Consider the following 49,199-nt stretch of genomic DNA (forward strand, 5'->3'; position numbering starts at 1 on the left):
CCCCGGAGGGGCACCGCCCCCACCCACCGGGCAGCGGCGCACCCCGCGGGGAACCCGCACAAAAGCCCGTCCGGCGATTGAGGACGGAACCCCGCGCCCGGGGGTCGGGCAACCGCCACCCCCACCTTGACCCCGTTGGGCCACTGCTCTAGCGTGGCGTTCATAAATATGGACGTCAATCAGAAACGTGCACGCCCCAGGGAGCGCCCGTGACCTCAGTCCCCCTTGCCGCCCGACTCACCGCTGTCGCCGGGCCGCTCTTCTTCCCCGTCACCGCCTACGGGCCGGACGGCTCCGTCGACCTCGACACCTTTCGCGCGCACGTGCGCAAGGGCATCGACGCCGGAGCGGCGGCCGTCTTCGCCTGCTGCGGCACGGGCGAGTTCCACGCCCTGACGCCGGAGGAGTTCCGTCTCGTCGTCGCCGCTGCCGTCGAGGAGACCGCCGGCGCGGTGCCCGTCGTGGCGGGCGCCGGATACGGCACCGCCCTGGCGGTCCAGTTCGCGAAGCTCGCCGAGGAGGCGGGCGCGGACGGGCTCCTCGCCATGCCGCCGTACCTGGTCGTCGCCGACCAGGAGGGGCTGCTGGCCCACTACGCGGCGCTGGCCTCGGCCACCGGTCTGGAGACGATCGTCTACCAGCGCGACAACGCCGTCTTCACCCCCGGGACCGTGGTCGCGCTGGCGCGGACGCCCGGCATCATCGGTCTCAAGGACGGCTACGGCGACCTGGATCTGATGCAGCGCATCGTCAGCGCCGTCCGTACCGAACTGCCCGGACAGGACTTCCTGTACTTCAACGGACTGCCCACCGCCGAGCTCACCGGCCTCGCCTACCGCGGCATCGGCGTCACGCTCTACTCGTCCGCCGTGTTCGCCTTCGCGCCCGACATCGCGCTGGCCTTCTACCGCGCGCTGGAAGCGGGCGACGACGCACGCGTCAACGCGCTGCTCGACCACTTCTACCGGCCGCTCGTCGAGCTGCGCGCCAAGGGCCGCGGCTATGCCGTCTCGCTGGTCAAGGCGGCCGTCCGCCTCCAGGGCCTGGACGTCGGCGAGGTGCGCAGCCCGCTCACCGAGCCGCCGGCCGCGCACGTCAAGGAGCTGACGGAGATCATCGCCGCCGGCCGTGCGCTGCTGGAGCGCGGGTGAAGACCTCGGCCTTCCTGTACCCCTGGGACGTCGTCGGGGACCCCGGCGCGGCCGCCCGCGTCGCGGATCTTGGCGTCCGGCAGGTGACGCTCGCCGCCGCCTACCACTCCACCCGGGCGCTGACCCCGCGCCACCCCGATCGCCGCATCGTGACCGCGGAGTACGCCGCGGTGCTCTACCCGCCGGACGCCGACCGGTGGGCGGGGCGGGTGCTGCGGCCGTACACGCAGTCCTGGGTGGACTCGGACGACGCCTACGCCGAGGCCGCGGAGGCCCTGGCCGGCGCCGGGCTGGAGGTGCACAGCTGGGTCGTGCTCGCGCACAGCTCCCGGCTGGGCGCGGAGCATCCGGAGACCTCCGTGGTCAACGCCTACGGGGACCGCTACCCGTGGGCCCCGTGCATCGCGCAGCCCGCGGTCCGCGCGTATCTGGTGGACCTGGCCGCCGAGGCGGCGGTGCGGGACGGGGCGCGTGGCACCGAGCTGGAGTCCTGCGGCTGGTACGGCTTCGCGCACCTGCACGCCCACGACAAGGTCGGGGGCGTCGGTCTCGGCGACGCGGCGCAGTACCTGATGTCGCTGTGCTTCTGCCCGGGCTGCCGGGCCGGATACGGCGACCAGGGGGTGGAGGCCGAGGAGTTGCGCCTCGCCGTACGAGCGGCGCTGGAGCCGGTGTGGGCCGGTGCTGGTACGCCGGAAGCGGGCTGGGGCGGCGTGGAGAAGCTGCTCGGGGCGGATCTCGCGACGGCCACCCTCCGGTGGCGCACCGGGGTGGCCCGCGGGATGCAGGAGTCGGTCGTCGCCGCGGTGCGAGCGGCCGCGGCCCCCGGCTTCCAGGTGCTGCTGCACGCCGACCCGGCGCCGTACCGCTGTGGGGCCAACGTGGGCGTCGACCCGGAGCACATCCTGTCCGTGGCTGACGGTGTGGTGCTGCCGTGCACCGGCCAGGACGCGGCGCGCGAGGCGGTGCTCGGGCCGTTCGCCGGACGCGCGGGCGTCCTCGCGGCGAACCTCACCGTGGTGCGGGGGATGGGGGGCAGTCCCGGCACCCTGGAGCGCGACGCCGCCCACGCGGCCTCGCTCGGCGCGAACCAACTCCGCCTGTATCACGCGGGCCTGGCCTCGGGGCCGGACCTCGAAGCGGTCACCGGGGCGCTCTCACGTCTCGGTCGCTGACACCCGCGGGCCGGCGGGGGCCTTCCCCCGCCGGCCCGTGAGCAGCCATGCGGCCGTCAGCAGGGCGACCGCGCCCACCAGTGGCAGCAGCACCTGTACGTCCACCAGTGCGACCAGCCCCGCGCCCAGCGCCAGCGCCACCGCGTTGGGCGCGAACATCAGCGTGCCCGCGGACGCGGACGTACGGCCCAGCAGGGCGTCCGGCGTCTCCCGCTGCACCGCCGTCATCGCGGCGATCAGCACGCACGGCAGGCCCGCCCCGATCAGCCCGCACGCCAGCAGTGCCATCGCGTCGTACGGCAGCGCCCGCAGGCCCACCGCCACGGCGAACACGGCGATGCCCGCCGCCGTGAAGACCCGCTCCGGCAGCCTTCGCAGCAGTGGTCCGGCCAGCAGCCCGATCGTGAGGGACCCGACGCCCTGCGCCGCCGAGAGCAGTCCGGCGTACGCGGGGGAGCGGTCGAGAACCCCGTCCACGACGGCGTACAGCGTCGCCCCGTTGAGCCCGGCGCACAGCATCGTGAGCGATCCGGCGAGCACCAGCGGCCGCAGCACCGGCGACCCCCACACCTGTCCCATCCCGGAGGAGCGGCCGGGTGCGCGGCCGTTGGCCGGCGCCCGCCCGCGCACTCGCAGCAGCCCGTAGATCCCGGCGGCCAGGGCGAACGAGGCCGCGTCGAGCAGGGCCACCGCGCCGCCGCCGAAGCGTGTGTACAGCGCCGCGCCGGTGAGCGGGGCCAGCAGCTTCATGCCCTCGTTCGCCATCATCCGCAGGCCGTTGAAGTCGCCCAGCAGGCGGGCGTCCACGGCCTGGGCGACCACGGCCGACTCGGCCGCGTCCATCACGACGTAGCCGGTCCCGTAGACCAGGAGCACCGCGAACAGGATCCAGACCCGCCCCGCCGAATCCACCGCGGTCAGCGTGGTCAGCAGCACGGCCATGAGGACGTTCGACCCGACCAGCAGAGGCTTCCTGGGCAGCCGGTCGGCCACCGCCCCGAGGAGCGGCCCGAAGAGCACCGGCAGCCAGACGGTGAAGAGCGCCAGCGCCGCCAGACTGTCCGAACCCGTCAGGGACTTGACCCAGATACCCGACGCCAGCGACATCGCGGAACTGCCGAAACCGGACACCACGACCGCCGCGAGGAACAGCCCGGCCGTCCGGTCCCGCAGTACCCGCCACGTCGCCGCCCCACCCATCAAACCTCCCTGACCTGCACGTCCGTTGAGCGATCAGGCTCTCCGGTAAGGCCGCCCGGGGGCATCGGGAAGATGCCGTAGGCCGTGCGGCGGGGCCGGGCGGGCCCCGGGATCGGTGTAGGGCACACGTCGTAGTCCGATGAAATTCTTCTGCCGGAAGCGTTGACGAAACATTCCTGGCGCCTCTAGCTTCATCGCGTCGTACTTCGTACGTCATATATGAGACGCGATACGCGAGATGCGAGAGCCCTTCACTCATGACCTTTGCGCCCACCCCGATTCCGTCCCGCACCCAGTACGTGCTGGAGGCGATCAAGCACGCGATCCTCACGGCGCAGCTGAGACCAGGGCAGGCGCTCGTCGAGACCGAACTCGCCGCACAGTTCGGGGTGTCCAAGACCCCCGTCCGTGAGGCGCTCAAGACGCTCGCCGGGACCGGCCTGGTCGTCATGAGCCAGTACAAGGGCGCCATCGTGCGGCTGGTCGACGCGACCATGGCCCGGGAGGTGTACGACGTGCGGCTGCTGCTCGAACCGGAGGCGCTGCGCCGCTCCATCACCCGCAGGGCCTCGCTGGACGAAGCCCAGGAGGCCCTGGAGCGCGCCGACTCGGCGGGCGACAAGGCCGACAGGTCGCTCGCCAACCGGGACTTCCACCGGGCGCTCTACCTGCCCTGCGGCAACCCCCTGCTGGCCCGGATGCTCGACGAGGTCCGCGACCAGGCGGCGCTCGTGTCGACGGTCGCGTGGTCGACGATCCCGTCGTGGGAGCGGGAGGCGGCCGAGCACCGGGAGATCCTGCGGCTCGCGCTCGCCGACGACGCGGAAGCGGCGGCCGGGGCTCTGCACGACCACATCGCGTCGTTCGTGCGCCGCGCCTTCCCCGACGACGTGGACGGGGGCGGCGCGGCGTGAACCAGCAGCACACCGACGAAAGGCCTGTCCGCATGGACCTCACACCGCTGAAGGCGGCCCTCGCAGATGTCGTGGCGATCCCGGTGACCCCGTTCGCCGGGGACGGCACCATCGACACGGCGGCGCACCGCGCCCTGCTGCGAAGGATGCTCGACGGCGGCGTGCGCATCCTCACCCCGAACGGCAACACCGGGGAGTTCTACGCGCTCACCCCCGAGGAGCGGCGCACCGTCACCGAGCTGACCATCGAGGAGGCCGGCGGCCGGGCCACGATCCTGGTCGGCGTCGGGCACGACGTGCCGACCGCCGTCGCCGCCGCCGAGCACGCCCGTGACGCCGGCGCCGAGATGGTGATGGTGCACCAGCCCGTCCACCCGTACGTCTCGCAGGACGGCTGGATCGACTACCACCGGGCCATCGCCGAGGCCGTCCCCGGCCTGGGCGTCGTCCCCTACATCCGCAACCCGCACCTCGACGGCGCGTGCCTGGCGGTCCTCGCCGACAGCTGCCCGAACGTCATCGGCGTCAAGTACGCCGTCCCGGACGCGGCGCGCTTCGCCGCCTTCGCCCGGGACGCGGGCCTGGACCGGTTCGTCTGGGTCGCGGGCCTCGCCGAGCTGTACGCCCCGGCCTACTTCTCCGCGGGCGCCACCGGCTTCACCTCCGGCCTCGTCAACATCGCCCCCGGCGTCTCGCTGGCCATGCTGGAGGCGCTGCGGGCCGGTGACCACCCGGCCGCCATGAAGGTCTGGGAGCAGATCCGCCGCTTCGAGGAGCTGCGCGCCGACCGGCAGTCCGCCAACAACGTGACCGTCGTCAAGGAGGCGCTCGCCTCGCTCGGCCTGTGCAGCCGTGACGTGCGCCCGCCCAGCCGGGTGCTGCCCGAGGCCCAGCGCGCCGAGGTCGCCGACCAGATCGCCAGGTGGTCCATATGACCGGCCGCATCACCCCCGAGGAGCTGCGCAGCCACCAGTGGTACGGCACCGACGGGCTGCGCTCCTTCAGCCACCGGGCCCGCACCCGCCAGCTGGGCTACCTCCCCGAGGAGCACCTCGGCAAGCCGGTCATCGCGATCCTGAACACCTGGTCCGACATCAACCCCTGCCACGTCCATCTGCGCGACCGTGCCCAGGCGGTCAAGCGCGGTGTCTGGCAGGCCGGCGGCTTCCCGCTCGAGTTCCCGGTCTCCACCCTCTCGGAGACGTTCCAGAAGCCGACCCCGATGCTCTACCGCAACATGCTGGCGATGGAGACGGAGGAGCTGCTGCGCTCCTACCCCGTCGACGGCGCGGTGCTGATGGGCGGCTGCGACAAGTCGACGCCCGCGCTGCTGATGGGCGCAGCCTCCGTCGACCTGCCGGCCGTCTTCGTGCCGGCCGGGCCGATGCTGCCGGGGCACTGGCGCAACGAGGTCCTCGGCTCCGGCACCGACATGTGGAAGTACTGGGACGACAAGCGGGCCGGACTCATCGGTGACTGCGAGATGGACGAACTGGAGAACGGGCTCGCCCGCTCGCCCGGCCACTGCATGACGATGGGCACCGCCTCCACCCTCACCGCCGCCGCCGAGGCGCTCGGCGTCACCGTCCCCGGCGCCTCCTCCATCCCGGCCGTCGACTCCGGCCACGACCGGATGGCCGCGCAGTCGGGTCTCCGGATCGTCGAACTGGTGTGGCAGCAGCGGAAGCTGTCGTCGATCCTCACCGCGGAGGCGTACGAGGACGCCGTCGCCACCGTCCTCGCGCTCGGCGGCTCCACCAACGCCGTCATCCACCTGATCGCCATGGCGGGCCGCTCCGGCATCAAGCTCACGCTGGACGACTTCGACCGCATCGCCCGCACCGTGCCCGTGCTGGCCAACCTGCGGCCCGGGGGGAAGTACCTCATGGAGGACTTCCACTTCGCCGGCGGACTGCCCGGGTTCCTCGCCCGGCTCACCGACGTACTGCACCTGGACCGGCCCACGGTCGCGCACGACACCCTGCGCGAACAGCTCGACGGCGCCCTCGTGCACAACAGCGACGTCATCCGCGAACGCGACAACCCCCTGGCCGAGGAGGGCGGCGTGGCGGTGCTGCGCGGCAACCTCTGCCCGGACGGGGCGGTCATCAAGCACATCGCCGCCGAGCCGCACCTGCTGCGCCACACCGGTCCCGCGGTCGTCTTCGACGACTACAAGGAGATGCAGCGCACCATCAACGACCCGGCCCTGGCCCTCACCCCGGAGCATGTGCTGGTGCTCCGCAACGCCGGACCCAAGGGCGGTCCCGGGATGCCCGAGTACGGCATGCTGCCGATCCCCGACTACCTGCTGAAGCAGGGCGTACGCGACATGGTGCGGATCTCCGACGCCCGGATGAGCGGCACCAGTTACGGCGCCTGTGTCCTGCACATCGCCCCCGAGTCGTACGTCGGCGGGCCCCTCGCGCTCGTGCGCACCGGCGATCCGATCACGCTGGACGTCGAGGCGCGCCTGCTCCATCTCGACGTCACCGAGGAGGAGTTGGCACGGCGCAGGGCCGAGTGGACGCCGCCGGCCACCCGGTACGAGCGCGGCTACGGGGCGCTGTACCACGACCAGATCACCCAGGCCGACACCGGCTGCGACTTCGCCTTCCTGGCCCGGCCGGGAGAAGTCCCCGACCCCTACGCCGGCTGAACGGCCCAGCGGAATTCGGGCGCACCGTCCCCGTTCGGCATATCGAACGACATGCGGCAAGCGCTTGCGCACTACATGCATCACCGCACCTCCCCGCACCACGGTGCACCCCGCACCCCCGTGCACCCGTACCACCGTGCATCCCGTACCTGAGAGAGAACGGAGACGTGTCATGGCCCAAGCCTCCGCTGTGGCCACACCGCCCAAGGTGCCCAGGCGCCGCTCCGCGAGCCCCCGCCGACTGCCGTATCTGCTGATCGCCCCCGCGGGGCTGCTGATGCTCGGCTTCATCGCCTACCCGGTGATCAGCGTCTTCTACTACAGCCTGCAGAACTACAACGTCACCAAGCCGTGGCGGAACGGCTTCGCGGGCTTCGACAACTTCACCCGGATCTTCACCGACGACGACCAGTTCTGGACGACGCTGGGCTTCAGCGCCCAGTGGGTGGTCGTCCAGGTCGCGCTCCAGCTCACCCTCGGGCTCGCGCTCGCCCTGATCGTCAACCAGAGCTTCATCGGCCGCGGGATCTCCCGCGCCATGGTCTTCTCGCCGTGGGCCGTCTCCGGCGTGCTGACCAGCACCATCTGGATCCTGCTCTACAACTCCTCGACCGGATTCAGCCGCTACCTCGCGGACGCCGGGATCGGCGACTACGGCACCTCGGTGCTCTCCGACACCGGCACCGTCTTCTGGGCCGCGACCGTCGCCGAACTCTGGCGCGGAGTCCCCTTCTTCGCCATCCTCATCCTCGCCGACCTCCAGTCCGTCTCCAAGGAGCTGTACGAGGCGGCGTCCGTGGACGGCGCCGGACGGCTGCGCCAGTTCTTCCACATCACCCTGCCCCACCTGAGGGACGCGATCATCCTGTCCACGCTGCTGCGCGGGGTCTGGGAGTTCAACAACGTCGACCTCCTCTACACCCTCACCGGCGGCGGACCGGCCGGCGAGACCACCACCCTGCCGCTCTACGTCGCCAACACCGGCATCGAGGGCCACGACTTCGGGTACGCCTCCGCGCTCACCACCGTCGCCTTCGTGATCCTCCTCTTCTGCTCGATCGTCTATCTGCGCCTGAGCAAATTCGGAGGCGACCACAAGTGACTGCCGCACTGGCCGAGAAGAACGGCACCGACGCCGCGCGACCGTCCGCTCCGGACAGCGGCCCCCCTTCCGCCCGCCGCCGGGCCAAGCCCGGCCGGGAACGCGCCTTCGACGACGTACCGCGCTGGCAGATCTACGTACCGCTGGGCATCTACCTCGTCTTCACCCTCATCCCGTTCTACTGGATGTTCCTGTTCGCCGTGCGCCCCGCGGGCTCCACCTCGCTGGTGCCCTGGCCGATGACCGGGGAGCACTTCTCCAAGGTCTGGAACGAGCGCAGCTTCGCCGTCTTCTTCCAGAACAGCATGATCGTCGGGGTCTGCACCCTGGTCTGCACGACGCTCGTCGCGCTGGCCGGCGGCTACGCCCTGGCCCGCTTCAACTTCAGGATCAAGAACGGCTTCATGCTGGCGCTGCTCTGCTCGCAGTTCATCCCGGGCGCGCTGATGCTCGTACCGCTCTTCGAGATCTTCAAGAACCTCCAGATGATCAACTCGCTGGGGAGCGTGGTCATCGCCGAGACGGTGTTCCAGCTGCCGCTCTCCATCATCCTGATCAGTGGATTCATCAAGAACGTGCCGGTCTCCCTGGAGGAGGCGGCGTGGGTGGACGGCTGCTCGCGCTTCCGGGCCTTCTGCGCGGTGGTGCTGCCGCTGTTGCGGCCGGGCCTCATCGCGGTCGGCTCCTTCGCCTTCGTGCACAGCTGGAACCACTTCCTGTTCGCCCTGATGTTCCTCAGCGAGCAGGACAAGCAGACGATCCCGGTCGGCCTGAACACCCTCATCGGCGCGGACAGCGTCGACCTGGGCGCGCTCGCCGCCGGCGGAGTGATCGCCGCGGTCCCCGTGGTGATCGTCTTCGCCTTCATCCAGAAGTGGCTCATCACCGGCTTCAGTGCCGGCGCAGTGAAGGGGTGACGGACATGCCGTCGATACCCAGCACACCCGTTCCCCTCGTTCTCGCGGGCGCCCGCGGCCACGGCCGCTGGCACCTCGCCAACATCCGCCGCCTCCAGCACCAGGGCCTCGTCCGGCTCGCCGGAGTCTGTGAACTGAATCCGCTCGACGACGGTGAACTGCGGGCGTTCGCCGGCGAACTCCCCGAGCAGTCGGCCGACTTCGGTGCGCTCCTGGACTCCACCGGGGCCCGCGCCGCCGTCATCTGCACCCCGATCCAGACCCACGCCGAACTGGCACTGACCGCCGCCGGACGAGGCGTCCACCTGCTGCTGGAGAAGCCGCCCGCCGCGACCCGGGCCGACTTCGCACGCATCCTGGCCGGGGTACGGCAGGCCGGTATCGCCTGCCAGGTGGGTTTCCAGTCCTTCGGCTCGCACGCCGTGCCCGCCATCCGCGAGCTCGTGCGCACCGGCGCCATCGGCACCGTCCAGGGCTACGGGGCCGCGGGCGCCTGGGTCCGGGACGAGGCCTACTACCGGCGCGCGCCCTGGGCCGGGCGGCGCCGGATCGGTGACACCGACGTCGTCGACGGGGTCCTGACCAACCCGCTCGCCCACGCCGTCGCCACGGCGCTCGAACTCGCCGACAGCGGAAGGGCGGAGGACATCGCCGCGGTCGAGACCGAGCTCTTCCGCGCCCACGACATCGAGGCCGACGACACCTCCTGCGTACGCATCACCACCACGGCAGGCATGCCGGTCACCGCCGCCGTCACCCTCTGCGCGGAAGAGGCGGGGGAACCCTACGTGATCGTCCACGGCGACCGCGGCCGGATCACCTTCTGGTACAAGCAGGACCGCGTCCTCGTCCAGCGCGCCGGACACGGCCCCGAGGAGGCGGTGCACGGACGGACCGACCTCCTGGAGAACCTCGTCGACCACCTGGTGCGGGACGCCGCCCTGCTCGTACCACCGCACCGCACCGGGGCGTTCATGGAGGTCGTCGAGGCCGTACGGACCGCCGCCGAGCCGCGCGCCCTGCCGGCCGACGCCTGGTACACCGTGCCCGCGACCGCCTCCGCGGCCCCCCGCCGGGTGGTGCGCGGGATCGACCACCTGGTCGCCGCGGGCGCCGACACCCTCACGCTCTTCTCCGAACTCGGCGCCCCCTGGGCGCTCCCCATGGAGGTGCGTTCACCGTGACGACCACCGCGACCCTGAGCTGCGCCGGCCGCCCGGTCGGCCGCTACACCTACCTCCCCGCCCCCGACGGCCGCCCCCACCTCCACCCGGTCACCACCCTCGCCGGCACCCCCGTCACCGAGGAGCGCCCGGCCGACCACATCCACCACCTGGGCACCTCCGTCGCCGTCCCGGACGTCGCCGGGCACAACTTCTGGGGCGGCCGCACCTTCGTACGGGGCCAGGGCCCCACCGTGCTCGACAACCACGGCGTCCAGCGCCACCTCGGCTGGAAGCTCCGCGACCCGGACGGATTCGTCGAGGAGCTCAGCTGGGAGGCCGGCGAGAGGGAGCTGCTGCGGGAGCACCGCACGGTCGCCACCGCCGAACTCTCCGCCACCGCCTGGGCGCTGGACTTCTCCTTCTCGCTCACCAACCGGGGCACCAAGGACCTGTCGATCGGCAGCCCCGCCACCAACGGGCGGCCCGGCGCCGGATACGGCGGCTTCTTCTGGCGGGCCCCCAAGGAGGCCTCGGCGCCCGACGTGTTCACCGGGTCCGCCGAGGGCGAGGAGGCGGTGCACGGGAAGGCCGCCGACTGGGTGGCCATGAGCGGCGACGGCTGGACCCTGGTCTTCGCCGGGGCGACCGAGGAGACCCGCCGGGATCCGTGGTTCGTGCGGACCACCGAGTACCCGGGCGTCGGCTCCTCCCTCGCCGCCGACCACCGGCTCCCCGTCCCCGCGGGCGCGACGATCGTGCGCCGGGTCGTCACCGTCATCGCGGACGGCCGGCTCGACCGGGACGCGGCCGCCGCCCACGTCCGCCGGGCGGTGACCGCGTGAGCGCCCCCGCGGAGCGCCCCTGGACCGCCGACCTCGGTGACGGCACCTACCGCAACCCGGTGCTGAACGCCGACTGGTCCGACCCCGACGTGGTGCGGGTCGGCGAGGACTTCTACCTCACGGCGTCCAGCTTCGGCCGGGTCCCCGGACTGCCGCTGCTGCACTCGCGCGACCTCGTCAACTGGACCCTCATCGGTCACGCCCTGGACCGGCTGGAGCCGGCCGCGGACTTCGCCGTGCCCCGCCACGACTGCGGGGTGTGGGCGCCGTCGCTGCGGCACCACGCCGGACGGTTCTGGATCTTCTGGGGCGACCCCGACCACGGCGTCCAGCAGATCAACGCCGAGGACATCCGCGGTCCGTGGAGCGCGCCCCACCTGGTCAAGGCGGGCAAGGGACTGATCGACGCCTGCCCGCTCTGGGACGAGGAGACCGGTGAGGCCTACCTCGTGCACGCCTGGGCGAAGTCGCGCTCCGGCATCAAGAACCGGCTCACCGGCCACCGGATGAGCCCCGACGGACGGGAGCTGCTCGACGAGGGCAAGACCCTGATCGACGCCGACACGATCCCCGGCTGGTTCACCCTGGAGGGCCCCAAGCTCTACCGGCGGGACGGCGAGTTCTGGATCCTCGCCCCGGCCGGCGGGGTGAGTACCGGCTGGCAGGGCGCCTTCCGCTCCCGGGACTTCTTCGGGCCCTACGAGGAACGCGTCGTCCTCTCCCAGGGCCGTACCGAGGTCAACGGCCCGCACCAGGGCGGCTGGGTCACGACCCCGGCCGGCGAGGACTGGTTCCTGCACTTCCAGGAACGCGGGGCGTACGGGCGGGTGGTCCACCTCCAGCCGATGCGCTGGGACGAGGCGGACGGCGGCTGGCCGGTCATCGGCGACGGGGGCGAGCCCGTCCGCGTACACGCCAAACCGGTCGCGCCCGAGCAGTCCGCGGCGGCGCCGGCCAGCGGCGACAGCTTCCCGGGCGGCCGCTACGGCAGACAGTGGCAGTGGACCGCCAACCCCCGCCCCGGCTGGACCGTCGAGCACGGCGGGGACGGGCTGCGGCTCAGCTGCGTACGGACCGCGTACGCGCACGATCTGCGGGCGCTGCCCAACGTGCTGGTCCAGCGGCTGCCCGCCGAGACGTTCACCGTCGAGGCGGAAATCGCCCTCGGCAGCGAGGTGGCGGGGGCCAAGGCCGGTCTCGCGGTGCTCGGGGACGCGTTCAGCTGGATCGGTCTGGAGCGGCCGGCGGACGGGACGGACGGGATACGGCTCGTGCACCGGTACGCCGAGACGGTCGCCGAGCACGAACGCGACGCCGAACGCGGCAGGGCGGCCCCCGGCGGCACGGCCCGGCTGCGGATCGAGGTCACCCCCGGCGCCCGCTGCCGCTTCTTCGCCGACACCGGGGACGGGGCCGGGTTCCGGCCCTCGGGCCAGGTCTTCGCCGCCACCCCGTGGCGCTGGGTCGGCGCCCTGCTCGGCCTGTTCGCCACCGCACCGCCCGGAACGGGGCCGGCCGGGACGGCTTGCTTCACCGGATTCCGCACCACCCCCTGACCCGTACCGGACGGGCCGTCGCCAGGACGACGGCCGGCCGGCACCGGACCACCGAACCCCCCACTCATGCGCACGGACCGAGAGAACCGAGAGAGAAGAGCCGATCATGAACATCTCGAAGACGCAGCGGGGGCGTGCCACGGCCGCTGTCTCCCTTGTCGCGGTGCTCGCGCTGGCCGCGACCGCCTGCGGTGACGACGGCAGCGGCAGCGGCACCGAAGGCAGCGGCAAGGGCGAGATCACCTTCTGGGACAACAACGGTGGTCCACGCACCGCCATCTGGACCGAGATCATCAAGGACTTCGAGAAGAAGTACCCGGACATCAAGGTCAAGTACGTCCCGATCCCGATCGCCGACGTGCAGTCCAAGTACGACACGGCCATCGCGGGCGGCGGACTGCCGGACGTCGGCGGCGTCGGCACCGCCTACCTCGCCAACATGGTCTCGCAGGAGGCCCTCGACCCGCTGAACGACCGGATCAAGGAATCCTCCCTGAACGGCAAGCTCGTCGAGAGCATGGTCGCCGGAGTCAAGACCGCGGGCGGCCGGGGCGACGACATGTACTCCGTACCGACCTCCGCCAACAACGGCGCTCTCTGGTACCGCACCGACCTGTTCAAGTCCGCGAACCTCGAAGCGCCCACCACCTGGGCCAACTTCTACAAGGCGGCCGAGAAGCTCACCGACTCCAAGGACAACAAGTTCGGATACACCATCCGCGGCGGCGCCGGCTCCATCGCCCAGGCGATCGACGCCGCGTACGGCCAGTCCGGCATCACCGAGTTCTGGAGCGGCGACAAGACGACGCTCAACGACCCGAAGAACGTCGCCGCGGTGGAGAAGTACGTGGCGCTGTACAAGAAGGCCACGCCCGCCGCCGACGTCAACAACGACTTCACCAAGATGGTCGCCCAGTTCGACACCGGCACCATCGGCATGCTGAGCCACAACCTCGGCTCCTACCAGGACCACCTGAAGGCCCTGGGCGAGGAGAAGTTCGCCGGCATACCGAACCCGATCGGTGACGGCGGCACCCGGGTCCAGGTCTCCAACCCGGTCGACGGGCTCGGCCTGTTCCGGTCGAGCAAGAACAAGACGGCGGCCTGGAAGTTCATCGAGTTCGCCGCCTCGCACGAGTCGAACAGCAAGTGGAACGAGTCCGCGGGCGCCATCCCGGCCAACACCGAGGCCGCCAAGGACCCGTGGATCAGCGCCACCGAGTCGACCGAGCTCGCCGCGAAGGCCCTCACCGACGGCTCCACGAAGATCGTGCAGCTGCCGTACTACCTGCCGGACTGGAACAACATCAGCAAGGCGGACAACGAGCCGGAGTTCCAGAAGCTCCTGCTCGGCAAGGTCACGGCCAAGGGCTTCCTGGACAAGATGGCGGACGAGCTGAACAAGGCGCAGAAGGAGTGGAAGGAGATCGGCAACGGCTGATCCTGCCCGATCCACACGAAGGCTCCCCAGGCCGACACCCCGGTGACCGGGGACCGGCGGCGGCTCGGGTCGCGTCCCGCCGCCGGTCCCCTCCGCCCCTGCACTTCTCCTCCTGTACTCCGTACCGCCGTACGTCCCCCGTACGCACCGCTACGCATCCATGAGAGAGGCAGATCCACCGTGTCACTCACCCGCAGGCAGACCGCGGCCGCCCTCGCCGCGCTGCCCCTGGCGCTCGCCACCGGCACCGCCGCGGCGGCGCACGACCGCCCGCGCCCCCGCACCCTGCACATCGCCGGGGACTCGACGGCGGCGCAGAAGTACGCCGACGCGGCACCCGAGACCGGCTGGGGCATGGCCCTGCCCTTCTTCCTCGGCCGCACCCTGAGGGTCGCCAACCACGCCATGAACGGCCGCAGTTCGAAGAGCTTCATCGACGAGGGCCGGCTCGCCGCCCTGCTGGAGGAGGTCCGCGGGGGCGACCTCGTGCTGATCCAGTTCGGGCACAACGACGAGAAGACCGACGACCCGGCCCGCGGCACCGACCCGTACACCACCTACCAGGACTGCCTGCGCCAGTACGTGCACGGGGCACGGTCCCGCCGGGCGCGGCCGGTCCTGCTCACGCCGGTGGAGCGCCGCCGCTTCGCCGCCGACGGCACGGCGAAACCCACGCACGGCGACTACCCCGCCGCGATGCGCGCGCTGGCGGCCGAGGAGCGCGTACCCCTTCTCGACCTCCAGGCGCTCACGCTCGCGCGCTGGCAGGAACTCGGCCCCGACGGCACGCTCGGGTACTTCAACTGGCTGGAGCCGGGCGAGTCGCCCAACTACCCCGACGGGCGGGCGGACAACACGCACTTCCAGCCCCGCGGCGCCGTCGAGGTCGCGCGGCTCGTCGCCCGGGCCCTCGTGGCCGGGCGGGTGCTCGCCCCGCGCGACGTAAGGCGCACCGATTCCGCGATCCCGCTCGAATGGATCACCTGGCCGCAGGCCTGACCCCCGGCCGCCCCACCCGTTCCTCCTCTTCTCACCTCACCTCACCACCGAAGGATCCGCCATGCCCGCACGCATCTGTCATGCCCGCGCCATTGCCTTGGTGATGGGCTGCGCCTCACTGGCGCTCGCCGTGTCCGTCCCCGCCCAGGCGACCGGGCACCCGGGCGGAGCCGGCCACCACCAGGGCATCGACCGCGCCGTCCTCGCCAAGGGCGACGGCTGGGCCGCCGCCGAGGGCTCCACCACCGGCGGCGCCGCCGCCACCCCCGACCACATCTACACCGTGAGCAACCGGGCCGAACTCATCGCCGCCTTCGAGGACGCGGGCGACGCGCCGAAGATCATCAAGATCGACGGCACGGTCCACGGGAACTCCGACGTCGCGGGCACCCCGATCGACTGCGAGGCGTACCAGACCGACGGCTACACGCTGGACAAGTACCTCGCCGCCTACGACCCGGCCACCTGGGGCCGTACCGAGGTCCCGTCCGGCCCGCTGGAGGACGCCCGGCTCGCCTCGGCCAAGCTGCAGAAGGCCGCGGTGAACGTCTACGTCCCGTCCAACACCACGCTGGTGGGCGTCGGCAAGGACGCGACGGTCATCGGGGCCAGTCTCCAGATCCAGAACGTCTCCAACGTCATCGTCCGCAACATCTCGTTCGAGGACACCTACGACTGCTTCCCCCAGTGGGACCCGACGGACGGCGACACCGGCCACTGGAACTCCGAGTACGACAACCTCGTCGTCTACGGCTCCGACCACGTCTGGGTCGACCACAACACGTTCAGCGACGGGGACCGCCCCGACGCCGGCCAGCCGCGTTACTTCGACGAGCTGTACCAGCAGCACGACGGGCTGTTCGACATCGTCAAGGGCGCCGACCTCGTCACCGTCTCGTACAACGTCCTCAAGGACCACGACAAGACGATGCTCATCGGCAACAGCGACGGGGCCGGCGCGACCGACGCCGGCAAGCTCCGCGTCACCCTGCACCACAATCTCTTCAAGGACGTGAACGAGCGCGCACCCCGCGTCCGCTTCGGACAGGTCGACTCGTACAACAACCACTTCGTCGCCACCAGGGGCAGCGTCTACGGCTACACGTACGGCATCGGCGCGAAGTCCCAGCTCGTCGCCGAGCACAACGCGTTCAGCCTCGGCGCCGGGTTCGACCAGGCGAAGATCCTCAAGAAGTGGTCCGAGTCCTCGCTCACCGCCGCGGACAACTACGTCAACGGCCGCCGGACCGACCTCATCGCCGTCCACAACGCGGGCGTCCCCGCGGAGCAGCTCACCGCCGGCGCCGGCTGGACGCCGACCCTGCGCACCAGGGTCGACCACCCGCTGCTCGTGCCGCTGATCGTCGGCCTCACGGCCGGCGCCGGCCGGATTCCCGGCGCCTGACCACCGGCCGCCCCCGTACGGGCGGGTCTCCCCGCCGGTGCCTTCCCGGCACCGGCGGGGGTCCCGCCCGGCCCGTCGCGCCCCCGCGTACGTAAGGAAGTACCGCCATGCCCAGCAGACGCAGCGCCCTGACCCTGCTCGCCGGCGGCAGCGCCGCCCTCGTTCTCGGCGCGGCCCCCACCGCGCACGCCCACGGCCGGCGCCGCCCCTTCGGCCGCTACGGCTCACCGTCCCGGCGCCTCGACGCCGCGACGCTGTACGTCGACGCACACGGCAGGGGCGACCACACCACCGTCCAGGCCGCCGTGGACGCCGCGACCGGCACCGGCCGCACCCTGGTGATCGCCCCCGGCACCTACCGCGAGACGGTCGACATCCCGGCCGACCGGACCGGCCTCACCCTCATCGGCGCGAGCGGCGACCCGCACGACACCGTCATCGTGTATGCCAACGCCAACGGCACCCCCCGGCCCGACGGTTCGGGGACGTACGGCACCAGCGGATCGGCGACCGTCACCGCCCGGCCCGCCGGTCTCACCGCACACGCCCTGACCTTCGCCAACGACTGGCTCCGCGCCGACCACCCCGAGTACACCGGCACCCAGGCCGTCGCCATCAAGGTGCAGGGCGACCGTTCGGCCTTCTACGGCTGCCGCTTCCTGGGGCACCAGGACACCCTGTACGCCGACTCCCTCGCCCTCACCGCCTTCGCCCGCCAGTACTACCGCGACTGCTACGTCGAAGGAGACGTCGACTTCGTCTTCGGCCGCGCCACCGCCGTCCTCGACCGCTGCCACTTCCGCACCCTGACCCGCACCGACCTGGCGGCGGAGCCGTACGGATTCGTCTTCGCACCCAGTACCGCCGGAGCCAACCCGCACGGCTACCTCGTGCTGCGCTCCCGCGTCACCAGTACCGCGCCGGACGGGTACTTCAAGCTGGCCCGCCCCTGGGTGCCCTCCTCCGACCTCACCGCCCACCCGATGCTGACCGTCCGCGACAGCCACCTCGGCGCCGGCATCGACACCGACGAGCCCTACGGGACCATGGCCGCGGGCTTCCCCTGGCAGGAGCAGCGGTTCGCCGAGTACCGCAACACGGGCCCCGGCGCGCGCGTCACCGTGCCCGCCAACCGGCCCCGGCTGACGGCGTCCCAGGCACGCCTGCACACCCCGGCCGCCTGGCTCGGCGACTGGCGTCCCTACGTGTGAGGAGGCGCCACCGCATGACGGGAGCCCCGCCGGACCGGTCCGGCGGGGCTCCCCGCACCTTGGCTCAGTTGTAGCTGATGTCCGAGCTGCTGTACTTGCAGTACGTGCCGTCCGGCCCGCTGCCGGTCTCCTTCGGCTCGTCACCGTCGTCGTTGCCCGTGTAGCGGACGCACGGCTTGATCTTCTTGCCGCTGTCGCCGTGGATCCGGACCGACTTCAGCGTCGCGGTGTCGCCGTAGTTGGTGTTGATCCCGACCAGGGCCTTGCCGGGCGCCGTCACATCGATGTCGCTGACCGCGATCGTGCGCTTGTACTGCTTGGAGCAGTTGCCGCAGGAGCGCACGAGCTTGCCGAAGTCCGAGACCTGGAACCCGCTGACGGTCAGCGTGCCCGCGCCGTTGAACTGGAAGACCTTGTCGTCGGCCTTCCTGGCGCCGCCACCGGTCACCTTGTACGTGGCGCCCGACGAGGTGCCCTTGAAGGACGCCGCGTCCTCGCCGACGTCCTCCCACCACACGTTCTGGATCGTGCAACTGCCCTTGCAGTGGATGCCGTCGGCGGCCGGCGAGCCCACGACGACGTTCTTCAGGACCGCCCCGTCGGCCAGTTCGAAGATCGGGTCCTGGCCCTCGTCCTGGCCGCCGTCCCCCAGGTCCCCGCTTCCGTAGAAGCGCTTCAGCTTGCCGTCGTACGTCCCCGAGACCTTGATGGTCGCCGAGACGGCCTGCGAACCCGACGGCGTCGGCCACGCGGCGGCCGCCGCGGCGGCGGGGGCCGCTCCGGCCGACTGGACCAGCAGTCCGGTGGTGAGCGCGGCGCCGGTGAGGGTGAGTGCCGTGGCCGAAGCGGCGATCATGCGGCGGCGGCCGGAGCGCCGTGCGTGGCTGCCCCGCGGTGCGACTCGATTCTTCATGTCGGTGTCCCGTTCCTCGGTGGTGGGGGGGAGTGTTGCGCTCCTTGGTCGCCACCGAAGGGGGCAGGGGTTGCCGGGTGCCGCCGTCTTCTTTGCGGCCGGCCGGCCGGCAGGTCAGTGGTCCGGGCCGAAGGAGGCGCCCACCGAGGACCGTTCCCCCGTGGTGCCGACCGCGTGGGCGGTGAGGTAGTCGCCCGTCGCGTCCCGGGCGCCCTCCGCGTGGTTGTACTGCCCGGCGAACGTGTGGGTACCGGGGGGCACGGTCCTGCCCGCCCGCAGCGCCCACCGGTAGACGAGATGGCCGCCGTCCTCCGTCACCGACACGGTGAAGTCCTTCGCGGGCAACGAGCGCCAGGACCCGGTGCTCGTCACTCCGCCGGTGAGGGCGATCCGCAGCTCCACGGTGAGCGAGGACAGCGGCTCGGTCGTCCGCAGCGTCACATTGCTCTGCGCCCAGTACGCGTTGGAGTGCGGGTCCACGACCCCGTCCGTCCACAGTGGCCCGTCCTCGGTGCGCAGCGGGCCGAGGGCCGCGGGCGGCGTCACGGACGGGGCGGGAGGGGGCGCGGCCACGCGTGTCCCCTGCGCCCCGTCCTCGCCGGCGGAGGTGACGGCGACCGCGCCGAACGCCAGCACCCCGCAGACCGCGGCTGTCGCACCCGCGACCCGCAGCCATGGCGCCGGGGCACGCCGCGGGCGCACCACCCGGGCCGGCGGACGGCCCCCGGCCATGCCGCGCTCCACCCGGGCCAGCATCCGCTCCCGGTCGGGGCGGTGTGCCTCGGCGGCCTCCCGCAGCCGCACGGACAGCTCCTCGTCCTTCACCGGTCTCCTCCGCTGGGCCGCGCCACGACGGCCGCCTGTACCCGCGCGGCGGCGGATGTCTCCGGTCCCAGCATCCGCTGCAGTTCCGCGACGGCACGCGAGGTCTGGCTCTTCACCGTACCCACCGAGATCCCGAGCACCAGTGAGGTGTCCCGCTCCGAGAGGTCGAAGGCGTGCCGCAGCACCACGCAGGCGCGCTTACGGAACGGCAGCCTGCGCAGCGCCCCTTGTACGTCGACCACCGCCGGCACGTCCGGATCGTCGACCGCGTCCGCGCCGCCGCGCGGCGCCCAGAACAGCGCGATCCTGCGCCGCTCACGCACCGCGCCACGGATCCGGGTCCTCGCCATGTTGGCGACGACGCCGCGCGCGTACGCCACCGGATGGTCGGCGTCCCTCACCCGGTCCCAGCGGTGCCAGAGCGCCAGCAGGGCGTCGGCCGCCAGATCGTCCGCGGCGTCGGCCTCACCGGTCAGCAGATGGGCCAGCCGAGCGAGTTCGGCGTAATGGGCCTCGAAGAACTCGTGGAACTCGGCGGCAGCGGTATCCGCGCGATCGATGGATGTGCCCACAGCTACCTCGTCCCTGCGCTCGAACCCGGTGTTCGCGTGGCCGGGTTGTGTACGTTCCCAGTCGCCGCCCACCGTGGGTGGCGGGGCGAGAGCGTACCAGCGCCTGACGGAAGCGCTTCGACGTGGGTACGTAACAAAGGGAAGCAGCCCGGTACACGGCGAACGTCCCGGCGCCCCTGATGCGGGATGCCGGGACGTCGCCGTCGGCCGTCTGCCGACTACCGCTGGAGCGCGGCCTTCATCATCTTCCGGGCGATCGGGGCCGCGAGTCCGTTGCCGCTGACCTCCGACGCCGCCGAACCCGAGTCCTCCACGATCACGGCGACGGCGACCTCCTGGCCATTGGAGTCGTCCTTCGCGTACGAGGTGAACCACGCGTACGGGGTGTTGCTGTTGTCCACGCCGTTCTCCGCGGTGCCCGTCTTGCCGCCCACCTCGGCCCCGTCGATGCGGGCGTTGGTGCCGGTGCCCTCCTCCACGACGGTCACCATCGCGCTGCGCAGCTGCTCGGCCGTGGACGAGGACACGATCCGCTTCGTGTCACCGTCCTCGAAGTCCTCCAGCGTGCCGCCCTTCGCGTCCGTCACCTCGGAGACCATGTGCGGTGCGGCCAGCTCGCCGTCGTTGGCGAGGGCCGCGGAGACCATCGCCATCTGGAGCGGTGTCGCGGTGACCTCGAACTGGCCGATGCCGCTGAGCGCCGTCTGCGCCTTGTCCATCGTGGACGGGTAGACACTCTTCGAGGCCCGGACCGGCACGTCGAGCTTCTCGGTGTTGAAGCCGAACTTCTCCGCCATCGCCCGCACCTTGTCCTGGCCGAGGTCGGCGGCGACCTTGCCGAAGACGTTGTTGCAGGAGTACTGGAGCGCCACGCGCAGCGTCGCGTTCTCGCAGGGCGCGGTGGCGCTCTCGTTCTTCAGGACGGTGCTGGTTCCGGGCAGCGTGTACGGGACGGGGCTCTTCGTGGGCTCGTCGACCGAGTCGTACAGCCCGTTCTCCAGCGCGGCCGACGCCACCACCAGCTTGAACGTCGAGCCCGGCGCCAGTGGCTGCCTCATCGCGCGGTTGACCAGCGGCTTGTCCGGGTCGTCGAGCAGCTTCTGCCAGGTGTCGCCGTCCGTCGTCCCGCTGATGTCGGAGGGGTCGTAGGACGGGGAGGAGACCATTCCCAGGATTTGGCCGCTCCTCGGGTCGATCGCGACGGCCGCGCCCTTGTCGTCGCCGAGCGCTTCGGACGCCGCCTTCTGCACCTGCGGGTCGATCGTCGTCACCACATCACCGGGCGCGCTCCGCTTGCCGGTCAGCGCGTCCAGCGGATTCTGGAGACGGGTGTCGGTGCCGTCCAGCACCTCGTCGTAGATCCCTTCGAGCTGGGTGGAGCCGCAGGCCTGCGAGCTGTAGCCCGTGACGGCCGCGTAGAGATCCCCGTCCTCGTAGGTGCGCTTGTACGCGAGGTCGCCGCCCTCCGTCCTCTTCGATCCGGTGACCGGGGAGCCGGCCACGATGATGTTCCCGAGCGGCTGCGCGTACTGCGCGATGGTGTTCCGCCGGTTGTGGTCGTCGTCTGCGAGCGCCCGGGCCTGGTACGCCTGCACCCAGGTCGCCCGGCCCAGCAGGGCGAGGACCAGCAGCAGGCAGAAGACCGAGGCGCGCCTGATCGTCTTGTTCATCCCGCTGGAGGGACGAGCGGGAGACCGCACCGTGTTCCCGTCTGTGCCGCTTCTCACCCATTCCTCATCTGCTTCCTCATTTACGCGGCCGTGCCCGCCGGGTCAGCCCGGAGTGATGAACCCCGACTCGTACGCCGCGATGACCGCCTGGGTGCGGTCCCGGGCGCCGGTCTTCGCGAGGACGGCCGCCACATGGCTCTTCGCCGTCGCCGGGCCCACCCGCAACCGGCCGGCGATCTCCGCGTTGGTGAGGCCGCTCGCCATCAGCCGCAGCACGTCCGCCTCCCGGTCGGTGAGCCTGGCGGCCCACGGCGGCGCGGCGGACGGCCGGCGCTTTCCGTACGCGGCGGCCAGACCCCGTACCGCGGCGGGGAAGAGCAGCGAGTCGCTGCGGGCGACCAGCCGCACCGCCTGCACCAGGTCCTCGGCCGCCGCCCGCTTGAGGAGGAAACCGGCCGCCCCGGCGCGCAGCGCGTCGTACACGTAGGAGTCGTTCTCGAAGGTGGTGACGACGACGATGCGGGGGGCCGGGTCGAGCGTGGCCAGGATCTGCTCCGTGGCCCGGATCCCGTCGATCTCCGGCATCCGCACATCCATCAGCACCACGTCGGGGCGCAGTGCGCGCACCACGGAGACGGCCTCGGCGCCCGTCGACGCCTCACCGACCACCTCCAGACCGGTCTCGGCGTCCAGGATGACCCGCAGGGCGGTGCGGACCATGCGTTCGTCGTCGGCGAGGACGATCCGGACCGGTGTGCTCATCGCTGCTCCTGTGCGGGGGTGTGCAGGGGGAGGCGGACGGCCAGCCGCCACCCGCCCTCGTGCGGTCCGGCCTCGGTACGGCCACCGAGCAGGACGGCGCGCTCGGCGATACCGCGCAGTCCGCGGCCGCCGCCGGGCCGCGCCACCGCCGGCCGCTCCGGCAGGGGACTGTCCAGGACGATGTCCAGCTCGCCGGTGCCCACCGTGACCCGCAGCCGCACCGGCGCCCCGCGCCCGCCGTGCCGCAGCGCGTTGCTCAGTCCTTCCTGCACGATGCGGTAGGCCTCGCGGGACACCGGCCCGGGGACGGCGCCCGGATCGCCGTCGGCCGTGTGCGCGACGGGCAGGCCGCAGTGTGCGAGCAGCCCGTCCAGCGCGTCGAGCCCCGGGCCGGACGGCGCGTCCGGTGCCCCGGCCCCGTCGCGGTCGTCCCGGCGCAACAGGCCCAGCACGGTATCGAGTTCGCCGACCGTGCGCCGGGTCGTCTCCTCGATGGCGGTGAGCGCGGCCCGGACGAACTCCGGGTCGCTGTCCAGGACCCGGCGGGCCGCCCCCGCCTGGAGGGTGACGGCGCTGAGCGCGTGGCCGACCGAGTCGTGCAGTTCGCGGGCCAGCCGGTTGCGGACGGCCAGTTCCGCCGCGCGGCGTTCGGCGGCGGCCAGCCGGTCGTCCGGGGTCGGGCCGAGCAGTACCGGCGCCCGGTTCGCCAGCAGCGCCCCGGCCGCCGCCGCGCAGCCGGCCAGGGCCACCAGCATGGCGATCCCGGCGAGGGGTGCCAGGGCCAGGACCCACGTGCGGTCCAGCGCCGCGGGCAGGTCCAGCACGGGGGAGCCCCGCACGGCCGCGAAGAACGGCAGCCCCATGACACCGACGGCGAACGGGACCAGCGACAGCGTCATGCCGCTGATGACGCCGCCGAGCCCCACGTGCAGGGTGAACCAGGCCGACGAACGGACGCGTGCCTGCCGGGTCCTGGCGGGCCCCTCCGCGAGCGGCCGCTCCGGCGGCAGACCGCACAGGGCGCGGGCGGCGGCCACCGAGAGGGGCCGGGCGAGCGGGACGAGTGCGGTGACCGCGGCCATCGGCAGTGCGTAGGCGAACGCGATCAGTTGGTTGGCCGGCGAGCTGAAGACATTGACGTCGGTGCGGTACAGGCCGACGATCACCGTGCCGACCAGGAAGTACGGCATCAGCAGGGCGCCGCCGATGATGAGGTGCAGCCAGCGCTGCCGGGCCCGCCGCCCGAGCAGCGGTCTCACGCCCGGCGGCCCGCCGGCCCGCTCACGGCCGAGCGCTCCACCAGGAAGTACGCGCCCAGGGTCATCACGAGTGTCCCGACCAGCATCTGCACAGCGTAGATCAGCACCATGGCGGCGGTGGGCTGATCGGCGATGTCGTCGATGTCGCTCAGCGAGGCGATGCTCATCCAGCCGCCCCAGCAGGCTGTCGCTCCGGAGCCGCCCCAGGCCAGGGCGAGCGGTACCCACAGGGGCAGGGCGGAGTTCCGGCGGAGGGCGAGGAGCAGGATGCCGGCGACGGCGGCGGTGACGAAGAGGGCGAAGACCGCCTCGAGCACCGCGGAGCCGCTGGTGCGCTCCTCGATCCGGCCCTCGTTGAGACCGGCCGTCGAGCCTGCGGCCCACAGCAGGTGCAGGACGCCGGGCACCAGGGCGATCAGCGAGGCGGCGACGGCGGAGGCCCGCAGCGCGGGAGCGGTGGGGCTGTCCGGCAGTTCGCGCAGGGTGCCCTGCCAGAGGTGGCCCCAGCGGTCCCTGGCGTACAGCGCGAACAGGGTACCGAGGGCCAGTCCCTGGATGATGAAGCCGGTGTAGACGACGCCGAAGACCCACTCGTCGAGGAACGGGCGGCCGGCATCGCCCTTGTTGACGGTCTTCCCGCCCAGGGCCTGGACCAGCAGCTGGAGCGGGTAGCCGGTCATGATCGGCAGCAGCAGGCCGGTCGCCACCCACATCGGCAGAGCGAGCAGCCAGGCGGGTACGCGCCGGCCCCAGGCCTGGGTGAGCAGCAGGGCGATGACCACGACCGCGCTGTCCATCAGGACCGACGCGACGTTCGCGACAGCCATCGTGGCGCGGTGGTCGAGCAGCGAGCTGCCGGCCGGGATGCCGAGGTGACTGCCCGAGATCCAGGCGGTCTTGAGGACGATGTAGGGCAGGCAGGAGAGGATCGCGACGCTGCGCAGCGCGGTGCGCAGGCGGTCGGTGACCGGGGCGGCGGCTTCCGGCGCGGGAGCCGTTGCGAGAGGTGTCCGTGTCATGGCACCCACGCTGCCGCGCGGACGGTCAGGGCACGTCATGCCCGGCGACGATCCGTCTCCGCCGGACGGCGGAGACGGAACGCCGCGGCGGCTCAGACCAGTTCGGGCCGCAGCTCCGGCTGCCGCACGGGTGCGGGCTTCGGGTCCCACTGCCTGGAGGTCCGCACGTACGCGTAGATCACCGACACCATCGCCGCGATGAGCAGCGGGCCGAACAGCCACGGATGCGCGGCCATCTCCGTCGGCACCCAGCGGGCGGCCACCAGGATCGCGGCGAAGACCGCCGTTCCGTAGGCGACCAGCTGGGTCGCGGACCGGTCCCAGCCGCGTTCGAGCGCGCGCAGGGCCGTCTCGATCGTGAGGGTGAAGATCACTCCGGTGATGATGTCGATGCCGTAGTGGTAACCGAAGCCCAGCGTCGCGGCGAGGGTGGCGAGCAGCCAGAACGTGCCCGCGTACCGCAGGAACCGGGGGCCCTTGCGGGAATGGATGAAGATCGTGGTGGCCCATGCGGTGTGCAGGCTGGGCATGCAGTTGCGCGGGGTGAAGTCGTCGAACGGCATGTGCTGCGGGCCGCTGCTCGGTGGCATCGTGTCGGGCCACAGGTTGGCCGCGGCCCAGTGTCCGCCGTCGGCGCCGTAGGCGAAGACCGGTCCGACGACCGGGTAGATCATGTAGATGGCCGGCCCGAGGAGTCCGATGACCAGGAAGGTGCGGACCAGGTGGTGGGCCGGGAAGCGGCGTTCGGTGGCCACGTTGCGCAGCTGGTACAGCGCGACGACGACCGCGGCCACCGCGAGCTGGGTGTAGACGGAGTCGAGGAAGTGCTCACCGAACGATCCGGTGGCCCTGACCAGCCGGCCCACCAGCCACGAGGGGTTGCCCAGCGCGTGGTCGGCGGTCGCCACGTACTGGTCGAGCACCAGCGGGCGGGTCTTCGAGGTGATGAGCAACCAGGTGTCACCGGTCTTGCGGCCGGTCACCAGCAGCAGTCCCAGCCCGACGCCCTTGAGCAGCAGGAGGCGTTCCGCACCGGTGCGGCGGGTGACGGCGATGACCGCGCACCCCAGGATCACCCACAGCGCGCCGTTGCCGAAGGGGTGGCCGTGGGTCACCGGCGCGTCGGCGATCCATCGCACCAGCAGGATGACGAGGTCGATACCGATCGCGGTCCCGATCGCGATGAACCGCTGGCGCCAGGTGAGCACCACCATCATCAGGCCCATGCTGGCGTAGAGCAGGAATCCCGAGACGGGAGGGAATATCGCCTCTCGTGCCTGGCTGGCGATCGGCCCCGGCAGCCCGTAGTGGCGTGCGGCGATCTCCAGAGCGACCAGGAATCCGAGACCCACCACCCCCGCCGCGACCCACAGTGCCGTCTTCGGCCGACGCCAGGCACCGGGCGTAATTCCGTTGGTTATTCGCGAAAACACCCGCGATGCTATAGGTATCAAGGTTTGGCCGATTTGTTAGATGTTGGTGGAGTACGTCACGCCGTAGGTCACTTGTCGCACCGGGCAGCGTGTGCCGCCGGTGCGGTGTGAGCGATGAGGTCAATCGCCATGAATGCGTGCATGTTATCGGAGTGGTGTTCGAAGGTCCGATGGTCATGGCGGATTCCGCGACAGGCCGGTGCCTGCCTGTCGCGTGGGGCGGGGTGGCGGTCATCACCCGGCAGGTCTCACCCGGGCCGGTCCCGCCGGAGGCGGGCCTCGTCGGCGCCGGGCGCGTGGTCGGCGTCCTGTACCGGGCGCGACGAGACGTCCGGGGTCAGAGCCTGCGGGTGGCGAGGGTCAGCCGGTCCCGCGCGTCGAACAGCGCGTCCTTCACCATCTGCTCGTGCGCCGGCGTGAGCCGGGCGACCGGCACCGAGCAGCTGATGGCGTCGCGGGCCGGGGTGCGGTACGGGACCGCGACCCCGAAGCAGCGCAGCCCCAGGGTGTTCTCCTCGCGGTCCACGGCGTAGCCCTGTTCGCGGATCAGGTGCAGCTCCTCGATGAGCTTCTCCCGGTCGGTCAGCGTGTGTTCGGTCAGGGCGGGCAGCGTCTCGGGCAGCATCTTGCGGACCTGCTCGTCGCTGTGGGTGGCCAGCAGCGCCTTGCCGAGCGAGGTCGAGTGCGCCGGCAGCCGGCGGCCGACGCGGGTGAAGGGGCGCAGGTAGTGCTGGGACTGGCGGGTGGCGAGGTAGACGACGTTCGTCCCGTCGAGCCGGGCGAGGTGGATGGTCTCCGTGGTGTCGTCGGAGAGCCGGTCCAGGGTGGGGCGGGCGGCCGCGACCACCTCGTCGCCGTCGATGTACGAGGTGCCGACCAGCAGGGCCCGTACGCCGATCCCGTACCGCGTCCCCGTCGCGTCCGTCTCCACCCAGCCCAGCTCGACCAGCGTGCGCAGCAGCATGTAGAGGCTGGACTTGGGGTATCCGACGGCCTCCTGCACCGCGGCGAGGGAGTGCATGCCCGGCCGGCCGGCGAAGTACTCCAGCAACTCCACCGTCCGTACCGCGGACTTGACCTGTGCCCCACCAGACTCGGCAACCGACATCGCCCTACGCCCCTTCCAGCCCACTTACGAAACCCTGCGACTTCTTGCCAACACCGAACGCCCGGAAATAGAGTCGCCACCATATTCACGATCAGGAACTCTGTTCAGAATACCGAACAACTTCTGATGTGTGGCAGTGGAGCGGAAGGAAACACGGTGGCAGCAGCACCAGTCTGGAGCGTCGACCCCCGCACCGGGAACCCGCGTGAGCAGGTTGCGGTGGAGGCTACAGCGGAGGAGGTCGACCGCGCGGTCCGGGCCGCGCACGCCGTACGCGCCTCCCTCGCCGACCGCACCGTGCGCGCCGCGTTCCTGCGCACCGCGGCCGATCTGCTCACCGAGGCCGGTGAGCACGTCATCGAGGCCGCCGACGCCGAGACGGCGCTCGGCCCTGCCCGGCTGACCGGCGAACTCGCCCGCACCGCGGCCCAGCTGCGCGCCTTCGCGGAGGTCGTCGACGAGGGCGCGTACCTCGACATCCACATCGACCACGAGGACGCCACGCGCACCCCGCCGTGGCCGGACCTGCGCCGCTACAAGATCCCGCTCGGCGTCGTCGCCGTCTACGCGGCCAGCAACTTCCCGCTCGCGTTCTCCGTGCCGGGCGGTGACACCGCCAGCGCCCTCGCGGCCGGCTGCCCGGTCGTCGTCAAGGCGCACCCCGACCACCCCGCGACCTCCGAACTGTGCGGGGCCGTCCTGCGCCGGGCCGCGGCGCGGCACGGACTGCCCGAGGACATCCTCACCGTCGTGCACGGCTTCGAGGCGGGCGTCGAACTGGTCAAGCACCCCCTCGTCAGCGCGGCGGGCTTCACCGGCTCCATCCGCGGCGGCCGCGCCCTCTTCAACGCGGCAGCCGCGCGGCCGGTCCCCATCCCCTTCCACGGCGAGCTCGGCTCCCTCAACCCCGTCGTCATCACCGAGGCCGCCGCCGCCGAGCGCGGCGAGCAGCTCGGCGCCGGGCTCGGGGGCTCGATGACCATGGGCGCGGGCCAGTTCTGTACCAAGCCCGGATTCGTCCTGGCCCCCGCGGGCGAGAACGGCGACCGGCTGCTGAAGTCCCTCACCGGAGCGGTCAGCGACACCGAGGCCGGAGTCCTGCTCGACCACCGCATGCGCGACGCCTTCCTCGCCGGCGTGAGCGAGCGGGCCGCCCTCCCGGACGTGGAGGCCCCGGTCACCCCCGGTGCGGGCGGTGAACACACCGTCGCAGCAGGCTTCCTGACCGTACCGGCGCAGCTGCTCGCCACCGAGGGGCCGCACGACGCGCTCCTGGAGGAGTGCTTCGGCCCGGTCACCGTCGTCGCCCGCTACACCAGTGACGACGAGATCACCGCGGTCCTGTCCCGGCTGCCGGGCAACCTCACCGCCACGCTCCAGATCGCCACCGAGGAGACCGACGACAGCGCCGCCGCGCTCCTGGACGCGCTCACCCCGCTCGCCGGACGCGTCCTCGTCAACGGCTGGCCGACCGGCGTCGCCGTCGCCCCCGCCCAGCACCACGGCGGCCCCTACCCGGCCACCACCTCCACGTCCACCTCGGTCGGCGCGACCGCGATCGAGCGCTGGCTGCGCCCGGTCAGCTACCAGACCACCCCCGACGCGCTGCTCCCGCCCGAGCTGCGCGAAGACAACCCGCTGGGCCTGCCCCGCCGCGTGAACGGACACCGCTCATGACCCTGAGCCTCCCCGAACTCCCCTTCTCCCTGGAAGCGTTCGGCCCCGCGACCGGGTGGAACTACGAGGAGGGCGTACTCACCGGCCGTGCGGGCGCCCGCCAGGACCGCTTCGTCCCGCCGGACGGCGAGGGCCTCGAATCGGCGAGCGACGCCCCCCGGCTGCTGGGTGCCGCCCCGGCGGGCGACTTCCAGCTGATCGCCCGGGTCCGCGTCGGCTTCGCCGCCGCCTTCGACGCGGGGGTCCTGTACCTCCACGTCGGCGACCGGGAGTGGGCCAAGGTCTGCCTGGAGCTGTCCCCGGACCGCCCCACCATCTGCACCGTCGTCACCCGCGGCCACTCCGACGACGTCAACTCGTTCGTCGTGGACGGCGACACCTACTGGCTGCGCCTGAGCCGCACGGGCAACGCCTTCGCGTACCACGCCTCGCCCGACGGTGAGAAGTGGACCTTCGTCCGCGTCTTCGCCCTGGGCGAGCCGGAGCGGGCCGCGACCGCGGCCATCGGCTTCCTCGCCCAGTCGCCCACGGGCGACGGCTGCGAGGTCTCCTTCGACCGGATCGAATTCCGCCCGGCGGGGATCGCGGACCTGCGCGACGGCAGCTGAGCTGCGCGTCCACCCGCCGGGTTCCGGCGGGTGGACGGCAGTGGGATTTCCCGCAGGCCCCAGAGCCGTGCCGGCGACGGCGTGGGCCGAGGGGAATGGGAGCGGCCCCGTCCGCGTTTCCCCCCTGAACGGAGGATCCCTCCGTGCTGTGGGAGCAGCCGCACGAGAGCCTGGAGAGAAGAAGAGTCATGCGCGTCGAGATCTGGAGCGACATCGCCTGCCCGTGGTGCTACATCGGCAAGGCCCGGTTCGAGAAGGGCCTGGCAGGGTTCGCCCACCGCGACGAGGTCGAGGTGGTCCACCGCTCCTTCGAACTCGACCCCGGGCGCGCCAAGGGCGACACCGCGCAGGTCATCGACATGCTGGCGCAGAAGTACGGGCGCACCCGTGAGGAAGCGCGCTCCATGGAGGCGAACGTCGCGGCCAACGCCCAGGCCGAAGGGCTCGGCTACCGCACCGAGGGCCGTGACCACGGCAGCACCTTCGACATCCACCGGCTGCTTCATCTGGCCAAGGCCCGCGGCCGTCAGGACGAGCTGCTGAGCCTCGCCTACCGGGCGAACTTCGCCGAGGAGCGGTCCGTCTACGACGACGAGGTGCTGGCCGAGCTGGCCGTCGAGGCCGGTCTCGACGCCGACGAGGCGCGCGCGGTGCTCGCCGACCCGCAGGCGTACGCGGCCGAGGTGCGGGCCGATGAGCAGGAGGCGTCCGAGCTGGGCGCCAACGCGGTGCCGTTCTTCGTGCTCGACAGGCGCTACGGCATCTCCGGCGGCCAGCCCGCCGAGGTCTTCGCCCAGGCGCTGGAGCAGGCGTGGAAGGACCGCCCGCTGACCGCCGTCGGCGGGGACGCGGCGGCCTGCGACGCCGACGGTGCGTGCGAGGTTCCGCAGGCGGGCACCATCGCCTGAGCCCATGAGCTGCGCTCATAAGCATTACTTGGACGACCCCCTTAACTCTTGGCGATTGACTATGAGTTAAGGGGGATTCAGGCTGGGCCCATGAAGATCTCTTCGCTCAGCCGTGCGGTGTCCGCCGAGTTCGCGCCGGAGACCGCCTACCTCAACACCTCCACCTGCGGGCTGCTGCCCCGGCGCACCGTCGACGCGGTGAGAGCCCTCGCCGAGGACAACACCACGGGCCGCCGGAACGGCGCGGGCGATTTCGAGGCGGTGGACCGGGCCAGGGGTGGCTTCGCGCGGCTCGCCGGTGTCGACGCCGGCCGGGTCGCCGTCGGCAGTTCAGTGACCGTCCATGTCGGTCTGATCGCCTGCTCGCTGCCCGCCGGGTCCGAAGTGCTGGCGCCCGAGGGTGAGTTCAGCTCGGTCGTCACCCCCTTCGCGGTGCGCGGCGATCTGAGGACGCGCTACGTCCCGCTGGCTGAACTGGCCGACGCGGTGCGCCCCGAAACCGCGCTCGTCGCCTTCTCCTCCGTCCAGTCCGCCGACGGCCGGCTCGCCGACCTGGACGCGGTGCGGGCCGCGGCTGCCGCCCACGGGGCCCGTACGCTGCTGGACGCCACCCAGTCGGCGGGCTGGCTGCCGCTCGATGCCGGGGCGTACGACTACACGGTCGCGGGCGGCTACAAGTTCCTGCTCTGCCCGCGCGGCGCGTCGTTCCTCACCGTCACGGAGGAGGCGCAGCACTCCCTGCCGCCGGTCCTCGCCGGCTGGGTCGCGGCCGAGGACCCGTGGAGCAGCACCTACGGGCCGGTCACCGAGCTCGCCTCCGACGCCCGCCGCTACGACGAGCCGCCCGCGTTCCTCTCGTACCACGGCGCCGAGCACTCCCTCGCGCTGCTGAACGAGATCGGGATCGACGCCGTCCACGACCACGCCACGGGGCTCGCGGCCCGGTTCCGGGAAGGGCTCGAAGGGCTGGGCCACAAGGTCGTGGCGGCCCCGACGGCCGTCGTCGGGGTGCCCGGACTCGGTGACCGGGCGTCGGAGCTGGAGCGGGCCGGGGTGATGGTCTCCAACCGGGCCGGCAACCTGCGGGCGGCCTTCCACCTGTACAACACCGAGGCCGATGTGGACCGCGCCCTGGACGTGCTCGCGGGCTGAGGCCGTCAGCGGCTCTCCGGGCAGTCCGCCGCTTCCCGGCAGAGGTTCTCCTCGACCTTGGCCAGCAGCCGCGCCAGCTCCTGGCGCTCGTCCCCGTCCAGGCCCGCGAGGGTGTGCTCCTCCAGATTCGTCCAGGCCCGCTCCACGTCGGAGAGCAGTGCGCAGCTGTCGTCGGTGGCCTCGACCAGGACGGCCCTGCGGTCGGCCGGGTCGGGGCTGCGGCGTACGTGTCCGGACTGCTCCAGGCGCTGGAGCATCTTGGTGACGGTGGAGGGGTCCAGGTCCACCGCCTTGATCACCTCGGACTGGCGGACCGCACCCGCGTCCCAGAGGTACATCATCAGGAACTCCTGGCCGGGGTAGAGCCCCGCGCACTTCAGCTGTCTGCCCGCCGCGATCCGGTGCAGCCGTGCGACCCGGGACACGGCATGGCTGACCGGGCCGCCGCGGGCGGCGCTGGGGAGCTCGGTACAGGCGGGATCGGAGGTCATCGAGGGCTCCTCGGGCGGTGCGGGGCGGCTCCGCGGCTGCGGGACACGGCTTCGCGCGAACTTTACCTTGGTCGGCCAAGTAATGCGCTACAGTGACGCACGCCGCAGATGATTGGCCGACCACATAGTTTTGGTTGGCCGACCACACCTCTCTCTCCTGGGGGCTTCTCATGACCACAGCGTTCGACCCGCTCGACCTGGCCGGCACCCGGCTCGCCAACCGCATCGCGATGGCGCCGATGACCCGCAGCCGGGCGGGCGAGGGCGGGGCGCCCACCGATCTGACGGCCGAGTACTACGCCCAGCGCGCCTCGGCGGGCCTCGTCATCACCGAGGGCATCCAGCCATCGGTCGTGGGGCAGGGCTACCCCAGCACCCCGGGGCTGCACAGCGACGAGCAGATCGCCGCCTGGCACAAGGTCACCGACGCCGTGCATGACCGGGGTGGACGGATATTCGCACAGGTCATGCACGCGGGCCGGATCGGCCACCCGGTCCTGCTGCCCGACGGACTCACTCCCGTCGGCGCTTCCGCGGTCGCCGCCACCGGACAGGTCTTCACGCACGTGGGCGCGAAGGACTTCGTCACCCCGCGCGAGCTGACCGACACCGAGATCCGGGCGACGATCGCCGACTTCGCCTCCGCGGCGCGCGCCGCGGTGGACGCCGGCTTCGACGGAGTGGAACTGCACGGCGCCAACGGATACCTGATCCACCAGTTCCTGGCGCCCAACTCCAACCGGCGCACCGACGGGTGGGGCGGTTCCGTGGAGGGCCGGATCCGGTTCGCCCTGGAGACCGTGCGCGCCGTCGTCGCCGAGATCGGTGCCGCCCGCACCGCGATCCGTCTCTCGCCCGGCAATCCGTACAACGACATCGACGAGCCCGCGCCCGAGGCCACGTACAGCGCGCTGGTGCGGGCGATCGAGCCGCTCGGGCTCGCCTATCTGCACCTCGTGGAGGGCTCGGCCGGCGACCGGCCGCTGACCGAATCCCTGCGCAAGCAGTTCAACGGCACCCTCGTCCTCAACCCGGCGAGCGAGGGGTCGACCGGGCCCGAGGCACTGGCCCTGATCGAGGAGGGCGTGGCCGACCTCGTCTCGTACGGTGTGCTGTTCCTGGCCAACCCGGACCTGCCGGAGCGGCTCCGCGCCGGCGGTCCCTTCAATGCTCCGGACGCCACGACCTTCTACGGGGGCGACCACCACGGCTACACGGACTACCCGGTGCTGGGGGCCTGAGGCCGGCGACCGGGCGCCCGGCAGGGTACCGCTTGCGCGAGACCCGCCCCGGGGGGTGCGGCCGCCGGCGCGCGGCGGGCCCGACCCGAGGGCGGACCCGCCGCGGTCCCTACGCCTTCTTCAGGGTGAAGTCGGTGGTCACGGTTCCCTTCTTGACGACCTTGACGGTGGCCACCGTCGGGGCGTAACCGTCCTTGGCGACGATCACGGTGAGGGGGTTGTTACGGGCGTCCAGCCAGAGTGCGTAGTGGCCGTCCTTGTCGGTGGTCAGGGTGTACGAGGACGTCCACGAGTCGATCTGGACGGTCGCTCCCTTGAGGGGGGCCGTGGAGCCGGCGGCCGACTTGCCGAGCACCGTTCCGGTGATCTTGCCCCAGGTCTTCGGCGGGGCCACCGTCATGGTGACGGGGACCGGCGCCACCGGGTAGGGAGTGCTGGCCGAGATGCCGATCTGGGCCGTGAACTCCCCGGGCTGGGTGATCTCCTCGACCGAGGCATTCACCGTCACCGCGAACGAGAAGCTGTCTCCCGGGGCGAGTTTGACCTCCGAGTAGTCCAGCGACAGCCAGCTGACGTCCGATCCGCCGGCCTGGTCGTAGCCGGCGAGCAGTTCCACGGCGGTGGACGGGGCGCTGGGAGCGTCTGCCCCGCCGACCTTGTAGAAGCCCGGGGCGCCGCCGCCGCGGTAGGTCGCCACGTCGGCGTTGGGCAGGGACGACCAGGTTCCGGCGGCCGGGTCGTAGGCGTATCCCGCATTGGTGAGAGCGCCGTCGCTGACGCCGGAGGAGATCAGCAGCAGACCGTTGGCCGAGGTGTAGGACGAGGCCCACCCGGTCTCCGGCATGTCCGGCAGGGCCGACCAGGAGTCGGCGGCGGGGTCGTAGACGTAGGCGGACTTCAGCTCACCGGCGCTGTTGGTACCGCCGGCGCAGTACAGCAGCCCGCTGATGGTGCCGCACGACTCCCAGGCGACGTTCTCCGGGTAGTTCGCCGCGGTGGACCACGAGTCGTCCGACGGGTCGTAGACCGTCACCGACGCGGAGCCGCATGCGGTGGTGCAGCCGCCGACGGAGTACAGCTTGCCGTTCAGGACCGCGGAGCCCGCGCCCGCCAGCGGAGCCGGCGAGGAGGCGCCGGTCGTCCAGGTGTTGGAGGCGGGGTCGTAGATCTCCAGCTTGGCGTCCGGGTCCCCACTGGCGCCCCAGCCGCCGGCGATGTACAGCTTTCCGTTGATGAAGCCGCGGGCCGGAGCCTCCCGGGTGTCGGCCGCGTCGGCCAGCTTCGTCCAGCCGTCCGCCGCGTCGTAGGAGTACAGCGACCTGGTGTCGTCCGTACCGTCGAAGCCGAACGCCGAGTAGACCTTGCCGTTGTCCACGGCGACCGCGTTGTCCATGACGGCATCGGGCAGATCGGCCACCGTCTGCCAGGCGTCACCGCCTTCGGCCGGAGCGACCGTGGCACCGGCGGTCCTGCCGGCGGCCTTCAGGCTCTTCGACGACAGGGGCGAGTAGTCCCCCTTCCTGCTGATCAGCGGGGCGCCCGAAGCGGCCGGTGTGAAGGCGCCGCTCTTCTCGTCCAGCTTGACGGTGGCGTCGGCGCCACCGGTGTTCTTGACCGTGACGGTTCTGGTCGCCGAACCGCCCCAGGCGACCGGGGCGGTGACCGCGGCCGGGGTGACCTTGAGACGCCCCGCCTTGAGCGAGAAGTTCTTGGTCACCGTCGAGTCGGCGGCGAGGGTCACGGCCTTGGACGCGGTGGTGTACTTGGCCTTCGCGGCAGTCACGGTCTGCTTGCCGACCGGTGCGAAGGCCCAGAAGAAGCCGTCACCGAGCGTCGCGTCGTCCGGGGTGGCGGCCGAGGTCGTGCTCACGGCGCCGTCGCCGGTACCGGTGAGCGTGGCCCCGGCGATGCCGGCACCGGTGTTGGCATCGGTGACCTGCCCGACGACAAGGCCGCCGGGGACGGCCGACAGGCTGCGGGAACCGACGAACACGTCGTCGAGCTGCCACCACCAGCTGAACTTGCCGGTGAAGTGGAACCGCACCCGGACGTCGGACTTGCCGGCGTAGTCGGTGAGCGTAACGGTGATCTTCGAGCCGGTGACGGCGGTGGTGTGCGAGGAGACGGCGGACCAGGTGGTGCCACCGTCCGAGCTCACCTCGACGTCGGCTTTCTGACCGGAGTACGGCTTGTAGCTGGTCCGGTAGCTCAGCTCGGGCAGCTCCGTGCCCGAGAAATCGTAGGACGGGCTGGTCAGCGTGGAGTTCTGAACCTTTCCGCTGCCCGCCTTGTCGCTGTCCACGATGGCGAAGGCGCCCTTGCCGCCGGTGGTGTTCGTACGCTTGCCGGGGTCGTCGAACTGCCATCCACCGGAGGTGCCCTCGGCGTTGTCGACGGTCCATCCCTCGGGGGCCGACGTGGTCGAGTCGAAGGGCTCGGTGACGCCCTCGTCCGTCACCGTGTACCCGGCCGCGGTGTCCGCCCAGGCGTCCACCGGCAGGCTCACATTGGCGGAGACCGCCGAGTCGCCCACCGTGATGTTCTTGGTGGCGCTCCGGTAGCCCGGGTAGTTGCTGGTGACCTTCAGCGTGTACGACGTGCCGGCCGGGAGCTCGACCGCGTAGGTGCCGGTGCTGGGGTCGGTCTCGACGGGCGCGCCGGGCACTCCCTCGACGCTGATGGCCGCGTAGAGCGGCCAGCCGTGGCCGGAGCCGTCGGTGACCTTGCCGGAGACGGTCCGGGTCGGGACCGGCGTGAGCGCGAGGCTCCTGTTCACCGTGCCGCCGTCGGTGATCTCGACGCCGGGGACGGTGGTCGTGGTGTAGCCGTGGGCGATGACCTTCAGGTCGTAGGTGCCGGGCGGCAGGGTCAGTGAATAGGTGCCGTCCGCACCGGACTCGGTCCGGGCGTCGCCCGCGGTGATCTCCGCGCCCGCGACGGGTGCGCCGGTGGCGGTGTCGGTGACGCTACCGCTCACCACGCCGTGCGGCCCGCTGCGGAAGGCCTGCACGCCGTTGGGAGTGCCGAGGCCGGTCGGACCGTCCCAGCCCGTGCCCGCGCTGCACAGCCTGGCCGGGGTGCAGGAGCCGTTGGTGCCGTCCACGACGTCGTTCAGACCGCTGCCGCCGGCCGCGTAGGGGTAGGCGGCGGGGTAGGAGCCCGCCGGCGGGGTGCCGGCCGCCGCGTACACACCGGCGATGATCGGTGAGGAGGCGCTGGTGCCGCCGTAGACGGCCCAGCCGTCCCCGCCGTAGGTCTGGTAGACCGAGACACCGGTCAACGGGTCGGCGACCGCGGCGACATCGGAGACCGCGCGCTTGTCGCAGTCGGTGCTGACGCTCTTCTGCCAGGCGGGCCTGGCCTCGTAGAGCGAGCAGCCCGAGCCCGGGCCGCCGTAGCTGTTGGACCAGACCGATTCGGACCAGCCGCGGGCAGTGGAGGAGTCCTGCTCCAGGGCTGTGCCGCCCACGGAGGTCACGTACTGGGAGGCCGCGGGGTAGGAGACGCCGTACGCGCTGTCGCCCGAGGAGGCGACCACGGCGACACCCGGGTGGTTGTAGTGGGCGTCGAATTCGGTGGTCTCCGCCGGATCCTCACCACTGCCCGGAGTACTGGAATAGCCCGTGCCGTAGGAGTTCGAGACGTACTTGGCGCCCTGCGCGACCGCTTGGTCGACGGAGGCGCCCATGTCCTCGAAACTGGCGGAGTCGGCTTCGACCAGGACGATCTTCGCGTACGGCGCGGCGGCCGAGACCATGTCCAGGTCGAGCGAGATCTCACCGGCCCAGCCGCTGTCGGCCGCCGGGTAGTCGGTGCCACCGCGCTGGTCGACCTTCTTGAAGCAGCCGTTGTCCGTGGTGCAGGCCGGCAGCCCGTACTGCGCCCGGTAGACCGCGAGGTCCTCCTCGGCGGTCGGGTCGTCATAGGCATCGACGATGGCGATCGTCTGCCCCGCCCCGCCGTCGGCCGGCAGGTTGTAGGCGCCCTGGAGCGCGGTGGCGCCCCACCCGCTCGGGGTCGCGGCCTCGGGCTGGACGCCCTCCCTGGCGGCCACGTCGGTGCGGCGCAGCGCGAAGCAGCGGACCTGGCCGGGCCCGGGTTCGGCGCAGGAGGCCTCCACGGACGGTTTGGTGTTCAGGTCGGCACTCGCGGAAGCCGTCGCGGTCGCCGCCGGAGCGGTGAGTCCCAGTAATGCGAGGGCTGAGGCGCCGGCCAGGGCGGTCAGCCCGGTCCAGGCGGATCTTGTCCGTCTGACAGCCGGTCTGGATATGCCGGTGACAGTCAATTGCGTGTCTCCCATGTGATGCACGGGTCGACCACACGCTTTTCAGGTCGACGGCGAATGGTTTTCGCCGGTCACCACTTAGCCGTTATTTGGGAGGCATATGTCAATGATGCGATCGTTAATTATTCATTTCTCGCGGGCCGAAGTGGCTCATTTTCGAGCGAATCGAGAGGAAAGAGACGCGCGGCCGAGTGCAGTGGTCTAGGCCTCCAGTGCTCCGCGCTCGGTTCGCCCGGCACCGAGGTCGGCACCGAGGTCGGCACCGAGCCGCTCATGAGTGACGTCATTTACTGGTAAGTCGCCGCATGGCAGGCCGAAGTGGCGTCCAGGTGGGCCGGGGTGGACCGATCACGGCCGGCGGCGCGCGGTCGGAGAGTAGTCCGAAGTCGCCAGGGCGGTGAGTGTCATTTCGGCCAGTTGATCACGGTGCGGCCGGGCCGGTATTCCCGGGCGGTGGCGGCTACCGGCGCGTTCGTCGATGGAGGCATGGTTCCGTGACTACTTTCGGACATGATCTGTGTAAGCAGCACGGGTGTAGCGGATATCTGCTTGTAAACCTTAATGGAAAAGGCTGCTCCGCTTGTGGATGCGTGTGCCGGTTGGTCGACCGGGTGGAAAAGAGCCAAAAGGCGGAGCGGGTGAAATGTTTATTCGCGACTGTCGGGCGAAGATGCCGGCGGCCCGGGAGGGTGAACCTGGGTCGACGGACTTCTGTGCGGGAGAGTGCCGCGCCCGGTTCACGCGGCCTGGCCCCGCGTGTCCCGTTCCCCGGTGTCGTGCGGGCGGGCGTCCGTGCGACCGGGGCGCGCCTCGCCGTTTAGTGGTCTAGACCACGCCGCGTACGCGTGGGGCGGGGCACCGCGAGCCTCCGCAGCTACGCCGATTCGCGGCGGACCAGCTCCGTGGGCAGTATCACCGCGGCCGGGTCCTCCCCGCCGATCTGGGCCAGCAGCACCCGCACCATCTCGGCGCTGATCCGGTCCCACGGCTGACGGATCGTCGTCAGCGCAGGCCGGGAGGCGAGCGCCGCGGGGGAGTCGTCGAAACCGCCCACCGCCACGTCCTGCGGCACCCGGCGCCCGGCCTTCTCCAGTGCGGCGAGCACCCCCTGCGCCATCAGGTCCGAGGCGACGAACACCGCGTCCAGGTCCGGGGCCCGCTCCAGCAGCAGCCGGGCGGCCGCCTCGCCGCCGGCCCGGCTGTAGTCGCCCGGCGCGATCAGCGCGTCGTCTGCGGGCAGCCCGCAGTCGGCCAGCATCTCGCGGTAGCCCGCGAGCCGCTCCACCCCGCCCGGGGTGTCCAGCGGGCCGCTGACCGTACCGATCCGGCGACGCCCCGACTCGTACAGGAAACGCACCATGTCCCGCGCGCCGTCCCGGTCGTCGGCCGCCACGTAGCTGACCTTGGACTTCTGCCCGAGCGGTTTCCCGCAGGCGACGAGGGGGACACCGGCCTCGTGCAGCTGCGCGGCGACCGGGTCGCCCGAATGGCTGGAGACCAGCAGGACCCCGTCCACATGGCCGGCGATGTACCGCATGTTCCGGCGGCGCTCCGCCTCCGTACCCGCGATCATCAGCAGCAGCGGGATGTCGTGCGCGGCCAGCGCGCTCGTGCAGCCGCGCAGCAGCACATTGAAGTTCGGGTCCTCGAAGAACCGCTCCTGCGGCTCGGTGAGCAGGAACGCCACCGAGTCCGAGCGGCCGGTGATCAGCGACCTGGCGTGCCGGTTCACCGTGTAACCGGTCTTGCGGATGGCGGAGTTGACCGCGTCCAGTGCGGCCGGACTGACGTTGTGGCCGCCGTTCAGCACCCGGGAGACCGTGCCTCGGGAGACCCCGGCCTCCCGGGCCACGTCGTGGATGGTCGGCGGCCGTCGGCGTCCCGTACCGGTCTGTTCTGTGCGGCTCATGGTGCGTGATCTTTCGTCAGGTGACGTCCTGGCGGGGCCCGTCAGGACTTTACGGCCCCGGAGAGCAGGTCGAGGCTCCAGAACCGCTGGATGACCAGGAACAGGGCGATCAGCGGGACGATGGCCAGCAGCGCCCCCGTGATCACCAGCGTATAGAGGGCCGGGGTGTTGGAGCCCTGCTGGAGCAGGGTGAAGAGGCCCAGCGTGACCGGGAACTTCTCGTCGTCGCCGAGCATGATGTAGGGCAGCAGGAAGTTGTTCCAGATCGCGACGAACTGGAAGAGGAAGACGGTCACCAGGCCTGGCAGCATCATCGGCAGGGCGATGGTGCGGAAGATCCGCCACTCCCCGCCGCCGTCCATCCGCCCGGCCTCGATCACGTCGCCCGGCACGGCGGCCGCCGCGTAGATCCGGGCGAGGTACACCCCGTACGGGGAGAGGATCACCGGCAGCATCACCGACAGGTAGGAGTCGGTCAGGTCCGCCTTCGCCATCAGCAGGTACTGCGGCACCGCCAGGATCACCGGCGGCATCAGCACCCCGGCCAGCAGGATGTTGAAGATGCTCTCCCTGCCGCGGAAGCGGTACACCGCCAGCGCGTACCCCGAGACCGCGGAGACGCCCGTGGACAGCAGCGCGCCCACGCCGGCGTAGAGGGCCGAGTTGGCCATCCACTTCCAGTAGACGCCGTCCCGGTACGCCGACAGGTCGGCGACGTTGTCCGCGAAGCCGGAGCCGGGCAGGAAGGTGAAGGTGGAGAAGAGCTCGCTGCCGGACTTGGTCGAGGCGACCAGGATCCAGGCGACGGGCAGCAGACAGTAGAGGGCGCCGAGCAGCAGGGCGGCGGTGGGTACGAGGGCGAACCGGCGCGGAGCGGCGGGCAGCCGCGTCGGGTGCGGCGTGGTCACTGGGTGTCTCCCTGCTTCGTACGGGAGTTGGCCGCCTTGAGGAAGCCGAAGGACAGGGCCAGGGTGGCGACGGCGATGATGACCGCCTGGGCGGCCGCCGCGTAGATGTCGTTGTTGACGAAGGCGTCCTGGTAGACCTTCATCAGCGGACTCCAGCTGGTGGAAAGGGAGTTGGTCAGCGGCTTGAGCGTCGTCGGCTCGTTGAACACCTGGAGGGTCGCGATGATCGAGAAGAAGAACGTCAGCACCAGGGACGGCGCCACCATCGGTATCTTGATCCGGAGCGCGATCTGCAGCTGGGAGCAGCCGTCGAGGCGGGCCGCCTCGAAGATCTCCACGGGGATCGCCCGCAGCGCGGTGTAGATCACGATCATGTTGAAGCCGGTGCCGCCCCAGACCGCGATGTTGGCCAGCGCGAGGTAGAGCGGGCCGCCGTCGAGCAGATCGGGCTGCGGCAGCCCCGCCCTGTCCAGCAGGAAGTAGAACGGACTGACGTCGGGCAGGTAGAGGAAGCCCCACATCAGCGCGGCGACGACGCCCGGGATCGCGTAAGGGAGGAAGATCGCCAGCCGCGTGAAGCCGCGCAGCCGGAGCCGTTCCGTGTCCAGCAGCAGGGCGAAGAGCAGGGCGAGGCCCAGCATCACGGGTACCACGATCGCGCCGTAGCCGAGGATGCGCAGCGCGCCGTGCAGCAGCTCCGAGTCGGAGAGCGCGTCGGTGTAGTTGGCGAACCCGGCCCAGATCTCCTTGCGGGCGCCCTTGCCGAGACCCAGGCCGCTGACCTCGGTCCGGCGGAAGCTGAGGTGGAGCGCGTAGCCGATGGGCAGGGCGAAGAAGAGCAGGAACAGCACGGTGGCGGGGATCAGGAAGGCGTACGGGGCGCTCTTGACCCCGTACGGCTTCCGGCGGCGTGCGCGTGTCACTCGGAGACTCCGAAGCCCTGCTTCTTCAGGTCGGCGACGGTGGCGTCCTGCATCGAGGTGAGGGCCGGTGCGAAGCCCGACCTGTCCTTGGCGGCCTTGGCGAAGTTGTCCTTGAAGGCGGTGTACGCGACGTTCACGTTGGGGCCCCAGGCAGCCGGGGCGGTGCCCTGGGCGATCTTGGCGGCCTCGGTGTAGAAGTCCGGCTGGTTGGCGAAGTAGGCCGGCGGCTTCGCGAGCGCGCCACCGGTCTGGGCGGCCGTGGCGGCGGGGTAGATGCCGCTCTCCTTGACCAGGGCGGCGAGCGCGGTGGGGTCGGTGTTCAGCCACTTGGCGAAGGTGGCCGCCGCCTCCTTGCGCTTCGAGTCCGTGGTGACCGCGGTGGAGGAGCCGCCCCAGCTGCCGGTGACGTTCTCGCCGGACTTCCACTGGGGGAGCGGGGCCATGGCCCACTTGCCCGCGGTGTCGGGCGCGGCGGTGGTGAGGGTGCCCGGTGCCCAGACCGCGCTGACCCAGGCGATCTGCTTGCCGGTGTTGAGCGCCTTGTTCCAGGCCGGGGTGTACATCGGCTGGTTGTCGATGGCGCCCTCCTTGACGAGACCGCCCCAGAAGCCCGCGACCTTCTGCGTGGCCGGGTCGTCGATGGCGACCTTCCACTTGTCGCCCGAGGTGGTCCACCACTGGGCGCCGGCCTGCTGGGCGAGGCCGGCGAAGAGGCCGGAGTCGTTGGAGGAGAACGTGGTGAGGTCCTTGTCCGGCGCCTTCTTCTTCAGCGCGCGGGCGGTCCCGGCGAACTCCTCCCAGGTGGTGGGCACGGAGAGGCCGTACTGCTTGAACAGGTCCTGGCGGTAGTAGAACATCAGCGGGCCGGAGTCCTGCGGCAGCGCGTACAGGGCGTCCGAGCCCAGCGTCGCCTGCTGCCAGACGCCGTCGGCGAACTCGCCCTCGGCGTCGCCCGCCTCCTTGGATATGTCGGCCAGCACGTCGTTGGAGACCAGGGTGGGGAGCGCCTGGTACTCGGCCTGCACCAGATCGGGGGCCTTGTGCGCCTTCGCCGCGGTGATGATCTTGGTGACCAGGTCGTCGCCCGACGCCTGCTTCTTCACCGTGACCGTGATCCCGGCCTTCTTGCCCTCGCCCTTGTTCCAGATGTCCGCGACCTTGTCCAGGCCGGGGGCCCAGGCCCAGTAGGTGAGCGATGCGGGGCCGGCGGCGGCCGACCCCTCATCGCTGCCGTCGTCGTCCGACGAGCCGCAGCCCGTGAGCAGTGCGGTGGCGGCGAGCACGGCGGCCGTGGACGCCGCGACGATGCGGTACTTCATTGATGTCTCCCCTGACGAGAAGCGAGGGTGCAGCGCTGATGTGCGCTGTGAGCGTTCACAGTAGAGAAACCAAACCGACACTTGTCAATGGTTGTTGCTGTGCGGTTATGTTGGCTCTGCGCCACCGAGAGGGTGTGTGCACGTTCCCAGAAGTTGTACCAAAGAGCCCAGGAGACGCCCATGCCGCACACCCCTCGCGCGACTGCCCCGCAGGGTCTGCACCAGCTGGCCTTCGGCGGCGACTACAACCCCGAGCAGTGGCCCGAGGAGGTCTGGGACGAGGACATGCGCCTCATGCGGGAGGCCGGCGTCACCATGGTCAGCGTCGGGATCTTCTCCTGGGCGCTGCTTGAACCCGAGCCGGGCACCTACGACTTCGGCTGGCTCGACCGGCTCCTGGACCTGCTGCACGTCAACGGCATCCGCGCCGATCTGGGCACCCCCACCGTCGCCCCGCCCGCCTGGTTCTACCGCGCGCACCCCGAGGCCCTGCCGGTCAGCCGGGAAGGCGTCCGCTACGCCTTCGGCTCACGCGGCGCGATCTGCCACAGCAACCCCGACTACCGGGCCGCCGCGGCGAACATCACCGAACAGCTCGCCCGCCGGTACGGCAGTCACCCGGCCCTCGCCCTGTGGCACGTCCACAACGAGTACGGCGTCCCGGTCAGCGCCTGCTACTGCGACAACTGCGCCGCCCACTTCCGCCGCTGGCTCACCGCCCGCCACGGAGACGTCGAGGCCGTCAACGAGGCCTGGGGCACCGCCTTCTGGGGCCAGCGCTACCGCGGCCTCGACGAGATCGACCCGCCGCGCACCACCCCCACCGTCGGCAACCCGGCCCAGCAGCTCGACTACACACGCTTCGCCGACGCCACCATGCGCGAGAACTTCTGCGCCGAGCGCGACATCCTGCACCGGCTCGCCCCCGGCATCCCCGTCACCACCAACTTCATGACCGCGCTCAGCCAGTGCGACTCGGTGGACTACTGGGCCTGGGGCCGCGAGGTCGACCTCGTCACCAACGACCACTACCTGATCACCGACGGCCGCCGCACCCACGTCAACCTCGCCATGGCCGCGGACCTCACCCGCTCGGTCGCGGGCGGCGCCCCCTGGCTGCTCCTGGAGCACTCCGCGGGCGGCGTCAACTGGCAGCCCCGCAACCCCGCCAAGCGCCCCGGCGAGATGGCCCGCAACAGCCTCGCCCACGTCGCCCGCGGCTCGGAGGGCGCGATGTTCTTCCAGTGGCGGCAGTCGCTGCGCGGCGCGGAGAAGTTCCACTCGGCGATGCTCCCGCACGCCGGCACGGACTCCCGGGTCTGGCGCGAGGTCTCCCGCCTCGGCGCCGACCTCGGCCTGCTGGACGGCATCCGCACCACCCGGACCGTCGCCGACGCCGCCATGGTCTGGGACTGGCAGTCCTGGTGGGCGCAGTCCCTGGAGTGGCGCCCGAGCCGGGACCACGACGCCCGCGAGCGCGCCGACACCTTCTACGCCTCGCTCTTCGACCGGCACCTCACCGTCGACTTCGCCCACCCCGACGCCGACCTGTCCGGCTACCCCCTGGTCGTCGTCCCGGCCCTCTACCTCGCCACCGAGGAGACGGGCCAAAACCTCCGCCGGTACGTGGAGGGCGGCGGCACGCTCGTCGTCTCGTACTTCTCCGGCATCGTCGACACCGACGACGCCGTGCACCCCGGGCCGTACCCGGGCGCGCTCAGGGACGTGCTGGGGCTGACGGTCGAGGAGTTCTCCCCGCTCGCCGAGGGCGGCACCGTACGCCTGATCACGCCCGAGGGCGCACCCGAGGGCCCCGAGCTGACCGGCGACCTCTGGTCGGACGTGGTGGTCCCGCGCGGTGCCGAGACCATGTGGTCCTACGCCGACGGCATCCCGGCCGGCCGGCCCGCCGTCACCCGCCACCGCCTCGGCGAGGGCACCGCCTGGTACGTCTCCACCCGGCTGAGCGGCGCCGACCTGGACGCCGTGCTGGACCGTGCCTGCGAGGACGCACGCATCGCGCCCCGCACCGGACTCCCGCACGACGTCGAGGCCGTCACCCGCACCGGTGACGGCGGCACGTACCTCTTCGTCATCAACCACACCGAGGGCGACGCCAAGGTGCCGCTCGACGCCCCCGGTACCGAACTCCTCACCGGAGAACCGGCCACGGGCCACCTCGCCGTCCCGGCGGGCGCCGTCCGTGTGGTCCGCCTCGACGGCTGAGGACGCACGACCCGCTTTCCCCCGTACTTCCCGCGCAACGGTCGAAGGGACATCGACGATGTACGGAACGACGCACGGCAAGAAGAGAACGGCGGTGCTGGCGGCCTCGCTCTCCGGCCTCCTGCTGGCCGCACTCCCCGCACAGGCGGCCACGGCCGCCGCCGCCCCCGCCAACACCGGTTTCGAGTCCGGCGCCACCGGCTGGTCGACCTACTCGGCCGGCGGGCAGAACGCCGCGTCCTTCACCGAGGCGGGCGGCCACAGCGGCAGCACCCGGCTCAGCCACTGGTCGGCCTCCGCCTACAAGGTGGAGACGTACCAGTACCTCACCGGCCTCACGAACGGCACGTACACCCTGAGTGCCTGGGTCAGGTCGGGCGGCGGCCAGAACTCCGCGTACATCGCCCTGCGCGACTGCGGCAGCGCCGAACAGCGCACCGACCTGCCGCCCACCGCGAACGGTGCCTGGATCCGCCTCGTCACCTCGGTGAAGGTCACCGGCGGGTCCTGCACGATCAGCCTCAACTCGGACGCCCACGCGGGGGAGTGGGCCAACTTCGACGACATCGCCTTCGGCAAGGGGGCGACCGGCATCAGCGTGAAGGGCGGCGACCTCTCCACCCTCCCGAAGAACGAGGCGCACGGGGCCGTCTACCGTGGCGCGAGCGGCACCACCGGGGACGCGATGGGCCTCCTGAAGTCGGCCGGGATGAACTACGTCCGCCTCAAGGTCTGGGTGAACCCGGCCGACGGGTACAACGACAAGGCCCACGTCCTCGCCATGGCCAAGCGCGCCAAGGCCCTCGGTATGAAGACCCTCGTCGACTTCCACTACTCCGACGCCTGGGCCGACCCCGGCAAGCAGAACAAGCCCGCCGCCTGGTCCGGACACGGTTACACACAGCTCAAGAAGGACGTCTACGACCACACCCACGACGTGCTGGCCGCCCTCAAGGCACAGGGCACCACCGCCGACATGGTGCAGATAGGCAACGAGACCAACGCCGGAATGCTCTGGCCCGAGGGATCCACCGACCACTGGTCCCAGCTCGCCGGACTCCTCACCTCCGGCGCGAACGCGGCGAAGGCCGTCTCGTCCGGTACGAAGGTGGCCCTGCACCTCGCCAAGGGCGGCGACAACGCCGGCACCCGCTGGTGGTTCGACAACGCGGTCGCGTACGGCGTGCCCTTCGACGTCATCGCCCTCTCGTACTACGGCTACTGGCACGGGCCGCTCAACGACCTCCAGACCAACCTCGACGACGCCGCCGCCCGGTACGGGAAGCCGGTCCTGGTCGCCGAGACGGCCTACGCCCACACCCTCGCCGACGCCGACGGCCTGGAGAACAACATCGCCACCGCGGACCAGCTCGTCAGCGGTTATCCCGCCACCCCGGCGGGCCAGGCGGCCAACCTCCGCGACGTGATGAACGTCGTCGAGGCCGTCCCCGGCGGCCGGGGGCTGGGCGCCGTCTACTGGGAGCCGGCGTGGACCGCCGTCAGCGGCAGCGGCTGGGACCCGGCCGACCCCGCCTCGGGCAACGCCTGGGAGAACCAGGCCCTGTTCGGCTACGACGCGAGGCTGCTCCCGGCGGCGAAGTGGTTCTCCCACCGCTGACGGCTACAGCGGGGCGCCGTGCCACTTCCACGACGTCACGCGCTCGCGGCCCGGCAGGTCGGCACGGCCGGTGGACCACAGCAGGACGGTCCACCGGTCGGCGTCGTCCGGGGCGTCGGGGAAGAGCCGGGCCAGCACCCGGTCGCACAGGTCCTGCGGAGGGGTCCAGGAGAGCGACAGACCGGCGGCGACGTCGTACGTGTGCGCGAGGGTCTCCACGATGCCCATCGCGGCGAAGCCCTCCGGGTCGGAGACGCCGTAGGAGTGGAAGGAACGGACATCGGGTGACGCCGTCCGCACCATCGCGGCCAGGAGGGCGCCGCTCGCCTCCAGGGTCTGGAGCAGCCCGGCGGTTCCCGCCTCCGGATCCGCGAAGACCGCGTTCCAGGGACCGCCCTCGCGTTCCGGAGCCCAGCGATACGGGACCTCGTTCTCCAACGAGGGCTTGCGCGGGGCGAGCTGGACGGCGTACGCGAACAGGTCGTCGCTCAGGTGCTCCACGGTCTCCCAGCAGTCCCACGTGAGCGTCCCCGCGGGGATGCGCCAGTCCTCGGCCGGTGACTCCGTGAGCGTGTCCACGGCCAGCCGTACCGCGGCCGTCACATCGTCCGCCGTGACCGGCAGCCGCGTCCCCGTCAGCCGTGCCCGTTCACGCGCACCGCACTCCACGCAGAACTCGTTGCCCTCCGGATCGGCCAGCGTCGCCCAGCCCCGCCCGTTCGGTTTGCGGTGGTCGGCGACCAGCGTGGCGCCGATGGCGAGGAGCCGCTCGACCTCCTCGTCCCGGGTGCGGTCGTCCGGCTGGATGTCGAGGTGGATGCGGTTCTTGTCCCGCTTCGGCTCGGGCACGGTGACGAACAGCAGGGCGGCGCCGGGGGTCTCGACCAGCGCCTCGGGGTCACCGGGGAGGTCGTCGTCGGCGAGGGAGGCACCCAGTACCTCGGCCCAGAAGGTGCCGAGCTTGTGGGCGTCGGCGCAGTCGACGGTGACGTGGTGTACGTGTGAAGTCATGGGTGCACTGTCGCCTCTGGCCGTCACGGGGTCCAGCGGGTTACGGCGGCGTCGGCCGTGGGGGGGATGCAGTCACGACGACGGCGGGGGCGGGAACGGCACTCCGTCCCCGCCCCCGCCGTCGTCCCGGCCGCCCTACTTCACCGGCGTGAAGTCCCGCGCCCCGATGAACTCGGGGCGGCGGATCGGAGCCGCGAAGGGCTCCTGGGCCGCGTTCTCCACGCTGTTGAACACGATGAAGACGTTGCTGCGCGCGTACGGGGTGATGTTGTCGCCCGACCCGTGCATCGCGTTGCAGTCGAACCAGGTCGCCGAACCGGCCTTGCCCGTGAAGAGCTTGATGCCGTGCCGGTCGGCCATCTTCGTCAGCGCCTCGTCGGACGGGGTGCCGGCGTCCTGCATCTGCAGGGACTTCTTGTAGTTGTCCTTCGGCGTCTCGCCCGCACAGCCGAGGAACGACTTGTGCGAACCGGGCATGATCATCAGCCCGCCGTTGGTGTCGTAGTTCTCGGTCAGCGCGATCGAGACCGACACGGCCCGCATGTTCGGCAGTCCGTCCTCGGCGTGCCAGGTCTCGAAGTCCGAGTGCCAGTAGAAGCCCGAGGCTCCGAAGCCCGGCTTCACGTTGATCCGCGACTGGTGGACGTACACGTCCGAGCCGAGGATCTGACGGGCCCGGCCCACCACACGCTCGTCGCTGACGAGCCGGGCGAAGACCTCGCTGAGCCGGTGGACCTCGAAGACCGACCGTACGGAGTCCGACTGCGGCTCGATGATGGAGCGTTCGTCGGCCCGCACGGCCGGATCGGCGATCAGCCGCTCCAGCTCCGTGTGGTAGCCGGCCACCTCGTCCGGGGTGATCAGCTGGTCGACGGTGAGGAAACCGTCGCGTTCGAAGCCCTGGAGGTCCTTGGCGGCGACCGGCCCCGGTGCGCCCGGCGCGGACCAGATGACCGGGTCCTGGCGGGGAGTGGTCATCTCGGCGGCGCCGCGCGACGGGTACAGGTCGGCGCGTACTTCAGTGGTCATGGTGGTTCAGCCCTCCTCGGTCAGCAGCGGGTAGACACCGTTCTCGTCGTGCTCCTCCCGTCCGGTGACGGGCGGGTTGAAGACACAGACACAACGGAAGTCCGTCTTCGGACGCATGGTGTGGTGCTCATGGCCGTTGAGCAGGTACATCGTGCCGGGAGTGATCCAGTGCTTCTCGCCGGTCTCGTCATTGGTGAGCTCGGCCTCGCCCTCGACGCACAGGACCGCCTCGATGTGGTTGGCGTACCACATCGACGTCTCGGTACCCGCGTACATCGTGGTCTCGTGGAGCGAGAAGCCCACCTTCTCCTTGGCGAGCAGGATGCGCTTGCTCTCCCAGGTGCCGGAGGCGGCCTTCACATGCCGGTCGGTGTTCTCGATGTCACTGAACGATCGGACGATCACGGTGGGGCAGTGCCTTTCTCTCTACGGTGTTTCTCATCGGGCCCGCCCGGGGCGGCCCCGGGGCAGGGGCGGGGGGGGGGGCGGCCGGCCCCCCCCCCCCCCCGCCCCGGCGGGCGGACCCCCCCGGGCAGCCTGGCCCCGGCCACCCCCCGATCGACGGGCGGGGCGGTGCCCCGGGGCCCCCCCTACA

Annotated in this window: 40 protein-coding genes; 21 read left to right on the forward strand and 19 right to left on the reverse strand. The window is 71.5% G+C overall.

The window, feature by feature from the left end; genetic code table 11:
• Positions 1-209: 209 nt before the first annotated feature.
• Together ACFYPA_RS36360 and ACFYPA_RS36365 are read left to right on the forward strand one after the other, a co-directional pair.
• Positions 210-1,151, forward strand: a complete 942-nt coding sequence (locus tag ACFYPA_RS36360; RefSeq protein ID WP_359085025.1) for a 5-dehydro-4-deoxyglucarate dehydratase — start codon at positions 210-212, stop codon at positions 1,149-1,151.
• On the forward strand, positions 1,148-2,326 hold the full coding sequence (locus ACFYPA_RS36365) for a hypothetical protein (protein WP_359314827.1): 1,179 nt from the start codon (positions 1,148-1,150) through the stop codon (positions 2,324-2,326). The genes ACFYPA_RS36360 and ACFYPA_RS36365 overlap by 4 nt, the downstream gene beginning before the upstream one ends.
• Here the strand turns inward: ACFYPA_RS36365 and ACFYPA_RS36370 are convergent.
• Complete coding sequence (locus ACFYPA_RS36370; RefSeq protein ID WP_359314830.1) at positions 2,309-3,526, reverse strand: MFS transporter; 1,218 nt, start codon at positions 3,524-3,526, stop codon at positions 2,309-2,311. The genes ACFYPA_RS36365 and ACFYPA_RS36370 overlap by 18 nt on opposite strands.
• 257 nt (positions 3,527-3,783) lie before the next feature.
• Between ACFYPA_RS36370 and ACFYPA_RS36375 the strand changes: the two genes are divergently transcribed.
• From ACFYPA_RS36375 to ACFYPA_RS36430, 12 genes are all read left to right on the forward strand, one after another.
• Complete coding sequence (locus tag ACFYPA_RS36375) at positions 3,784-4,440, forward strand: GntR family transcriptional regulator (protein ID WP_359314833.1); 657 nt, start codon at positions 3,784-3,786, stop codon at positions 4,438-4,440.
• Positions 4,441-4,472: 32 nt separating this feature from the next.
• Positions 4,473-5,375 carry a dihydrodipicolinate synthase family protein gene (locus tag ACFYPA_RS36380; protein WP_359085021.1) on the forward strand — a complete coding sequence of 301 codons (903 nt, stop codon included), beginning with the start codon at positions 4,473-4,475 and terminating at the stop codon, positions 5,373-5,375.
• Positions 5,372-7,099: an L-arabinonate dehydratase gene (araD, locus tag ACFYPA_RS36385; RefSeq protein WP_359085020.1), complete on the forward strand. Its 1,728-nt coding sequence runs from the start codon at positions 5,372-5,374 to the stop codon at positions 7,097-7,099. The genes ACFYPA_RS36380 and araD overlap by 4 nt, the downstream gene beginning before the upstream one ends.
• 172 nt (positions 7,100-7,271) lie before the next feature.
• Positions 7,272-8,201, forward strand: a complete 930-nt coding sequence (locus tag ACFYPA_RS36390; protein ID WP_359314836.1) for a sugar ABC transporter permease — start codon at positions 7,272-7,274, stop codon at positions 8,199-8,201.
• A complete protein-coding gene (locus tag ACFYPA_RS36395) occupies positions 8,198-9,118 on the forward strand; it encodes a carbohydrate ABC transporter permease (RefSeq protein ID WP_359085016.1) in 921 nt (306 codons plus the stop codon). Before ACFYPA_RS36390 ends, ACFYPA_RS36395 begins: the two co-directional genes overlap by 4 nt.
• A 5-nt stretch (positions 9,119-9,123) precedes the next feature.
• The gene (locus ACFYPA_RS36400; RefSeq protein ID WP_359314839.1) at positions 9,124-10,302 is read left to right on the forward strand and encodes a Gfo/Idh/MocA family oxidoreductase; all 1,179 of its coding nucleotides are present in this window, start codon (positions 9,124-9,126) and stop codon (positions 10,300-10,302) included.
• Positions 10,299-11,126 (forward strand): PmoA family protein, encoded by an 828-nt coding sequence (locus ACFYPA_RS36405; protein ID WP_359314842.1) that lies wholly within the window; start codon positions 10,299-10,301, stop codon positions 11,124-11,126. The genes ACFYPA_RS36400 and ACFYPA_RS36405 overlap by 4 nt, the downstream gene beginning before the upstream one ends.
• Positions 11,123-12,682: a family 43 glycosylhydrolase gene (locus tag ACFYPA_RS36410; RefSeq protein ID WP_389136867.1), complete on the forward strand. Its 1,560-nt coding sequence runs from the start codon at positions 11,123-11,125 to the stop codon at positions 12,680-12,682. Before ACFYPA_RS36405 ends, ACFYPA_RS36410 begins: the two co-directional genes overlap by 4 nt.
• A 106-nt stretch (positions 12,683-12,788) precedes the next feature.
• Positions 12,789-14,123 carry a sugar ABC transporter substrate-binding protein gene (locus tag ACFYPA_RS36415; protein WP_359085009.1) on the forward strand — a complete coding sequence of 445 codons (1,335 nt, stop codon included), beginning with the start codon at positions 12,789-12,791 and terminating at the stop codon, positions 14,121-14,123.
• A 180-nt stretch (positions 14,124-14,303) separates the two neighbouring features.
• Complete coding sequence (locus tag ACFYPA_RS36420) at positions 14,304-15,122, forward strand: rhamnogalacturonan acetylesterase (protein WP_359085007.1); 819 nt, start codon at positions 14,304-14,306, stop codon at positions 15,120-15,122.
• A gap of 61 nt (positions 15,123-15,183) precedes the next feature.
• On the forward strand, positions 15,184-16,527 hold the full coding sequence (locus ACFYPA_RS36425) for a polysaccharide lyase family 1 protein (RefSeq protein WP_389136871.1): 1,344 nt from the start codon (positions 15,184-15,186) through the stop codon (positions 16,525-16,527).
• 107 nt (positions 16,528-16,634) lie between these two features.
• Positions 16,635-17,738: a pectinesterase family protein gene (locus ACFYPA_RS36430; RefSeq protein WP_359085004.1), complete on the forward strand. Its 1,104-nt coding sequence runs from the start codon at positions 16,635-16,637 to the stop codon at positions 17,736-17,738.
• Positions 17,739-17,802: 64 nt separating this feature from the next.
• Here the strand turns inward: ACFYPA_RS36430 and ACFYPA_RS36435 are convergent, their stop codons facing one another.
• The 9 genes from ACFYPA_RS36435 to ACFYPA_RS36475 form a co-directional block, all read right to left on the reverse strand.
• Positions 17,803-18,651, reverse strand: a complete 849-nt coding sequence (locus ACFYPA_RS36435) for a pectate lyase (RefSeq protein ID WP_359353438.1) — start codon at positions 18,649-18,651, stop codon at positions 17,803-17,805.
• Between the two features lie 114 nt (positions 18,652-18,765).
• Positions 18,766-19,476, reverse strand: a complete 711-nt coding sequence (locus tag ACFYPA_RS36440) for a hypothetical protein (protein ID WP_359085002.1) — start codon at positions 19,474-19,476, stop codon at positions 18,766-18,768.
• Complete coding sequence (locus ACFYPA_RS36445) at positions 19,473-20,048, reverse strand: SigE family RNA polymerase sigma factor (protein WP_359314863.1); 576 nt, start codon at positions 20,046-20,048, stop codon at positions 19,473-19,475. The genes ACFYPA_RS36440 and ACFYPA_RS36445 overlap by 4 nt, the downstream gene beginning before the upstream one ends.
• A gap of 218 nt (positions 20,049-20,266) precedes the next feature.
• Complete coding sequence (locus ACFYPA_RS36450; RefSeq protein WP_389136876.1) at positions 20,267-21,718, reverse strand: peptidoglycan D,D-transpeptidase FtsI family protein; 1,452 nt, start codon at positions 21,716-21,718, stop codon at positions 20,267-20,269.
• A 102-nt stretch (positions 21,719-21,820) separates the two neighbouring features.
• Entirely contained in the window at positions 21,821-22,480 is a 660-nt protein-coding gene (locus ACFYPA_RS36455) for a response regulator transcription factor (RefSeq protein ID WP_359353433.1), read from the reverse strand.
• Positions 22,477-23,739, reverse strand: a complete 1,263-nt coding sequence (locus tag ACFYPA_RS36460) for a histidine kinase (RefSeq protein WP_359353431.1) — start codon at positions 23,737-23,739, stop codon at positions 22,477-22,479. Before ACFYPA_RS36460 ends, ACFYPA_RS36455 begins: the two co-directional genes overlap by 4 nt.
• The gene (locus ACFYPA_RS36465) at positions 23,736-24,758 is read right to left on the reverse strand and encodes a hypothetical protein (RefSeq protein WP_359353428.1); all 1,023 of its coding nucleotides are present in this window, start codon (positions 24,756-24,758) and stop codon (positions 23,736-23,738) included. The genes ACFYPA_RS36460 and ACFYPA_RS36465 overlap by 4 nt, the downstream gene beginning before the upstream one ends.
• A 92-nt stretch (positions 24,759-24,850) precedes the next feature.
• Positions 24,851-26,167: a phosphatase PAP2 family protein gene (locus ACFYPA_RS36470; protein ID WP_389136895.1), complete on the reverse strand. Its 1,317-nt coding sequence runs from the start codon at positions 26,165-26,167 to the stop codon at positions 24,851-24,853.
• Positions 26,168-26,528: 361 nt separating this feature from the next.
• Entirely contained in the window at positions 26,529-27,299 is a 771-nt protein-coding gene (locus ACFYPA_RS36475; RefSeq protein WP_219569419.1) for an IclR family transcriptional regulator, read from the reverse strand.
• A gap of 156 nt (positions 27,300-27,455) precedes the next feature.
• Between ACFYPA_RS36475 and ACFYPA_RS36480 the strand changes: the two genes are divergently transcribed.
• The 4 genes from ACFYPA_RS36480 to ACFYPA_RS36495 all read left to right on the forward strand — a co-directional run bounded on the left by ACFYPA_RS36480 (position 27,456) and on the right by ACFYPA_RS36495 (position 31,644).
• Positions 27,456-28,976, forward strand: a complete 1,521-nt coding sequence (locus tag ACFYPA_RS36480; RefSeq protein WP_359084993.1) for an aldehyde dehydrogenase (NADP(+)) — start codon at positions 27,456-27,458, stop codon at positions 28,974-28,976.
• Positions 28,973-29,584, forward strand: a complete 612-nt coding sequence (locus ACFYPA_RS36485; protein ID WP_359353426.1) for a DUF1349 domain-containing protein — start codon at positions 28,973-28,975, stop codon at positions 29,582-29,584. The genes ACFYPA_RS36480 and ACFYPA_RS36485 overlap by 4 nt, the downstream gene beginning before the upstream one ends.
• A gap of 188 nt (positions 29,585-29,772) precedes the next feature.
• Positions 29,773-30,492 (forward strand): DsbA family oxidoreductase, encoded by a 720-nt coding sequence (locus ACFYPA_RS36490; RefSeq protein ID WP_359084990.1) that lies wholly within the window; start codon positions 29,773-29,775, stop codon positions 30,490-30,492.
• A 90-nt stretch (positions 30,493-30,582) separates the two neighbouring features.
• Complete coding sequence (locus ACFYPA_RS36495; RefSeq protein WP_359314878.1) at positions 30,583-31,644, forward strand: aminotransferase class V-fold PLP-dependent enzyme; 1,062 nt, start codon at positions 30,583-30,585, stop codon at positions 31,642-31,644.
• Positions 31,645-31,649: 5 nt separating this feature from the next.
• Here the strand turns inward: ACFYPA_RS36495 and ACFYPA_RS36500 are convergent, their stop codons facing one another.
• On the reverse strand, positions 31,650-32,135 hold the full coding sequence (locus ACFYPA_RS36500; RefSeq protein ID WP_359084988.1) for a MarR family winged helix-turn-helix transcriptional regulator: 486 nt from the start codon (positions 32,133-32,135) through the stop codon (positions 31,650-31,652).
• Between the two features lie 170 nt (positions 32,136-32,305).
• Here ACFYPA_RS36500 and ACFYPA_RS36505 point away from each other — a divergent pair, with 170 nt between their 5' ends.
• Complete coding sequence (locus tag ACFYPA_RS36505) at positions 32,306-33,376, forward strand: alkene reductase (RefSeq protein ID WP_359353402.1); 1,071 nt, start codon at positions 32,306-32,308, stop codon at positions 33,374-33,376.
• 109 nt (positions 33,377-33,485) lie between these two features.
• Here the strand turns inward: ACFYPA_RS36505 and ACFYPA_RS36510 are convergent, their stop codons facing one another.
• The 5 genes from ACFYPA_RS36510 to ACFYPA_RS36530 all read right to left on the reverse strand — a co-directional run bounded on the left by ACFYPA_RS36510 (position 33,486) and on the right by ACFYPA_RS36530 (position 42,720).
• Positions 33,486-37,661 (reverse strand): carboxypeptidase regulatory-like domain-containing protein, encoded by a 4,176-nt coding sequence (locus tag ACFYPA_RS36510; protein ID WP_359353400.1) that lies wholly within the window; start codon positions 37,659-37,661, stop codon positions 33,486-33,488.
• Positions 37,662-38,535: 874 nt separating this feature from the next.
• Positions 38,536-39,570 carry a LacI family DNA-binding transcriptional regulator gene (locus tag ACFYPA_RS36515; RefSeq protein ID WP_359314886.1) on the reverse strand — a complete coding sequence of 345 codons (1,035 nt, stop codon included), beginning with the start codon at positions 39,568-39,570 and terminating at the stop codon, positions 38,536-38,538.
• 41 nt (positions 39,571-39,611) lie between these two features.
• Positions 39,612-40,478 carry a carbohydrate ABC transporter permease gene (locus ACFYPA_RS36520; RefSeq protein WP_359084981.1) on the reverse strand — a complete coding sequence of 289 codons (867 nt, stop codon included), beginning with the start codon at positions 40,476-40,478 and terminating at the stop codon, positions 39,612-39,614.
• Complete coding sequence (locus tag ACFYPA_RS36525; protein WP_389136883.1) at positions 40,475-41,401, reverse strand: carbohydrate ABC transporter permease; 927 nt, start codon at positions 41,399-41,401, stop codon at positions 40,475-40,477. The genes ACFYPA_RS36520 and ACFYPA_RS36525 overlap by 4 nt, the downstream gene beginning before the upstream one ends.
• Positions 41,398-42,720 carry a sugar ABC transporter substrate-binding protein gene (locus tag ACFYPA_RS36530; RefSeq protein ID WP_389136886.1) on the reverse strand — a complete coding sequence of 441 codons (1,323 nt, stop codon included), beginning with the start codon at positions 42,718-42,720 and terminating at the stop codon, positions 41,398-41,400. Before ACFYPA_RS36530 ends, ACFYPA_RS36525 begins: the two co-directional genes overlap by 4 nt.
• A 180-nt stretch (positions 42,721-42,900) precedes the next feature.
• On the opposite strand from ACFYPA_RS36530, the gene ACFYPA_RS36535 reads away from it, so the two are divergent.
• Positions 42,901-44,946: a beta-galactosidase gene (locus tag ACFYPA_RS36535; RefSeq protein ID WP_389136888.1), complete on the forward strand. Its 2,046-nt coding sequence runs from the start codon at positions 42,901-42,903 to the stop codon at positions 44,944-44,946.
• Between the two features lie 58 nt (positions 44,947-45,004).
• Positions 45,005-46,564 carry an arabinogalactan endo-beta-1,4-galactanase gene (locus tag ACFYPA_RS36540; RefSeq protein WP_389136891.1) on the forward strand — a complete coding sequence of 520 codons (1,560 nt, stop codon included), beginning with the start codon at positions 45,005-45,007 and terminating at the stop codon, positions 46,562-46,564.
• 3 nt (positions 46,565-46,567) lie between these two features.
• Here ACFYPA_RS36540 and ACFYPA_RS36545 read toward each other — a convergent pair whose 3' ends face one another.
• The 3 genes from ACFYPA_RS36545 to ACFYPA_RS36555 form a co-directional block, all read right to left on the reverse strand.
• Entirely contained in the window at positions 46,568-47,575 is a 1,008-nt protein-coding gene (locus ACFYPA_RS36545) for a VOC family protein (protein WP_359314897.1), read from the reverse strand.
• A gap of 135 nt (positions 47,576-47,710) precedes the next feature.
• Entirely contained in the window at positions 47,711-48,604 is an 894-nt protein-coding gene (thpD, locus tag ACFYPA_RS36550; RefSeq protein ID WP_359084973.1) for an ectoine hydroxylase, read from the reverse strand.
• Between the two features lie 6 nt (positions 48,605-48,610).
• Entirely contained in the window at positions 48,611-49,009 is a 399-nt protein-coding gene (locus ACFYPA_RS36555; RefSeq protein ID WP_148015956.1) for an ectoine synthase, read from the reverse strand.
• Positions 49,010-49,199: the final 190 nt, after the last annotated feature.

This window comes from Streptomyces sp. NPDC005775 (genome assembly GCF_042871565.1).
Taxonomy (GTDB): domain Bacteria; phylum Actinomycetota; class Actinomycetes; order Streptomycetales; family Streptomycetaceae; genus Streptomyces.

Coding starts and splice junctions, on each gene's coding strand:
- ACFYPA_RS36450 (WP_389136876.1), bottom strand. CDS start 21,718: ATGAACAAGACGATCAGGCGCGCCTCGGTCTTCTGCCTGCTGCTGGTC.
- ACFYPA_RS36500 (WP_359084988.1), bottom strand. CDS start 32,135: ATGACCTCCGATCCCGCCTGTACCGAGCTCCCCAGCGCCGCCCGCGGC.
- ACFYPA_RS36530 (WP_389136886.1), bottom strand. CDS start 42,720: ATGAAGTACCGCATCGTCGCGGCGTCCACGGCCGCCGTGCTCGCCGCC.
- ACFYPA_RS36390 (WP_359314836.1), top strand. CDS start 7,272: ATGGCCCAAGCCTCCGCTGTGGCCACACCGCCCAAGGTGCCCAGGCGC.
- araD (WP_359085020.1), top strand. CDS start 5,372: ATGACCGGCCGCATCACCCCCGAGGAGCTGCGCAGCCACCAGTGGTAC.
- ACFYPA_RS36400 (WP_359314839.1), top strand. CDS start 9,124: ATGCCGTCGATACCCAGCACACCCGTTCCCCTCGTTCTCGCGGGCGCC.
- ACFYPA_RS36505 (WP_359353402.1), top strand. CDS start 32,306: ATGACCACAGCGTTCGACCCGCTCGACCTGGCCGGCACCCGGCTCGCC.
- thpD (WP_359084973.1), bottom strand. CDS start 48,604: ATGACCACTGAAGTACGCGCCGACCTGTACCCGTCGCGCGGCGCCGCC.
- ACFYPA_RS36375 (WP_359314833.1), top strand. CDS start 3,784: ATGACCTTTGCGCCCACCCCGATTCCGTCCCGCACCCAGTACGTGCTG.
- ACFYPA_RS36425 (WP_389136871.1), top strand. CDS start 15,184: ATGCCCGCACGCATCTGTCATGCCCGCGCCATTGCCTTGGTGATGGGC.
- ACFYPA_RS36545 (WP_359314897.1), bottom strand. CDS start 47,575: ATGACTTCACACGTACACCACGTCACCGTCGACTGCGCCGACGCCCAC.
- ACFYPA_RS36475 (WP_219569419.1), bottom strand. CDS start 27,299: ATGTCGGTTGCCGAGTCTGGTGGGGCACAGGTCAAGTCCGCGGTACGG.
- ACFYPA_RS36415 (WP_359085009.1), top strand. CDS start 12,789: ATGAACATCTCGAAGACGCAGCGGGGGCGTGCCACGGCCGCTGTCTCC.
- ACFYPA_RS36490 (WP_359084990.1), top strand. CDS start 29,773: ATGCGCGTCGAGATCTGGAGCGACATCGCCTGCCCGTGGTGCTACATC.
- ACFYPA_RS36535 (WP_389136888.1), top strand. CDS start 42,901: ATGCCGCACACCCCTCGCGCGACTGCCCCGCAGGGTCTGCACCAGCTG.
- ACFYPA_RS36465 (WP_359353428.1), bottom strand. CDS start 24,758: ATGACACGGACACCTCTCGCAACGGCTCCCGCGCCGGAAGCCGCCGCC.
- ACFYPA_RS36515 (WP_359314886.1), bottom strand. CDS start 39,570: ATGAGCCGCACAGAACAGACCGGTACGGGACGCCGACGGCCGCCGACC.
- ACFYPA_RS36380 (WP_359085021.1), top strand. CDS start 4,473: ATGGACCTCACACCGCTGAAGGCGGCCCTCGCAGATGTCGTGGCGATC.
- ACFYPA_RS36455 (WP_359353433.1), bottom strand. CDS start 22,480: ATGAGCACACCGGTCCGGATCGTCCTCGCCGACGACGAACGCATGGTC.
- ACFYPA_RS36485 (WP_359353426.1), top strand. CDS start 28,973: ATGACCCTGAGCCTCCCCGAACTCCCCTTCTCCCTGGAAGCGTTCGGC.
- ACFYPA_RS36430 (WP_359085004.1), top strand. CDS start 16,635: ATGCCCAGCAGACGCAGCGCCCTGACCCTGCTCGCCGGCGGCAGCGCC.
- ACFYPA_RS36435 (WP_359353438.1), bottom strand. CDS start 18,651: ATGAAGAATCGAGTCGCACCGCGGGGCAGCCACGCACGGCGCTCCGGC.
- ACFYPA_RS36370 (WP_359314830.1), bottom strand. CDS start 3,526: ATGGGTGGGGCGGCGACGTGGCGGGTACTGCGGGACCGGACGGCCGGG.
- ACFYPA_RS36540 (WP_389136891.1), top strand. CDS start 45,005: ATGTACGGAACGACGCACGGCAAGAAGAGAACGGCGGTGCTGGCGGCC.
- ACFYPA_RS36495 (WP_359314878.1), top strand. CDS start 30,583: ATGAAGATCTCTTCGCTCAGCCGTGCGGTGTCCGCCGAGTTCGCGCCG.